The following is a 53,115-nucleotide window of genomic DNA, read 5'->3' as shown; positions in this document are numbered from 1 at the left end:
CCCGGATAACGAAGGCCCCGGCCGCGCGGGCCGGGACCGAAATGTCAGGCCGATGGCCTTCAGTTCATCTCGCGCTTGCGCACTTCGATGATCGTCTCGTAGGCCTCGTGGCCGATCGGCTCGAAGCCCGCGGTCTCGCCGGCTGCGACGCCGTAGGCGCATTCCTCGTCCATCTCGTGCAGGGTCGAGACGAGTTCGACCATGGTCTCCTTCACCTCTGCGGGCAGCGAGCTGCGCAGCACGATCGGCCCCTCCGGGATCGGCTTGGACTTCCAGATCTCGACGAGCTCGTTCATGTCCACGAGGCCCGCGTCCGAGGCCTTGCGCAGCGCGCCGGAGTTGTAGCCGTCCTCCCAGGCGCCGAGGCCGTCGGCCCAGGTCACGCCGGCGTCGATGTCGCCGTTGGCGACCGCCACGATGGTCTGCTCGTGCCCGCCGGTGAACACCACGTCGCCGAAGTAGTCCCCGGGCTCCATCGAGGCGCCGGTGGCCTGCGGGATCTCCACCGAGGGGATCAGGTAGCCCGAGGTGGAGTTCGGGTCGCCGAAGCCGAAGACCTTGCCCTCCATGTCGTCGAGCGAGGTGATGCCGCTGTCGGCACGCGCGAAGCCGATCGAGTGATAGGAGAAGGAGCCGTCGAGGTTGGTCTTGACCAGCACCGGCTCGACCGCGTCCGGGTCGGCCAGGTAGGTCGCCGCGTAGCCCGAGGCGCCCAGCCAGGCCATGTCGATCGAGCCACCGAGCAGGCCCTGGATCACGCCGTTGTAATCGGCCGGCGCAAAGAGCCGGGTGGGCACGCCCAGCGCCTCTTCGGTGTAGTCCGCAAGGCACTGGTTGGAGGCGAGACGGTCCTGCGCGTTCTCGCCGCCCAGCAGGCCGATGCGGAACTCGTCGATCTCCTGCGCCATCGCCGGGGCGGCGAGGGCGGTGGTCGCCAGGGCGGCTGCGATCAGTTTCTTCATGGTCATCCCTCTTGTCATGTTCAGGGCGTGGGGTGCCCCGCGCCGGCCCCTCCGGGCGGCGGGGACGGCGGAAAGCTCAGGCGTGAACAGGTTGCGCGGCGTGGTCGCGGATTTCGGTGGACGTCGCCGCTTCCGAAAAGCTGGCGTCGGCGCCGTAGATGTCGCGCGCGACGCCGGTGGTCAGCTGCGCCGGCGTGCCGTCGAAGACGATCCGCCCCTGCCGCATGCCCACGACACGATCGCAGTAGCGGCGCGCGGTATCGAGCGTGTGCAGGTTGCAGATCACCATGCGCCCGTCCTCCTCGTGAATGCGGCGCAGCGTATCCATGACGACCTGCGCGTTCATCGGATCGAGGCTGGCGATCGGCTCGTCTGCCAGGATGATCTTCGGATCCTGCATCAGCGCCCGGGCGATCGCGACGCGCTGCTGCTGGCCGCCCGAGAGCGCCTCGGCCCGCTTGGGCGCGTGTTCGGCGATGCCCAGCCGCTCGAGAATGTCGATGGCGCGATGGATGTCCGCCTCGGGGTAGAGGCTGAAGAGCGTGGCGAGGGTGGACCGGCGGTTGAGCGTGCCGTGCAGAACGTTCGAGACAACGTCCAGCCGAGGCACCAGGTTGAACTGCTGGAAGATCATCGCGCAGTCCGACTGCCAGCGGCGCTTCTCCGCGCCCCGGAGCGCGGTGATTTCCACCTCGCCGTAATGCACCGCGCCCGCGCTCGCATCGGTGAGGCGGTTCAGCATCCGCAGGAGCGTGGATTTGCCCGCGCCGGAGGCACCGATGATGCCCACCATCATAGAGCGGTCCACGTCGATCGTGGCGGAATCCACCGCGACATTGGCGCCGAAGCGCTTGGTCAGCTTGTCGATGCGCAGCACGTCTCACCCCCAGGCTGTCGTGAGCGGCCTATTGGCCACCGGCGAAACCTGTGTGTCGTTTCTGCAAAGCTTTCATGACAGGCCGGATGCCGCCTGCGCCGCCGGCGCCCGGTCAGGGCGTTCTGCCCGTTTTTCGGGCGCCCGAAACGAAAACGGGGCGGCCCGCGCCGCCCCGCACTGTCCCTCGTCTTGTCGTGATCTCAGTTGAGCGCCTGATCCGTCACCGCGTGGGTCCAGGCGCCGTCGCCCGGATGCTCGGTGATCACAGGCGTCGAGCCGCCCGAGAGCAGCGTCTCGACCGTGCGCTCGTAGTCCGCCGGGTCGAGCGTGCCGTCAGAGCCGGCCGTCAGCTTGGCGACCTCGCCCATCATGCGCTTCTGGTGCTTTTCGGTCTGCGCGCCGGTGGCGTCGTTGTCGAGCACGATCATCGCCGCCTCGTCCGGGTTCTCCTCGGCGTATTTCCAGCCGCGCATCGAGGCGGCGACGAAGCGCGCCATCTTGTCCACGAACTCGGGATCCTGCAGATCCTCCTCCAGCACCCAGAGCCCGTCCTCGAGCGTGGCGACCCCCTGATCCTCGTACTTGAAGGTGACGAGCTCTTCCGGGCTCACGCCCGCGTCGATCACCTGCCAGTACTCGTTGTAGGTCATGGTCGAGATGCAGTCGGCCTGCCGCTGCAGAAGCGGATCGACATTGAAGCCCTGCTTGAGCACCTCGACGCCGTTCTCGTCCTTGCCGTCGGTCTCGATGCCCAGCTTCGCCATCCACGACAGGAAGGGGAACTCGTTGCCGAAGAACCACACGCCCAGGGTGCGGTTGGCAAGGTCCGAGGGATCCTCGATGCCGGTGTCGGCCCAGCAGGTCAGCATCATGCCGGAGGACTTGAAAGGCTGCGCGATGTTCACCAGCGGCAGGCCGTTCTCGCGCGCGGCGAGCGCGGCGGGCATCCACTCCACGATCACGTCGGCCCCACCGCCGGCGATCACCTGCGGCGGCGCGATGTCCGGCCCGCCCGGCTTGATCGTCACGTCCAGGTTCGCCTCTTCGTAGAACCCCTTGTCCTTGGCGACGTAGTAGCCCGCGAACTGCGCCTGCGTGACCCACTTGAGCTGCAGGGTGACCTCGTCCTGGGCGATGGCTGCGCTGCCGATCCCGCCGGTCAGCGCCGCGGCGAGCGCGGTCTTGATGAATGTCTTCATGGTTTTCTCGTTTCCCTCCTTGTTGGGATCACCCCGTTTCAGGGTCTTTGTGACGGGTGCCAGAAGGTCACCCGCTTCTCCGCCTGGGCGACGGCGAAATAGAAGGCCGAGCCGGCCAGCGCCGCCACCGTGATGCCCGCCCAGACCATGCCGAGCTGCAGCTGCCCCACCGAGGTGGAGATGCGGAAGCCGAGGCCAAGCGTGGGCGAGCCGAAGAACTCGGCCACGATCGCGCCGATCAGCGCCAGCGTGGAGGAGATCTTGAGCCCGTTGAAGATCAGCGGCATCGCGGCCGGAAGCCGCAGCTTGACGAGCGACTGCCAGTAGCTCGCCGCATAGGTCTCCATCAGATCGCGCTGCATCCGGTCGGCGGCCTGCAGCCCGGCGACCGCGTTCACCAGCATCGGGAAAAAGACCATCAGCACCACGACCGCCGCCTTCGACTGCCAGCCGAAGCCGAACCACATCACGAGGATGGGCGCCGTGCCGATGATCGGCAGCGCGGCCATGAAGTTGCCCACCGGCAGCAGCCCGCGCTGGAGGAAGGGCGAGCGGTCCACCGCGACGGCCATCGCCACGGCGGCCGCGCAGCCGATGACGTAGCCCGTGAGCGCCCCCTTCACCACGGTCTGCACGAAGTCGCCCCAGAGCAGGTCGAGGTTGCCGGCCAGCGTCGCCGCGATCCGCGTCGGCGGCGGCAGGATCACCCCGGGCACCTGGAAGAGCCGCACGGTCAGCTCCCACAGGATCAGCACCGTGACGCCGAAGACGGCTGCGACCGCGACCCGGCCGCCGTCGCGGCGCGCCAGCGCGCTCTCGGAGAGCCGGATGTTCACCTGCCAGGCGGCGAACCAGACGGCGAGCACCGCGGCCAGCCGCAGGTCGACGACCACGGCCGCCCCCAGCGCCACGATCTGCACCAGCAGAAGCGGCCCGATGCGCGCCACCACCGCGGTCATCGTCCGAACCCCATGCGGCGCAGCGTGAGCCGTTCGATCAGACCGATGAGCCCCACCATGGCCGCCGCCAGGATCGCGGCGGCGAAGAGCGCCGACCAGATCTGCACCGTCTGCCCGTAGTAGCTCCCCGCCAGCAGCCGCGCCCCCAGCCCCTCCGAGGCGCCGGTGGGCAGCTCGCCCACGATGGCGCCGATGAGCGAGGCGGCGATCCCCACCTTGAGCGCGGCGAAGAGATAAGGAACCGAGGCCGGCAGCCGCAACTTCCGGAACACCTGCCCCCCCGTCGCCGAATAGGTGTGCATCAGGTCCATCTGGCTCGCCGCCGGGCTGCGCAGCCCGGCCACCATGCTGACCACGACCGGAAAGAAACTGAGATAGGCCGAGATCAGCGCCTTCGGGATCAGCCCCTGCAGCCCGATGGAGTTGAGCACCACGATGATCATCGGCGCGATGGCGAGGATCGGGATCGTCTGGCTCGCGATGGCCCAGGGCAGCACGCTCATGTCCATCGCGCGGTCGTGCACGATCCCCACCGCCAGCAGCACGCCCAGCGCCGTCCCGATCCCGAAGCCGAGGAGCGTCGCCGAGAGCGTGACCCAGCCGTGGTAGACGAGACTGCGCTTCGAGGTGGGCCGCGTCTCCACCGTCGTTTCCCAGAGCTCCGCCACCACCTGGTGCGGCGCCGGCAGCCGCGGCCGGTCGAGCGCGAAGCTGCCGCCGAGCTGGCCGGGATTGGCCAGCACCAGGGCGACGCGCCCCATGTCCCGCCGCTCGGCGGGCGAGGCCGGTTCCACTTCCGCGCCCGCCCGTTCCGCGAAGGTCAGCGTCTCCTTCACGTTCATCGGCACGCAGGCCGTATACCAGACCACCACGATCCCCAGCACCACCGCGAGGATCGGCAGCACCCGCAGCCGCACCCAGCGCCAGGCCCGGAGCCCCGTGCGCCCCGCGCCCGCCCCGGGTGCCGCGATCTCCGTGACGGAGGTCATGCGCGCGCTCCGCCAGCGGCTTTCAATGGTCCGAAAATACCCAGAAGGCGGCCTCCGCCCCTGGCACGGCGCCATGTGCGAAGCCGGGATTTGGGTATTTTAAGACCATTGAAAGGAAATGGTGATTCCCTGTTGCAGCGGTACAGGCTGGGGAGCCGATGACCGCGACCGTTGAAAGACGCGGCGCTCCGTCCCTGCGAGGGGGCGGAGCGTCTGCGCGGGCGACGTGTCACCTCAGTCATAACCATGCCCCGCGCGCAGCCCCTCGCGGACGCGATGGGCGATCTCGATGAACTCGGGCGTATCGCGGATCTCCAGCGGGCGTTCCTTCGGCAGCGGGCTCTCGATCACGTCGGTGATCCGGCCGGGCCGCGGCGACATCACCACGATCCGCGTGGACAGATAGACCGCCTCCGGGATCGAATGGGTGACGAAGGCGATCGTCTTTCCCGTCCGCTCCCAGAGCGCGAGCAGCTCCTCGTTCAGCCGGTCGCGCACGATCTCGTCGAGCGCACCGAAGGGCTCGTCCATCAGCAGGATGTCGGCGTCGAAGGCCAGGGCGCGGGCGATCGAGGCGCGCTGCTGCATGCCCCCCGACAGCTGCCAGGGGAACTTCTTCTCGAAGCCTGCGAGATCCACGAGCTCCAGCACCCGCTTCACGCGCTCCGCTTGCTCGGACTTCGGATAGCCCATGATCTCGAGCGGCAGGCGCACGTTGCCGCCGATGGTCCGCCAGGGATAAAGCCCCGCGGCCTGAAAGACGTAGCCGTAGGCGCGCGCGCGGCGCGCCTCGTCGGGCGTCATGCCGTTCACGGTCATGCGGCCCGCGGAGGGCGTCTCCAGCGCCGCGATCACGCGCAGGAGCGTGGTCTTGCCGCAGCCCGAGGGACCGATGAAGCTGACGAATTCGCCCTGCCCGATGGCGAGATTCACGTCCTTGAGCGCCTGAACGGGCCCGTCCCCCGTCTGGAAGACGAGGTCGAGCCCCTTCGCCTCGATCACCGCCTCGGCTGCGCGCGTGTCCTTCATCGCGCCCCTGCCCCCTCGCTCCTGCGCCGCTGTCGCCTGCGCGCTCACACCCCGCTCGCCGGGATACCGGTCCGCTCCACCTTGCGCGGTGCGGTCAGTTCCTTCCAGGTCGACAGCGCCTTGTTGACCGGGCCGTTCGGCGGGCGCTTGACGAATTCGCCGTGTCCCTCCTCGGTCCGGATCTCGCCGTCGTGCACCGCCACCTTGCCGCGGGTGAGCGTGAAGCGCGGCAGCCCCTTCACATGCTTGCCCTCGAAGACGTTGTAGTCGATCGCCGACTGCTGCGTCTTCGCGCTGATCGTCTTTTCCTTCGCCGGGTCCCAGACGACGATGTCGGCGTCGGCGCCTTCGAGAATCGCGCCCTTCCGGGGATAGATGTTGAGGATCTTGGCGATGTTGGTGGAGGTGACGGCCACGAACTCCTGCATGGTCAGCCGACCGGTGCCCACGCCGTAGGTCCAGAGCATCGGCATCCGGTCCTCGAGCCCGCCGGTGCCGTTCGGGATCTTGGTGAAGTCGCCCACGCCATAGCGCTTCTGGTCGGTGGTGAAGGCGCAGTGATCGGTGGCGACGACCGACAGGCTCCCGCTCGCCAGCCCGTTCCAGAGGCTGTCCTGGTGCTGCTTGTTGCGGAAGGGCGGCGACATCACGCGCCGTGCGGCGTGGTCCCAGTCCTTGTCGAAGTATTCGCTCTCGTCGAGCGTCAGGTGCTGGATCAGCGGCTCGCCCCAGACACGCTTGCCCTGCATCCGGGCGCGGCGGATCGCCTCGTGCGCCTGCTCGCAGGAGACATGCACGATGTAGAGCGGCACGCCGGCCATGTCGGCGATCATGATGGCGCGGTTGGCCGCCTCGCCCTCGACCTCGGGGGGCCGGGAATAGGCATGCGCCTCGGGGCCGTTGTTGCCCTCGGAGAGGTATTTCTGCTGCAGGTCGGCCACCACGTCGCCGTTCTCGGCATGCACCAGGGGGATGCCGCCCAGCTCCTTGACGCGCTGGAACGAGGCGAAGAGCTCGTCGTCGTTCACCATCAGCGCGCCCTTGTAGGCCATGAAGTGCTTGAAGGTGTTGATGCCGCGCTCCGTCGCATCCTTCATCTCGTTGAACACCTGCTCGCCCCACCAGGTGATCGCCATGTGGAACGAGTAGTCGCAGTTCGCCCGCGTCGACTTGTTGTCCCACATCTGGATGGCGTCGAGCAGCCCCTGACCGGGCTGCGGCAGCGCGAAATCGACGACCATGGTCGTTCCGCCCGACAAAGCGGCACGCGTGCCGCTTTCGAAGTCATCCGTGGAATAGGTGCCCATGAAGGGCATCTCCATGTGCGTGTGCGGGTCGATCCCGCCGGGCATGACGTAGCAGCCGGTGGCGTCGAGCACCTCGTCGCCCTTCAGATCCTTGCCGATCTCGGCGATGCGGCCGTTCTCGACCAGCACGTCGGCGTCGTAGATCAGGTCGGCCGTGACGATGGTGCCGCCCTTGATGACCTTGCTCATGGCGTCCTCTCCCTGTTGTCCTTGTCGGCTCAGACGGAGCCGAAGCAGTCGATGGCGGGGCCGTGCACCCCGATGTCCAGCGGGCCGAAATCGCTTTCCACGCAGAGCGAGAAGTAGCCCGCCGTGGGCAGGTAGATCACGCGATATGTGCCGTTGGTGCGCGTCACCGACCAGCAGGTCTGCGTGATCCCGCCCGAGAAGTTGACCGTCACGGGCCGCGGCGGCCGCCGGTGTTCGCGGAAGGCGGCGAGCGTGCCCGCGCCTTGCGAGGTCGACCCGTCCCAGGCCGCCTCCTCGGCGTCCAGAAGGGCGTCGATCTCCCTGGCGAGGGCGGTGTCGGTCACGCCGTCACTCCACGATCTCCGCGGTCTCCAGCACCGCATGCATCAGCACGTCGGCGCCGGCGCGGGCCCAGTCCCTTGTGATCTCCTCGGCCTCGTTGTGGCTCAGCCCGTCGACGCAGGGGCACATCACCATGGCGGCGGGTGCCACCTGGTTGATCCAGCAGGCGTCGTGCCCGGCGCCGGAGACGATCTCGCGGTGGGAATAGCCCAGCCGCTCGGCGGCGTCGCGCACGGCCTGCACGCAGTCCGGATCGAATTCCACCGGGTCGAAGCCGCCCACCTTCTCGAAGGCGACCTCCAGCCCCATGTCGGCGCAGATCTTCTCGGCCCCCGCGCGCAGGCGCGCCTCCATGTCCTTGATGACCGCCAGTTCGGGCGAGCGGAAGTCCACCGTGAAGACCGCCTTGCCCGGGATCACGTTGCGCGAGTTGGGATAGACGTCGATATGCCCCGCCGCGCCCACGGCATGCGGCGCGTGGGAAAGCGCGATCTCTTCGACCAGCTCCAGCACACGCGCCATGCCGAGCGCGGCGTTCTTGCGCATTGGCATCGGGGTGGAGCCGGTGTGCGCGTCCTTGCCGGTGATCGTGACCTGCGTCCAGCTCAGGCCCTGCCCGTGGGTGACGACGCCCACATCCTTTTCCTCTGCCTCGAGGATCGGGCCCTGTTCGATGTGCAGCTCGAAGAAGGCGTGCATCTTGCGCGCGCCCACCTTCTCGGAGCCGCGCCAGCCAATGCGCTCCAGCTCGTCGCCGAAGCGCTTGCCCTCGGCATCCACCCGGTCGTAGGCCCATTGCTCGTCGTGAACACCCGCGAAGACGCCCGAGGCCAGCATCGCGGGGGCGAAGCGCGTGCCTTCCTCGTTGGTCCAGTTCGTCACCACGATCGGATGTTTCGTGCGAATGCCGAGGTCGTTCATCGTGCGGATGATCTCGAGCCCGCCCAGCACGCCGAGGACGCCATCGTATTTGCCGCCCGTGGGCTGGGTGTCGAGGTGCGAGCCCACGTAGACCGGCAGCGCATCCGGGTCGGTGCCCTCGCGCGTGGCGAACATGTTGCCCATGCTGTCGACACCCATGCTCAGGCCCGCGTCCTCGCACCAGCGCTGGAACAGCGCGCGACCCTCGGCGTCGGCATCCGTCAGCGTCTGGCGATTGTTGCCGCCGGCAACGCCGGGGCCGATCTTCGCCATCTCCATAAGGCTGTCCCAGAGGCGGTCGCCGTCGATTCGCAGGTTCTCGCCTGGTGCGGCCATGCGCTTGCTCTCCCCGTAGCTGGCGGCCCGTCTTCCGCGCGCATGGCGCGGCGCAGGCTTTTGACCAATTGGTCAAGGCACGATTGCAACCGGCCCTCACCCTGTCAAGGATTGACGGCAGAGGCGGGGCGGGTCAGAGGAAGGCGGATCAATCGCTGCGCATCCCGACCGAGGCATGAACCGGCCGACCGAGCCCTATACCGCGAGAAAGCCCAGCCGCATCCAGACGCGCAACCGCAAGCGCATCCTGGAAGCGGCGCTCGACGTCTTTTCGGTCGAGGGCTACCGCGGCGCGACGCTCGACCAGATCGCGCAGGCGGCCGGGCTGTCGAAGCCCAACATTCTCTACTACTTCGAGGGGAAGGAGGCGATCCACGTCACGCTTCTGAACCACACGATGGAGACATGGCTCGAGCCGCTGCACCGGCTCGACCCCGCCGGCGAGCCGCTCGAGGAGCTTCTGCGCTACATCCGCCGCAAGGTGGAGATGAGCCGCGAATATCCGCGCGAGAGCCGCCTTTTCGCCAACGAGATCCTGCAGGGCGCGCCACGGATGCGCCCGCATCTGGAGGACGGGCTGAAACCGCTGGTGGACGAAAAGGCCGCCCTGATCGCGCGCTGGGTGGAGCAGGGCCGGCTCGCGCCGGTCGAGCCGCGGCATCTGATCATGTCGATCTGGGCGACCACGCAGCACTATGCGGATTTCGAGGCGCAGATCGCCGTGCTGATGCCGGAGGGCGACGTCTGGGACGACGCCCTCGCCCATGTCGAGACAATGTTCCGCAAGCTTCTGGCGCCCCGGCCGGATTAATCCTGCTTTTACCCTCTTCGGGCAGCCTGCGCGGCATGCTCGACGATGGCTCTCTCGTACAGTCTCGAAACAAGGCCTGGCTTCGCCGCCTCTTCGCGGCCAAGGCGGCCCGGCCGGGCGGCGTCCTGCGCCGCGCGGTGCGCGACGTGGAGCGCGAGGTCGGGCAGGCTGCCCTCGCAGCGGAAGTGCGCGCCCGCGGCTTTCACCTGATCGAATGCGGTGGCCAGTTCATATTTATCTGCAATCCGGGCCACATGCGCGTCATCTGCTGAGACGCAGGGGGTTTTCGTACGAAAAGCCTCCGTCCGAGCGCATGGACCCTGCCATTCTTCGTACAAAAATGGCAGGGCTGCTTCACTCCGCCGCCTTGGCCGCCGCCGGATTGTTCGGATGCGTCGTCCAGTTGGCGTATTCCTCGCGCACAACCTCGCCGGTCCGCGGATCCACCTCGCCCGCGGCCATCCGCTCCATCGTGATGCAGTCCTCGACCGGGCAGACGTTGACGCAGAGGTTGCAGGCCACGCATTCGGCGTCGATCACCTCGAACTTGCGGTCGGGCGACATGCTGATCGCCTGATGGCTCGTGTCCTCGCAGGCCGCGTAGCAGCGGCCGCACTTGATGCACTTGTCCTGGTCGATGCGCGCCTTTGTGACGTAGTTCAGGTTCAGCGCGTTCCAGTCGACCACGTTGGGCACCGCGCGCCCGACCAGCTCGGGAAGCGCGATCTGCTTCTCGTCGAGATACTGCGAAAGGCCCGAGATCATCTCCTGCACGATCTTGAAGCCGTAGGTCATGGCGGCCGTGCAGACCTGCACGTTGCCCGCACCCAGCGCCAGGAACTCGGCCGCGTCGCGCCAGGTGGTGATGCCGCCGATGCCGCTGATCGGCAGGCGCGAGAGCTCCGGCGTGCGCGCGATCTCGGCCACCATGTTGAGCGCGATGGGCTTCACGGCCGGGCCGCAGTAGCCGCCGTGCGCGCCCTTGCCGTCGATCGTGGGCTCCGGCGCGAAAAGGTCGAGATCCACGCTGGTGATTGAATTGACCGTGTTGATGAGGCTCACGGCGTCCGCCCCGCCGGCGAGCGCGGCGGCGGCGGGCTTGCGGATATCGGTGACGTTGGGCGTGAGCTTCACGATCACCGGCATCCGGGTGTTGGCCTTGCACCAGCGGGTGACCATCTCGATGTATTCGGGCACCTGCCCCACGGCCGAGCCCATGCCGCGCTCGCTCATGCCGTGCGGGCAGCCGAAGTTGAGCTCCACCCCGTCGGCGCCCGTCTCCTCGACGCGTTTCAGTATCCAGGCCCAGGGCTCCTCCTCGCAGGGCACCATGAGCGAGACGATCATCGCCCGGTCGGGATAGTCGCGCTTGACCGCCTTGATCTCCTCGAGGTTCGTCTCGAGCGGGCGGTCGGTGATGAGCTCGATGTTGTTCATCCCCATCAGCCGCCGGTCCGGCCCCCAGACCGCGCCGTAGCGCGGCCCGTTGACGTTCACGATCGCAGGGTCGAGGCCCAGCGTCTTCCAGACAACGCCGCCCCAGCCCGCATCGAAGGCACGGCGGACGTTGTATTCCTTGTCCGTGGGCGGCGCGGAGGCCAGCCAGAAGGGGTTGGGCGACTTGATGCCCAGAAAGTCGGTCGCGAGATTGGCCATTGTGCTTGTCTCCCTGTCGGACGGCGCGCGCCTCAGCGCCCCAGCGCCGCGTGGATGTCCTCGGCCGCGTCGCGGCCCTGCGCGACGGCTGTCACGGTCAGGTCGTCCCCGCCCGCGGCGCAGTCGCCCCCGGCCCAGACGCCCTCCACGCTCGTGCGGCCGGCGCCGGTGACGGCGATCTTGCCGCGATCGATCTCGGGCAGGCCCTCGCCCTCCAGCCGCTGGCCGATCGCCTTGAAGACCTGGTCTGCCGGCAGGCGGAAGCGCTCGCCGGTGGGCGTGAGGTCGTCCTCGACGAACTCGAACTCGACCTCGCGCACCGCGCCGTTGCCGTGCACCGCGACAGGCACCGCGTTGGTCACGATCTTCACGCCGCGGCGCGCCGCATGATCCTGTTCCTTGCGGCTCGCGTTCATCCGCGCGCGCGAGCGGCGATAGACCATGGTGACGTTGAGTGCGCCGAGGAGTTTCGCTTGCACCGCCGCGTCCACGGCCGTCATGCCGCCGCCGATCACGACGACGTCGCGGCCGACGGGCAGCCGCGCGAGATCTTCGGCCTGCCGAAGTTCGGCGATGAAATCCACCGCATCGTCGATGCCCGAGCGGTCCTCACCCTCCAGGCCGAGCGCGTTGACCGCGCCCAGACCCATCCCGAGGAACACGGCGTCGAAGTCCTGTCGCAATTCGCCCAGCGTGACGTCCCGGCCCAGCGCGCGCCCCTGCTCGAGCCGGATGCCGCCGATCTGCATGAGCCACTCCACCTCGCGCTCGGCGAAGCCGTCCACGGTCTTGTAGGCGGCAATGCCGTATTCGTTGAGACCGCCGGGCTTTTCCCGAGCGTCGTAGATCACCACCTCGTGACCCTTCATCGCCAGGCGGTGCGCGCAGGCGAGCCCCGCCGGCCCCGCGCCCACCACGGCCACGCGCTTGCCCGTGGGCGCCGCGCGCTCGAAGGGGTGGACGCCTGCCTCCATCAGGGTATCCGTCGCGTAGCGCTGCAGCCGGCCGATCTCGACCGGGTCTTGCTCCGCCACCTCGCGCACGCAGGCCTCTTCGCAGAGCGTCTCGGTCGGGCAGACGCGGGCGCACATGCCGCCCAGGATGTTCTGCTCGAAGATCGTCTTCGCGGCCGCCTCCGGCGTGCCGGTGGCGATCTGGCGGATGAAGAGCGGGATGTCGATCTCGGTCGGGCAGGCCGCGATGCAGGGCGCGTCGTGGCAGAAATAGCAGCGATCCGCGGCGACCGCGGCCTCGTGCGGGGTGAGCGGGGGATGGATGTCGCAGAAGCCTTCGGCCAGCGCCTCGGGCTCCATGCGGCCGGGCCGGATGCCCTCGGCCAGCGCGTTCGGTTTCATGTCTGTCTCCGCTGTCGGTCTCGTGTCGTTTTGCGGAAACGCTCTCACAGGACCTGTTTTTTATCAATCGGTAAAATATTCGCGGCGCAGCGATCGGCGTCGTCACGAATGCGCTGCGCAAAATCCGGGCAAAGCGTCGCATCTGCGTCGGCCGACGCGGGTTCCGCTTGGGAACCCACCCGAGTCGTGCAAACCATGCACTGTGTGCCGTGGTGCGCTGTCACAGCCCTGACGCGAAGTCGCGGTATGCACCTGCAGTCTTTCGCAAGTCGCCAAGGCGGCGGTGGCAACGGCCGCAGCGCCGCCGCGAGCCCGAAGCGGAACACCGAGATCGCCACTGGGGGAGAAAGCATGACACCGTATCACGATCCCATCGCCGCGAGCCTGGCCCTCGCCCGGGCCTCCGGCTACGCCGTGGCCGCGCAGATGCGCTGCGCCACCGTTCTCGCGCGCAGCGCGATGGATTTCGCCACCCTGCGCCCGTGGACGCGGGCATTGGAGCGGTCCGGGTCCGCGACCGAGCCGCAGGGGCCGCCGAAGGCCAAGCGCCGGCAACCCGCAGCGCGCAGCAAGGCTGCGCCGAAGGCGCAGGCGCCGCGCGCCGAGACGCCGAAGCCCCGGCTGGTCGCGTCCTCGGACGGGCCCGCCCCGTCCGCCGGCAAGGGTTCGCGGCGACAGCCCTCCGCGCCCCCTGCGATGCCCGCGCCCGAACGGGCCGCCACCGGCACCGGCGAGGCCTGAGTCGCATTCGAAGCCTTGCATCCGGCGTGAGCCGGGTATGCGCCGCCGCCCGTAGCCGTGCGGGCGGCGGTCGCCTATGTCATCGGCCAAGGGAGGAAACGGTCAACAAATCTGACGGAGTTTCCAAAAATGGCTGATATCACGGCCCATTCCACCACCGCCGGCCGCCGCAGCGGCTTCCGCGCCGTGCTCGCCGCGATCGGCGAGTTCTTCGAAACGGCGGCGGCCTCGAACCGCCGCGTGCGGCAGGTGCAGTATCTGCAATCGCTCTCGGATGCCGAACTCGCCAAGCGCGGCATCAAGCGCGAGGAAATCGTGCATCGCGTCTTCAGCGACCTCTACTACGTCTGAAGCGCGGCGCGACACGGCTGCCCGTCACAAGGGCAGCTCCGGGGTGAGCCCGCCGTCCTCGAGATCCCAGGCGGCGCGCCACCTCCCCGCCTTGCGCTCCAGCACGAGATAGTTGCGCTCGGCGACATAGATCCGCCGCCGACCCGGCAGGGGGTGCAGGCGGATCGGGTGCTCCGGCACCGGCGCCTCGCCCAGGCGCGCAAGCGTCCCCAACACGTCCGCATAGAGGCGCGGCGGCGCACGATGTGCCACGCCCGAGGCCACGAGCTGATGCAGCGGGCCGGCGGCCGTTTCCATCGTCCCGCGCGTGGCGAGGTGGATTTCCCCCGAGAGCACGGTGACCGCGTGGCCATCCGCCTGAAGGGCGGCGAGCTGGCGCAGCATCCGGCGCCATTCGGCGCGGTGGGCGTAGCTCTGCCATTGGTCGCGCAGATCGTCTTCGTATTTCTCCATCCATGGCGTGAGCCGCATCGCCCGCTCGACCAGCGACAGACGCGGGCCCAGGAGCGGCACGCTCGAGATCAGGATCACCCGATCCTCGACGCCGCGCGCGAGCGACGCGCGCAGGGCCGCGCGTCCGGCCGGCGACATGATCCGCCGTCGCGTGCGCTCGGAGCGCAGGTCGGGCGCGATCAGGCTAACGCCCGGCAGGTCCACCCGCCAGCCGAGGTTCGCGCCCGAGAGATCGAGACTGCCCGGCGGCAGGCCGCCCGGAACGGTGCCATGCTGAAACAGCAGGTAGGCGTCGCGCGCGGCGGTAAAGAGCGTGCGCCCCAGCGGCCTGCGCTCCTGCCCGCGCAGCAGCGAGCCCCAGCCGTCGCAGATGTCGTGGTCGTCCCAGATGGCGAGCGAAGGCACACGCGCCGCGAGATGGGCGAAGGCCGGCCGCGCCATCGCCGCGATGTAGCGCGCCCAGTAGGCGCGGCGCAGCGTCCCGGCCACCTCGCCGAGTTGGTCGGGCGAAAGCGTCTGCCGTGCCCCGCCCGGCCAGTCCCGCGTCGCCGGATGCGCGAGCGTCACCTCGTCGGCGTAGATCTGATCCCCGCCATGCAGCAACAGGCTGAACGGCGCCTCGTCGTGCCGCTCGCCCAGGCGCAGCCACATCGCGTCGCGCTCGGCGGGATCGCGCGCGAGGTCGCCGTGCTCCTCGCCGTTGCAGGAGACGAAGGCGATCCGCAGGTCGCCGGAAACCGCGGTGCGGACCGGATAGGCCGTGCCGTCATGGGTGTAGCCCGCGGCCGCGTCGGCGGTGAGCGCGAAGTCGTAGCGATGGGCGGTCACGCCGCCGATGGTGGCGAGCGCGCGCGGTTCGATCTCGGCCCCTTCCGCGACGAAGGCCCCCGGCGCTTCGCCCTCGGGCCGCAGAACCAGCGCGGCGAGCTCCAGCCGGCCCTCCGCGAGCCGGCGCATGTAGAGGATCGGACCCGCGCGTCCGCCGTTTTCGTCGAGTGGTGTCATGCGCCGCTCCGCTGCCTGCGCTGCCCGACAAAGGGCAGCCGCGCGGCGATTGCAACTGCACGCGGCGTCGCGCTGCATGGTTTCGCTTGCTGGAACCCGGGGCACGGCGCTTGCTATTGAGGCCCGAAGAGATGCCCATGATTGCCTCGCCGCCCGATTCGCCCCGCGCCCTGCGCCTGGCCAGCTACAACATCCGCAAGGCGGTCGGGCTCGACCGCCGGCGCGATCCCGCCCGCATCGTCGAGGTGCTGGCCGAGATCGCCCCGGATGTGGCCGTGCTGCAGGAGGTGGATACCCGCGTGCCGCCGCGTCGCGCCGTGCTCTCGCCCGCCTCGATGGAAGCGCACGCCGGGCTGCGGCTGCTGGATCCCAGCGTCGGCATCGGGCGCACCGGCTTTCACGGCAACACGCTGGCGCTCGCACCGCATGTCGCGCTGCTCGATCTCGACGCGATCGACCTGCCGGGGCTCGAACCGCGCGGCGCGGTTCTGGCGCGGCTCGGGCTGCCGGATGGCGAACTCTTCCTCGTCGGCTGCCACCTGCCTTTGGTCGCCACCTTCCGCCGCGTGGCGGTCGAGCGGCTGGCGGAGGTGGTGCGCGCGGCGGGCGCGACGCGCTGGGTGATCGCCGGCGATCTGAACGAGCCGCGCGAGGTCGGCACGCTCGCGCCCTTCGTCGAGGGCGCGCGCATACTCCCCGCGGGGCTGAGCTTTCACACGCGAATGCCGCGCTTCGCACTCGACCGCTTCATCCTGTCGCCGGGCCTCGGCGGGCGGGCGCATGTGCACGACAGCGACGCCTCGCGCATCGCCTCGGACCACTTCCCGGTGGTCGCGACGCTCGGACCGGAATGATCCTCAGGCCGGGACGGCCGCGATCACCTCGACCTCGACCACGAATTCCGGCCGGGTGAAGCCCGCCACGATCACCAGAGTCGAGGCGGGCAGCCGGTCCGCCTCCGCGAGCCAGGCGTCGCGGGCGGCCATGTAGCCGGCCATGTGCTCGCGCGCGGTGACATAGGCGTTGATGCGAATCACGTCGGCGCGCGATCCTCCGGCCTCCGCCAGGATCGCATCGAGATTGTCGAAACAGACACGCGCCTGCGCCTCCGCGCCGTCAGGCACGCTCCCGTCAGGGGCGACGCCGAGCTGGCCGCTGGTCACGACGATGCGCCTCCCGGGATCGGCGGCGATCCCGTGGGAGTAGCGGGCGAAAGGCGGCGCGATGCCCCCGGGTGCGAGTTCCTGCATGACGTCCTCCGGTCATCCGACGACGCCACACTGCCCGCACGTGCGCCCGCGGGAAACCCGTGACAAGCAACGCGCCACGGATCGCGCAACCGCACCGAAGCAGCCCCAGTCCCGTCTGTCGCTGAATAGCGTGGTGAGCCGTGCAGGATTCGAACCTGCGACCCACTGATTAAAAGTCAGTTGCTCTACCAACTGAGCTAACGGCCCACATCGCGGCCTTCTAGAAAGACGCCCCCGCGCGGTCAACCCCGAAACGCGGCTGCAGCCGCGCCGGCACTGGAAAGGATGAGGCGGGCCGCGTATATGCGCGCCCATGGATCGCACCGCTCCCACAGGCCTGCCCTTCATGAAGATGCACGGGCTCGGCAACGACTTCGTCGTGATCGACGCGCGCGCCCGCGCGGTCGGGGTGACGCCGGCGCTCGCCCGTGCGCTGGCGGATCGGCACCGGGGCGTGGGCTTCGATCAGCTCGCGCTGATCCGCACGGATGCGCAGGCCGATGCGCGCCTCGACTTCCTCAACGCCGACGGCTCGCCCTCGGCCGCCTGCGGCAACGCCACCCGCTGCATCGCGCGGCACCTGATGGAGGAGACGGGGCGCGACACGCTGCGCCTGGCCACGGCGCACGGCGTGCTGGCGGCCGAGCGGCGCGGTGCGCTCACCGCGGTCAACATGGGGCCGCCGGGCCTCGGCTGGCGGGACGTCCCGCTCGCCGAAGAGACCGACACGCTGGAGCTGCCGATCGACGGGGCGCCCACGGCGACCGGCATGGGCAACCCGCATTGCACCTTCTTCGTCGACGACGCCGAGGCGGTGGATCTCGGGGCGCTCGGCCCCCGGATCGAGCGCCATCCGCTCTTTCCCGAACGCACCAACGTCCAGGTGGCGAGCCTCGCTGGCCCGGATCGGCTGCGCATGCGGGTCTGGGAGCGCGGCACCGGGATCACGCTGGCCTCGGGCTCGTCCTCCTGCGCGGTGGCGGTCGCGGCGGCGCGGCGCGGGCTGACCGGGCGGGCGGTGACGCTGATCCTCGACGGGGGCGAGATCGCAGTGGAGTGGTGCGAGGGCGGGGTCTGGATGACCGGGCCCACCGCGCATGTCTTCTCCGGCACGCTCACGCCCGAGTTCCTGGGGGCCGTCGCATGACCGCGCCGCGCTTCACCACCTTCGGCTGCCGGCTCAACGCCTACGAGACCGAGGCGATGACGCGCATGGCCACCGATGCGGGGCTGAACGATGCGCTGGTGGTCAACACCTGCGCCGTGACCGCCGAGGCCGTGCGCAAGGCCCGGCAGGAGATCCGCCGCCTGCGCCGCGAGAACCCGCAGGCGCGCATCGTCGTCACCGGCTGTGCCGCGCAGACGGAGCCGCAGACCTTCGCCGAGATGCAGGAGGTCGACCACGTCCTCGGCAACGCCGAGAAGATGCGCGCGGAGACCTGGAGCGCGCTCGCCAACGACTTCGGCACCGAGCGCGTACAGGTGGACGACATCATGTCGGTGCGCGAGACGGCCCATCACCTGATCGACGGCTTCGGCAGCCGGTCGCGCGCTCACGTCCAGATCCAGAACGGCTGCGATCACCGCTGCACCTTCTGCATCATTCCCTATGGCCGCGGCAACTCGCGCTCGGTCCCCGCGGGCGTCGTGGTGGACCAGATCCGCCGCCTGCGCGACGCGGGCTACAACGAGGTCGTGCTGACCGGCGTGGACCTGACGAGCTGGGGCGCCGACCTGCCCGGCCGTCCGCGCCTCGGCGACCTGGTGCGCCGCATCCTCAAGCTCGTGCCAGACCTGCCGCGCCTGCGCCTCTCCTCAATCGATTCGATCGAGGCGGACCCAGCGCTGATGGAGGCGCTGGCGACCGAGCCGCGGCTCATGCCGCATCTGCACCTCTCGCTGCAGCACGGCGACGACCTGATCCTCAAGCGCATGAAGCGCCGCCACCTGCGCGACGACGCCATCCGCTTCTGCGAGGAGACCCGGCGGCTGCGCCCCGACGTCGTCTTCGGCGCCGACATCATCGCGGGCTTCCCGACCGAGACGGAAGCGCAGTTCGCCAATTCCCTCCGCCTCGTCGAGGAATGCGGCCTGACCTGGCTGCATGTCTTCCCCTTCTCGCCGCGCGAGGGCACGCCCGCCGCGCGCATGCCGCAGGTGGATGGCCGGGCGATCCGAGACCGCGCGAAGCGCCTGCGCGCCGCGGGCGAGCGTCGCCGGCACGCCTGGCTCGCGGCGCAGAAGGGCAGCGTCCAGCGCGTGCTGATGGAAAGCCCCCGGCGGGGCCGCACCGAAGGCTTCGCCGAAGTGACGCTCGAGGCGGACCGCCCGGTGGGGGCCATCGAGTCCCTGCGGATCACCGGCCACGAGGGCGGCGCCCTCACCGCCTGAGATCCGCGGGACGGTGGGCGCCGCAGGCATGCCGCGCGACCGGGGGCCGCCCCCCTGCCCCGTCGGCAGCCGTACACACGCCAGGCGGCGGCAGGACGCCTTCTGCCACGGCACCCTCCTTTCAATGGTCTTCCAATACCCCGGGGGTCCGGGGGCAGCGCCCCCGGCGCGGCGGTGCCGCGCGCGCCGCGTTGACAGTCTCCGCGCCGCGCCGCACCCTCGCCGCGCCAGAGGGAGGCCCCACCGATGCTGCAGCTCCATTCCGCCGCCGCCTCGCCCTTCGTGCGCAAGGTGCGCGTGGCCATCCGCGAACTCGAGCTCGAGAGCGAGGTGCACGAGATCGACACCACCACCTCGCCGATGGCCACCGACCCCGCGCTGGCGACCGCCAACCCCCTGGGCAAGATCCCCGCGCTGCTGCGCGACGACGGTCCCGCGCTCTACGACAGCCGCGTGATCTGCCGCTACCTGAACGACCGGACGCAGGGGCTGCTCTATCCCGAGGGCCGGCTCTGGGAGGTGCTGACGCTGGAGGCCACCGCAGACGGCATCATGGAGGCCGCGGTGCTCATGGTCTACGAGGCGCGCTTCCGTCCCGAGCCGCATCGCTCCACCGACTGGCTCGAGGCGCAATGGGCCAAGATCACCCGCGCGCTGGACGTGTTGGGCAACCGATGGATGAGCCACCTCTCCGGCCGGCTGGACATGGGTCAGATCGCGGTGGCCTGCGCGCTGGGCTATCTCGACTTCCGCCACCCCGACCGGCCGTGGCGCGAGGGGCGCGGCGCGCTCGACGACTGGTATGCCGTCTTCGCCGAGCGGCCCGCGATGGCGGCGACGCGGCCGCCGCCCGCGTGATCCTCAGAAGCGGTAGCTCACCCCGAAATTGAGGGCGTTGGTGACGATCCGGGTCTCCAGCGTGCCCCCGCCTTCGAGGTCAGCCGAATTGTCGGACCAGGTGAACTGATATTCGCCGAAGAGCGCCCAGCGCTCCGAGAGCTCCATCGAAGCGCCGGCGAAAAGCCGGACCGCGGGGCCCGTGACCTGGAAGCCGTAGGTGCGCGGGCCGCCGGTGGGCTCGACATCGACATGCGGCATGGCGAAGCCCAGCCCACCGCCGACGTAGGGGGTGAGCCCCTTCCACTGATTCGGCCAGCGGCGGAGCGCGTTCACGGTGAAGATGTTGTGCCCGTCGGTCAGCTCGAAACGGTCGAAGCCCGCCGCCGCGCGCTCGTCGTCGGGCGCGTAGACCTTGGCGTGCGTGCCCTCGAGGCCCCAGCCGAAGCGGTCGGTCAGCCACCACGTCCCCCGCAGCCCGTAGTAGAGCGGCAGTTCGAAGGACTTTCCCTCCCATCCGAACAGCGCGTCGTAGGTGCCGCCGCCGGGATAGTCGCCCTCTGCGCGGCTGTGCGGCGAGGTCTGCCAGCCCGAATAGAGGCTCAGCTCGAACTCGGCCGCTGCCGGACCGGCGAGCAGCAGGGCGGCCGAGATCGCCTTGACCAGCGTCGTCAGGTGTCGCATCGCAGGCTCCGGGTACCGGGATCAGAGCCACTGATACGCCGCGCCGTGCCGGCGCTCAAGCGCGACGCGCTCGCCCCGGGCGCGGCATTGTATCGCTGGACGGCTCCGGCGTGCGCCGCTACATAGCCGCGTGACCCTGCCCGGAGACGCGCTCGTGCCTGTCCGGGCATTGCAGTTTTCGCCCGGCCCGTGGCCGGCCCAGAGATGGAGAAGCCGCATGTCCCACGCCGAGGACCATCAGGGTACCAGACGGGATTTCCTCTACTACGCCACCGCAGGCGCGGGGGCGGTCACGGCGGGCGCCGCGATCTGGCCCCTCATCGACCAGATGAACCCCTCCGCCGACGTCGAGGCGTTGTCGAGCATCCGCGTCGACGTGGCCGACCTGGAGCCCGGCACGCAGCTTACGGTGAAGTATCTCGGCAAGCCGGTCTTCATCCGCCGCCGCACGGCTGAGGAGATCGAAGCCGAGCGGCAGGTGGACGTGGCCGAGCTGATCGACCCTGTCGCACGCAACCCCAACCTTCAGGACCAGGCCGAAGCGACCGACCAGAACCGTACCCTCGACGAGGCCGGCGAGTGGCTGGTGCAGGTGGGCGTCTGCACACACCTCGGCTGCGTGCCGATCGGTGACGGCGCGGGCGACTACAACGGCTGGTTCTGCCCCTGCCACGGCTCGCACTACGACGGCGCCGGCCGCATCCGGAAGGGCCCCGCGCCCGAGAACTTGCACATTCCCGTCGCCGAGTTCGTCGACGAGACCACGATCAAGCTGGGCTAAGGAGACGCGCCGATGTCCGGAATTCCGCACGACCATTACGAGCCCAAGAGCCGCGGCGAGAAGTGGCTTCACAGCCGCCTGCCGATCGTCGGGCTGCTCTACGACACGATCATGATCCCCACGCCCAAGAACCTCAACTGGATGTGGATCTGGGGGATCGTGCTGACCTTCTGCCTGGCGCTGCAGATCATCACCGGCATCGTCCTGGTGATGCACTACACGCCGCACGCCGATCTGGCCTTCGCCAGCGTCGAGCACATCATGCGCAACGTGAACGGCGGGCACATGATCCGCTATCTGCACCAGAACGGTGCGTCGCTGTTCTTCATCGCGGTCTATGCGCACATCCTGCGCGGTCTCTACTACGGCTCCTACAAGAGCCCGCGCGAGATCACCTGGATCATCGGCATGCTGATCTACCTGCTGATGATGGCCACGGCCTTCATGGGCTACGTGCTGCCCTGGGGGCAGATGTCGTTCTGGGGCGCCACGGTGATCACGGGCCTCTTCGGCGCGATCCCCTTCATCGGCGACACGATTCTCGTGTGGCTTCAGGGCGGACCGGCAGTGGACAACGCGACGCTGCAGCGCTTCTTCTCGCTGCACTACCTGCTGCCCTTCGTGATCGCCGGCCTCGTGATCGTGCACATCTGGGCCTTCCATACCACGGGCAACAACAACCCCACCGGCGTGGAGGTGCGGCGCACCTCGAAGGCCGAGGCCGAGAAGGACACCGTGCCCTTCTGGCCCTACTTCGTGATCAAGGATCTCTTCGCGCTGGCGGTGATCCTGGCGGTGTTCTTCGCCATCGTGGGCTTCATGCCCAACTACCTGGGCCACCCCGACAACTACATCGAGGCCGACCCGCTGGTGACGCCCGCGCACATCGTGCCGGAATGGTACTTCCTGCCCTTCTACGCGATCCTGCGCGCCTTCGACGACTCGGTCTGGATCGTGCAGTTCGCGGGCTTCATCACGGGCGGGATCATCGACGCCAAGTTCTTCGGCGTGTTGGCGATGTTCGGCTCCATCCTCGTGCTGGCGCTGGCGCCGTGGCTCGACACCTCGAGCGTGCGTTCCGGCCGCTACCGCCCGATGTTCAAGTGGTGGTTCTGGCTCTTCGTGGTGAACTTCTTCGTGCTGATGTGGGCGGGTGCCATGCCGGCCGAAGGCATCTATCCGGTCATCGCCCTGATCGGCGCGACCTACTGGTTCGCCTTCTTCCTCGTGATCCTGCCGCTGCTGGGCGTGTTCGAAAAGCCGCTGCCGCAGCCGGCGACGATCGAGGAGGACTTCAAGGCGCATGCTTCGGCCGCCGGCGGCACCAAGACCGTCGAGACGCCGGCAGAATGATGCGGGCCGAGTGAGAAAGGAAAGACGCGACATGTTCAGGAAAATCGCCCTCTCCGCGGCCGCCGCGCTGACGCTCGCGGCTCCGGCGGCCCACGCCGCCGGCGCGGCCGGGCACGTGACCGACTACGAGTTCTCCTTCGAGGGTCCGTTCGGCACCTACGATCAGGCCCAGCTGCAGCGCGGGCTTCAGGTCTACACGCAGGTCTGCGCGGCCTGCCACGGCTTGCAATACGTGCCGCTCCGGACGCTCACGAGCGAGACGGGCCCCGGCATGCCCGAGGACCAGGTGCGCGCCTACGCCGAGCAGAACTTCCAGGTCTACGACGAAGAGACCGACGAGTGGCGCGCGGCGCGGCCCAACGACCATTTCCCGGCCGTCGAGAGCGCCGGTGCGCCCGACCTGAGCCTGATGGCCAAGGCGCGCGCCGGCTTCAGCGGCCCCTACGGCACCGGCCTCAACCAGCTTTTCAAGGGCATGGGCGGCGCGGAGTACATCGCCTCGCTTCTCACGCACTATACCGGCGAGGATCGCGTGGAGGCGGGCACCGTGCTCTACGAGAACGAGTCCTTCCCCGGCGGCTGGATCAGCATGGCGCCGCCGCTCTACGAGGGCGCGGTCGAATACATGGACGGCACGGAAGCCACCGAGGAACAGATGGCCAAGGACGTGGCCGCCTTCCTGATGTGGACGGCCGAACCCAAGATGATGGAGCGCAAGCAGGCGGGCTTCACAGGCGTGCTGTTCCTCACCGTGCTGTCCGTTCTGCTCTATCTGACCAACAAGCGGATCTGGGCGCCGATCAAGGCCCGTGCCAAGGACGAGAGCTGACGCCGACACCCTGAACGGCCGCAGCGATGTAAGCAGCCCCCGCGCGCCGGCGCGGGGGCTTGTTTTTCGAGAAGAGTCAGCTCTCGCGCACGTGCCGCCGGAAGGCGCGCTTGAGCAATTCGAGTTCCGCACGCAGCAGCGACACCTCTGCGCGCAGGTCGGGCTCCAGCGCCTGGCCTCCGATCAGCGTGAGGCTGTCGAGCGTCTCTCCCGTCTCGGCGTTCCGGATGAGCAGGGTATGCACACCCTCGCCCACCGCGTCCGCGGGGACCGGAAACCTCAGTCGCCAGCGCCCCGTTTCGTCTGCGGCAAGGCGCACGTCCGGCACGGCACGGTCGCCATGAAGCACCTCGATCGGCGGGCGGCCCTCGCCTGCGCCGGTTACCTCGCCCTCCCAGATGCCGCTGGCGAAGCGGGTGCAGGTCACGCTGAGGCCTTCGGTCATGGACGATGCTCCGTCAGAGTTCCGCCCGAGGGCGGCGGGACAGCACAAGATCTTCCAGAACGATCCGGTTCATCACCGGCCGATCGAATATCAGGTCGAGCCACAGCCGCTCGACCCGCCTTTCGTTGAGCCGGGAGTAGGCGAGGTCGAATTCCACCATCGTCGCGCCGGCGAGCTGCGGCAGTTCGCGCACGACCTGTTCGGTGTTGGGGCCATGCCGCACGTTGAGTCGCGCGAAGACCTCCAGGGGCCGTTCGGCCCGCATTGCGAGATCCAGGCGGATCAGATGTCGCCGCCGGAGGCCCTGCGCGGCCGCCTCCGGCAGATCGAGCGCGAAGGACAGATAGGATCCGTCGAAGCCGAAGACATCGAGGCTCAATGCGTAGGGCGCCGGCGCCCCGTCCGCCTCCGCGGTGCGCATCTGGCGCAGCGTCAGCTCGCTCAGCGCGCAGTCGTGGAACAGCGTCAGATTACCGCCGATGCTTGTGCGCGGCGCCGCTGCGGCGTGGCCCGGCGTGGCCAGCGGCCCGCGCCAGATCTCGGGACGCCAGACCCAGTCGGTGCCAGGCGGCTTGCCCGCAGCCGGATCGGCGCCCGCGGTCTCGGCAAGCCGCCCTTCAGCCGCGTGCAGAAAATGATCGAGCGCGCGCCTGAGCCGCCGCGCGCGACCACGCTCGCGCTGCAGCACCGCGGGCTCTGCAAGGCCGGCCTGCTCCGCGGCGCGCGTCCAGTGCGCCTCGGCCGCGCGCTGCATCATCCGCCCGATCGGCCCGCTGTCCCCCGGCATCGTGTCCTGACCTCGCTACCCGCTTTCGAGCCTTAGCAGGGAATTCCCTTCAATTGAACAAACGCGCGAGTGCCCCGCCGAGCCCCGCGCGTGGTCTTTCCTCGCTCTCGTTGGGCTGACGCCGCGGCGCTCGGGCCTCGATCCGCGCGGCCGCCGCCCCGACCAGCTGCCCGCCGGCCTCTCCGGCCAGCGGGCTGCCCTCGGGGGCATAGAGCGCCAGACCGATGACCCGCCCGCCAGCTCCCGTCGCCCCGCGCCAGTGGCGCGGATCGCCGCCCGGCAGGATGGAATCGCCCCCTTCCGAGAAATGCGCAAGCGCGAGCGCGCCCCGCTGCACCGTCGCGATCGCGGGCACGGGCGTCGCCTGCGCGAGTTCCGCCGCGCGCGGCGGCTCGAGTTCCGGATCGGCGGCCGAGACGGTGACCGTCAGGATCGCAGGCAGCGCCGCCGGGCCCTCCGCGCGGGGATCCAGGCTGGCGCAACTCGCCATCAGAACGAAACTGCCGTCCTCCGCGTCGCGCAGGGCAGCGCGGTCCACGCAGTAGCCAGGCGGCGCAGAGACCGCGATCGCGCCACGCGCCACGACGACCTCGCGCGGCGGCGAGCCGGACGGGGACAGGGCGCAGCCCGCGAGCGCGAAGGCCCCCGCGAGCGCCGCGCTAGATGTCCATGTAGACATGCGTTTCGGCTTTGGCGCCGGGATGGGTCACGGCGCCCTTGTAGGTGGGGCCCACCGTCTGCGCGAATTTCCACACCGCGCCCGAGGCGTAGTTGGTGGGCCGCGGGCCGGACCACTCCTTCCGCCGCGCCTCCATCTCCTCCTCCGAAACGGCGACGGAAAGCTCGCCCTTGATCGCGTCGATGGTGATCAAGTCGCCGTTCTTCAACAGGCCGATGGGGCCGCCCATCGCCGCCTCGGGGCCGACATGACCGACGCAGAAGCCGCGCGTCGCGCCGGAGAAGCGGCCATCGGTGATGAGCGCGACCTTCTTGCCCATGCCCTGCCCCGAGAGCGCGGCCGTGGTGGCCAGCATCTCGCGCATGCCGGGACCGCCCTTGGGCCCCTCGTTGCGGATAACGATGACCTCGCCCTCCTCGTAGGCACGGCTCTTGACCGCCTCGAAGGCCTCTTCCTCGGACTCGAAAACGCGCGCCGGGCCGGTGAATACTTGATGTTCTTCAGCGATGCCCGCGACCTTCACGATGGCGCCTTCCGGGGCAAGATTGCCCTTGAGGCCCACGACCCCGCCGGTCCTGGTGATCGGGGCGTCGATCGGATGGATGACCTTTCCGTCGGCCTCGCGGGTCACGCGGTCAAGTTCCTCGCCGATGCTGCGGCCCGAGACTGTCATGCAGTCCTCGTGGATGAGGCCCGCGCGGCGCAGCTCCTTCATCACCACGGGCACGCCGCCGGCCTCGTAGAGATCCTTGGCGACGAACTGCCCGCCGGGCTTCATGTCCACGAAATAGGGCGTGTCGCGGAAGATCTCGCAGACATCGTCGAGGAAGAAGTCGATGCCCGCCTCGTGCGCGATGGCCGGCAGGTGCAGCCCCGCGTTGGTCGATCCGCCGGTGCAGGCCACCACGCGCGCCGCGTTCTCGAGGCTTTGCCGCGTGACGATGTCACGCGCGCGGATGTTCTTTTCGATTAGGTCCATGACTGCCTTGCCGGAGGCCTCGCCATACTGGTCGCGGCTCTCATAGGGCGCGGGCATGCCCGACGAGTTGAAGAGCGCGAGCCCGATCGCCTCGCTCACGCAGGCCATGGTGTTGGCGGTGAACTGGCCCCCGCAGGCGCCCGCCGACGGGCAGGCCACCCGCTCGAGGATCGCGAGCGCGGCGTCCGAAAGCGTCCCGCTCTGGTGGCGGCCGACGGCCTCGAACATGTCCTGCACGGTCAGGTCACGGGTGCGGAAATCCTCCGGCACCTCGGGGTCGTTGGGCGCCTTGCCCGGCAGGATCGAGCCGCCGTAGATGAAGACCGAGGGCACGTTGAGCCGGACCATCGCCATCATCATGCCCGGCAGCGACTTGTCGCAACCGGCGAGGCCCACGAGCGCGTCGTAGCAGTGCCCACGCATGGTCAGCTCCACCGTGTCGGCGATCGCCTCGCGCGAGGGCAGCGAGGAGCGCATCCCCTCGTGGCCCATGGCGATGCCGTCGGTCACGGTGATGGTGGTGAACTCGCGCGGGGTGCCCGAGCCCTCCTTCACGCCCATCTTCACCGCCTGCGCCTGGCGGGCGAGCGCGATATTGCAGGGCGCGGCCTCGTTCCAGCAGGTGGCGACGCCGACGAGGGGCTGGTGAATCTCCTCCTCGGTCATGCCCATCGCGTAGTAGTAGGAGCGGTGCGGCGCCCGCGCGGGGCCCTCCGTCACGTAGCGGCTGGGCAGCTTCGACTTGTCGAACGGACGCTTGAGCATGCGGGCCTCCCTGATCGGTCCTGATCGGGAATACGGAATGCCCCCCCGTCGCACAAGGCCGATCGACGGAGGTAGATTGCGCAGGGGCCTGCGCTGCCCTAGTTCCCCCTCATGCACGCCGCCTACGCCCCGCACGACGCCTTCGTCGCCCCCGCCCGCGCGCGCCCCGAAATCTGGCGCCTGATCGCGGGACTCGTGGTGGCGGCCGCCGTGCTCTTCGGCCTGTCGAGCGCGCTGCGCGGCGTGCTCTACGCGCTGGCGCCCGACACGCTTTATGCAGAGCTCGCGATGGAGGGCGGCACCGGCACCACGCCGGCGAGCGCATTGATCCTGCTGGGCAGCTTCGCCTTCATGGCGCTGGGCGCGATCGCGGCGGCGCATCACCTGCACGGACGGAGCGCCAAGAGCCTGATCGGCCCGTCGCTGGGCGCCGCGGCGCGGGACTTCTTCCGCGTGCTGGGCGCGCTCGCGCTGCTCTACATCGCGGTCGCGCTGCTGCCGCCCTGGGGCGTGCCCGGCGGCATGGAGCCCGAGCCCAATCTCGCGCCCGGCCTGTGGCTCGCGCTGTTGCCGCTGACGCTCGCCGTGCTGGTGATCCAGACGGGCGCGGAGGAGATCCTGTTCCGCGGCTACCTGCAGCAACAGCTCGCGGCGCGCTTCGCCTCGCCGCTGATCTGGATCGGCGTTCCCTCGGCCCTGTTCGCCTTCGGGCACTACGTGCCGGCGGATTTCGGCGGCAATGCCGCGATCGTCGCGCTCTGGAGCGCTGCCTTCGCGGTCGCGCTCGCCGATGTCACGGCGCGCGCGGGAAACCTCGGCCCGGCCGTCGCCATGCACTTCATGAACAATGTCTTTCCGGTGGCATTCACGGCGATGGAAGGCGCGCTGTCGGGGCTCGCGCTCTACACCGTGCCCGCGGCGACCGAGGATCCGGCGATGCTCCGCTCGGCCATGCCTGTCGAGGCCGGGATGCTGCTCTGCTCCTGGCTCGCCGCGCGGCTCGCGCTCCGGCGCTGATTGCATTTCTCGCCGGAGCGGCTTATCTGCATCGCACGATCCGAGAGGCGCCATGAACTGGATCAGCAATTACGTCCGCCCCCGCATCAACTCCATCTTCTCGCGGCGCGAGATGCCGGAGAACCTGTGGACGAAATGCGACGAGTGCGGAACGATGTTGTTTCACCGCGAACTCGCGGAGAACCTCAACGTCTGCACCTCCTGCGGTCATCACATGGCGATGAGGCCGCGCGCACGGTTCCGCGCTCTCTTCGACGCGGGCGTGTTCAGCGAGGTCGCCGTGCCGCAGCCGATGCCCGATCCGCTGCACTTCCGCGACCAGAAGAAATACCCCGACCGCATGAAGGCCGCGCAGAAGGCCACGGGCGAGAAGGAGGCGATGCTGGTCGCGCAAGGCGAGATCGGGCGCACGCCGGTCGTCGCGGCGGCGCAGGATTTCTCCTTCATGGGCGGGTCGATGGGCATGTACGTCGGCAACGCCATCATCGCGGCGGCGCAACGCGCGGTCGAGACGAAGCGCCCGCTGATCCTCTTCTCCGCTGCGGGCGGCGCTCGGATGCAGGAGGGCATCCTCAGCCTCATGCAGATGCCGCGGACCACCGTCGCCGTCGAGATGGTGAAGGAGGCGGGGCTGCCCTACATCGTCGTGCTCACGCATCCGACGACCGGCGGCGTCACGGCGAGCTACGCCATGCTGGGTGACATCCAGATCGCCGAACCGGGCGCGCTGATCTGCTTCGCCGGCCCGAGGGTGATCGAGCAGACGATCCGCGAGAAGCTGCCCGAGGGCTTCCAGCGCGCGGAATACCTGCTCGACCACGGCATGCTCGATCGGGTCACGCATCGCAAGGACATGCGCGAGGAGCTGATCACGCTGACGCGGATGCTCATGGGCCTGCCCCCCGCCGTGAAGGGCGATCTGCCCGCACCGGGCGCGGCCCTGCCCGACGCCGACACCGAGGCACAGCAAAGCGAGCCCGCTCAGGGCTGACGAGGGACAGGATACCAGCCATGGCGCACACGCTTCTTCAATTCGATTTCCCCTTCACCGGCCCCTGGGGCGGCGAGATGGCCACCGCGATGGAGGGGCTGGCCACCGACATCGCCGCCGAGCCCGGCCTGGTCTGGAAGGTCTGGACCGAGAACGCGGCAGAAGGCCGCGCCGGCGGCATCTACGTCTTCGACAGCCCCGAGGCCGCGGCCGCCTACAAGGAGAAGCACACCGCGCGGCTGGCCGAGTTCGGCATCACCGACATCCGCGCCATGACCTTCGACGTGAACCCCGCCCTGTCGCAGATCACCCGCGCGCCGCTCTGACGCGCCCCTCGGAAAGCATCGGCCCATGACCGCGCAAGGCGCCGCGCCCTCCGATCTCGTGCTCGCGCGGATGATGGCGCTGCACCCCAAGATCATCGACCTGACGCTCGACCGGGTCTGGCGGCTGCTGTCCGCGCTCGACCATCCCGAACGAACGCTTCCCCCGGCGATTCATCTCGCCGGCACCAACGGCAAGGGCTCGACCCTGGCTTTCCTCCGCGCCGGCATCGAGGGCGCGGGTCAGACGGCGCATGCCTACACCTCGCCGCATCTCGCGCGTTTTCACGAGCGGGTGCGGGTGGCCGGCGAACTGATCTCCGAGCCGGAGCTCGCGGCCGTGCTCGACGAATGCGAGGCCGCGAACGGCGGGGAGCCGATCACCTATTTCGAGATCACCACCTGCGCGGCGCTCTTGGCCTTCTCGCGCGTGCCGGCAGACTGGACGCTGCTCGAGACGGGCCTTGGCGGGCGGCTCGACGCCACCAACGTGATCGACTCGCCTGCGCTGACCGTCATCACCCCCGTCTCGATGGATCACGAACAGTATCTGGGCGACACGCTGGGAAGGATCGCCTTCGAAAAGGCGGGCATCCTCAAGCGCGGCAGCCCCTGCATCCTCGGCCCCCAGCCCAAGGAGGCGCTCGAGGTGATCGAGGCGCAGGCCGCGTGCGTCGGTGCGCCTCTGCACGTCCACGGGCAGCACTGGCACGTCCGCGAAGAGCGCGGGCGCATGGTCTTCGAGGACGAGAAAGGCCTGCTCGACCTGCCGCTTCCCGTGCTTCCCGGCGCGCATCAGCTCGCCAACGCCGGCGCGGCGGTCGCGGCGCTGCGGCACCTCGGCCTGGGCGAGGCGGCCTGCGAGGCCGCGGTCACGCGGGCGGAATGGCCCGCGCGCTTCCAGCGCCTGCGGCGCGGTCCGCTGGCCGAGGCAGCCCCCGAGGTCGAGCTCTGGCTCGACGGCGGGCACAATCCCGCGGCCGGCGCGGCGCTCGCCGCGCATCTCGCGGTTCTGCCGCGGCGTCCCACGCATCTGATCTGCGGGATGCTCTCGACCAAGGACGCCACGGGCTTCCTCGCGCCGCTCGCGGAGGTGGCCGACAGCCTGATCGCCGTGCCGATCCCCGGGGAAGCGGCGGCGCTCGACCCGGACACGCTGGCCGGGACGGCGGAGCGGGCGGGGCACATCACCCGCACGGCGGAGAGCCCTGCCGAGGCGCTGGCCGGGATTGCCTTGCAGACCCCGGAGGCGCGGGTGCTCATATGCGGCTCGCTCTACCTCGCCGGGCAGATCCTGCGCGAGAACGGCTGACACAAGCTATGGACGCGAACCGCGGCGCAGGGGTATTTGGTGACCATTGAAAGGAGGCGGCGGAGGCAAGCCCTCTCGACGCCTCTGAACCTTGCCTCGCGAGCGTCGGGCTGAGCCGCACCGGCCCTAAGCGGCAGAGTTTTCGACTGGCCAGGCAAAGCCGACCGCGTCACCCGCGAAAGCCGCAAGACCGGAACGCGACGCGCCTCAGCCCTCCGCCCGGCCCCAGCCGTGGCTCATCATCTCGCGCAGGCGGCTGGCCGTGCGGGCGAATTCGAAGCTGCCCTCGCCCTCGACGTAGAGGCTTTCGGGTTCGGCGGCCGCCGAGGCGATCAGGCGCACCTTCGCCTCGTAGAGCGCGTCGATCAGCGTGACGAAGCGCTTCGCCTCGTTGAAGTTCGACCGCGACAGGCGCGGAATGTCCTCGAGCACGAGCACACGCACCGTCTCGGCGATGGCGAGGTAGTCCGCCGGGCCGAGAGGCTGGCCGCAGAGGTCGAAGAAGCGCGCGCGCGCCACGCCGTTGTGAAACTCCGGCAGGATCACGTCGCGGCCCTTGACCCGCAGCGTCAGCGGTGCCGTCTCGCCGCCCGTGAGCCCCTCCCAGATCGCCGCGATCCGCGCGCGCGCCTCCGCGTCGGCAGGCGTGAAGTAGACCGGGCTGCCCGCCATGCGGTTCTGCCGGTGGTCGGTCGCGCCCGAAAGCTCCCACACCACCATCCGCTCCTTGAGAAGGTCGATGAAGGGCAGGAAGAGCGCGCGGTTGAGCCCGTCCTTGTAGAGGTCGTCAGGCGGGCGGTTCGAGGTCGCCACGACCACAACGCCGGCGCCGAAGAGCTGCTCGAAGAGCCGGCCCACGATCATCGCGTCGGTGATGTCGGTGATCTGCATCTCGTCGAAGGCGAGGCAGCGGACCTCGTCCGAGATGGCCTTGGCCACCGGCTTCACGGCGTCGTCCACGCCGCGCGCGCGCGCCTCGGTCATGCCCTGATGCACCTCCTGCATGAAGGCGTGGAAATGCACGCGGCGCGCGGGCACGGTGAGCGCACCGGCGAAGATGTCCATGAGCATCGACTTGCCGCGCCCGACTCCGCCCCAGAGGTAGAGGCCGCGGGGCGGTTCCGGCGCACGGCGGAACAGGCCGCGCTTCGGCGGCCGCTCCAGCGCCTCGAAGATGCGCTCGAACTCGGGCAGCACCGCCTCCTGCGCCGGGTCGGGGTCGATGCTCCCCCGGGCCACACGGTCGGCGTAGAGATCCTGCATCACGGTCGCCATGCGCGCTCTCCTAACGCGGCGCGCGCCGGACGGAAAGCCGCGGAGCACGGGGCGCCCGATCGGGCGAGGCTAGTTCGGCCGCTCCTCGACGAAGCGCGCGATCTGGCGGGCCACCTCGTCGGTGTGCGTGTAGGGCAGTCCGTGCCCCGCCCCCTCGATGACCTCCTGCACCGTGCCCCTGTTCCACTGTGCCAGCTGGCCGAGGCTGGCCTTCGGAACGAGCGTGTCGCTCTCGCCCCAGAGCGCCAGCACGGGCAGACCCGTCTCGGCGATGCGGCGATGCTCCGCCGCCATCGACCGCGCGAGAATGCCGCGAATGCTGGAGATGACGGAAGGCAGGAAGCCGCGCCGGCGCAGCTCTGCGAGCTGCCGGTCGTGGATGTCGGGGACGGACGCGGGCAGCGCGCGTTCGGCCTCGATCCCCTGCCGCAGCTGGCGTGGGAAGAAGAGATGAAACGCCCAGTCGCCGAGGATCGGCAGATCGCGCACGAGGCGGGCCTGCCAGCCGAGGTTTTCCCGGACCCCGGCCGGCGCGATCAGGATCAGCCGGTCGATCTCGGGATGTTCGGCGGCGAAAGCCGTGCAGATGGCCCCGCCCATCGAATAGCCCAGGAGCGTGACCTCCGAGGTCTCGACATCCTGGTCCGCCAGCAGCGCCTCGAGCTGGCGCACGAAGAAGGCCGCGTTCTGTCGCCCCTCCGCCCGATCCGAGAAACCCCGCCCGTAGAGGTCGTAGACCAGCACGCGGAACCCCAGCGCACCGAGCCGCGGCGCGAGCCCCTCCCAGACGAAGGAGGGGGTCGTGAGCCCGTGCACGCAGACGGCCACCGGCCCGCGCGATGCGCCGAGCCAGCGGTAGTGCGTGCCCCCCTGCGGCAGCGGCGCGATCTCTCCGGGGGCGTCCCGACGGGCCCGCGCGTCGATCTCGGGGCGCAGCCTTTCACGTGCGAAGGGCGCGGCGAGCGCGAGAAGGAGGACGAGCCACCAGCCCATCGCCGCCTCAGCCCGCCTGCCAGCGGTCCAGGATGTAGCGCGCGCACATCAGGTCCAGATGCGCGCCGCCGCCATTCTTGAAGAGCGTGATCTCGTCCTCGCCCTGCCGCCGGAACGTGCCGGGCGGGTCGTAGTAGTCGGCCACGACGTCCTCGGGCCGGAAGGCACCCGCTTCTACGGGGATCTTTAGTTCGCCGATGTGGCCGATCGTCGTGTCGCGGCTGTCCACGAAGACGCGGGCACGGGCGAGCGCGGTATCGTCGGCCTCGCGCATGTCGGGGCGAAAGGCCCCGATCAGGTCGACATGCTGGCCGGGCTGCAGCCAGTCGCCCAGGATCAGCGGCTCCTTCGCCATCGTCGCGGATGTCACGATGTCGGCGGCGCGCACGGCGCGCTCCAGATCGTCGGCCACCTGCATGCCGGGGAAATCGGCGGCGAGCGCCTCGGCCCGGTCGCGCGAGCGGTTCCAGACGCTGAAGCGGGCCATGGGGAAGGCCGCGCCATAGGCTTCGCGCAGCGAGCGGCCGACGGTGCCCGCGCCGACGATCAGGATCTCGCGGGCGTCCGGCCGCGCGAGCCGGCGCGCGGCGGTCAGGCTGTCGCCGGCCGTCTTCCACTTGGTGACGAGGTGGAAGTCGACGATCGCCTCCAGCACGCCGGTGTCGTCGGCGTAGAGGCTCACGCCGCCGTTGACGCTCGGCAGCCCCTTCTCGCCGTTGCCGGGAAAGATCGTCGCCGATTTCACCGCGATGCCCAGCCCGTCGATCCAGGCCGCGCGCGAGAGCAGCGTGTCCCCGCCGCGGTAGAGGAAACTGTCGGCGATCTCGGCCCGCGGCATGCGGTGGCCCGCCTCGAAGGCGTCGCAGAGCGCCAGCCAGTCGAGCCGCGCCTCGCCTTCCTCGAAGGGGATGACAGGAACGCTCATGCCGCCTCCCGCGCGTCGAGAAGGCCCGCCTCGACGAGGCGGCGCGCCCAGCCCTCGGGACCGGTGAAATGGTGCGTCTGCCAGCCGCGCGCGGCGGCCGCGGCGATGTTGTCGGCGCGGTCGTCGGTGAAAAGCAGCCGCTCGGGCGGGATGCCGCAGTCGGCCTCGACCATGGCGTAGATCTCTTCCTCGGGCTTGATGACGCCCATGTGCCCGGAGACGTAGGCCCGGTCGAAGGCGTCGAGGAAGGGGTAGTGCCCGCGCGCCACCTCGAAGCTGCCGATGCCGAAGTTGGTGAGCGCGAAGACCGGCACGCCCCGGGCCTGAAGCGCGCGCATGAGCGCGACGGACCTCGGGATCTCGGGCCGGGCGAGCTCGATCCAGCGGTCGTGCCACATGCGGATCTCCTCGCGGAACTCGGGGACGGCCTCGGCGGTGGCGTAGATCGTCTCGCGGAAGTCCGCCCCACGGTCCACCTCGTCGTTCATGCCGTGCAGATCGACGGCCTCGAACATGGCGCGGCGCCGCGCCTTGCCCACCTGGGCGTCGTAGAAACGCTCGGGCTGCCATTCGATCAGCACGTTGCCGATGTCGAAGATCACCGCATGGGGTTGCATCGCTCTCCTTTCGCTTGCGGCCGGGGGCAAGGCGCTTGCAAGCGCCTTGCAAAATCCTTCCAAGGATTTTGCCTCGCGTCCACGTCAGCAAACGCGAGCCGCGCCGCGATGTAAAGCCGGCGCCTCAGCGCCGCGCGGCGCGCAGCGCCCGCTCCAGCGCGTCGAGAAAGCGCGAGCGGTCCGCCTTGCCGAAGCTGCGCCCGCCGCCCTGGCGGAAGGGATCGGCCGCGCGCAGATCCGTCATCAGGTCGCGCATCGCCAGCGCCTCGCGCACGTTCGCCTGCGTGAGCGCCGTGCCGTCGGGCTTGAGCACCTGCGCGCCCGCCTCCACGCAGCGGGCGGCGAGCGGCATGTCGGCGGTCACGACCACGTCGCCCGGCCCCGCACGCTCCGCGATCCAGCGGTCGGCCTCGTCCGGGCCTTCGGGAACCGTCACCATCTCGACCAGCGGGTTGGCGGAGGGCCGGAGACCGCCGTTGCTGACCAGCACCAGCGGCACGCGATGCCGGGTCGCCACCCGCTCGGCCTCGGCCTTCACCGGGCAGGCGTCGGCATCGACGTAGACGGTCACGCGCCCAGCGCCTCGGCGTGGAAGGCGACGTGATCCTCCATGAAGCTCGCCACGAAGAAATAGCTGTGGTCATAGCCCTGCTGCAGCCGCAGGCTGCCCGGCTGGCGCCGCACCGCCATCGCCTCGGCCAGCGCCTCGGGCTTGAGCGTGTCGATGAACTGGTCCGACAGCCCCTGGTCGATCAGGACGTGGCCGTCGAAGCCGCGCTCGCCCATGAGCAGCACGGAGTCGTGTCCGGCCCAGGCGCCCTCGTCGGGGCCGAGGTAGGCCTCGAGCTGCTTGCGCCCCCAGTCGGCGGAACTCGGATGCGCGATGGGCGCGAAGGCCGAAACGGAGGCGTAGCGCCCCGGCAGCCCCATCGCCAGCGTCAGCGCGCCGTGCCCGCCCATCGAGTGCCCGGTGATCGCCTGACGCGCCGGATCGATGTTGAAATTCACCTCGAGCAGGCGTGGAAGCTCTTCGGCCACATAGTCCCACATGCGGAAATGCGGCGCCCAGGGCGCCTGCGTGGCGTTGACGTAGAACCCCGCCCCCTGCCCCAGATCGTAGTGCGGATCGTCGGCGACCCCCTCGCCGCGCGGACTGGTGTCGGGGAAGACCACCGCGATGCCGTGCCGCGCCGCCCAGCCCTGCGCGCCGGCCTTGATCATGGCGTTCTCATGCGTGCAGGTCAGCCCCGAGAGATACCACAGAACGGGGACCGGCCCGCGCTCGGCCTGCGGCGGCAGGTAGAGGCCGAAGGTCATGTCGCAGGAACAGGCCTTCGAGGCGTGGGTATAGACCCCCTGCACGCCGCCGAAGGCGCGGTTTTCGGACACGGTCTGCATGGCGGGGACTCCTGTGGTGCGGTTTCAGGCCTGTCCTAGCAGGGCGCAGGCGGCAGGCAAACGCCGAAGCGGCCCCGCTCAGCCCCGCCGCACCGTCAGGATCTCCTCGAGCGGCTTTTTCATCTTCGCCACCCGCGGCACCGTCGCGTCCTCCGCCGGATGGCCCACGACGAGGATCATCACCGGCTTCTCGTGCTCGGGCCTGTCGCAGAGCTCGTTGAGGAACTTCATCGGGTTGGGGGTATGCGTCAGGCAAGACAGCCCGGCCCGGTGCAGCGCCGCGATCAGGAAGCCGGTGGCGATCCCCACGCTTTCGGGCACGTAGTAGTTCTTGTAGCGCTCGCCGTCCTTCGTCACCCCGTAGCGCTGGGCGAAGACCACGATGAGCCAGGGCGCGGTGGTCAGATGCGGCTTCTCCGCGCCCGTGCCGATGGGCTCCAGCGCGCGCAGCCATTCCGCGCCCGCTCCGCCGGCGTAGAACTTCTCTTCCTCCGCCTCGGCGGCCGCGCGGATGCGGGCCTTCATGGCGTCATCGCCGATCGCCACGAAATGCCAGGGCTGATGATTGGCACCCGAGGGCGCGGTGCCCGCGGTGCGCACGCACTCGGCGATCACCTCTTCCGGCACCGCGCGGTCCGAGAAGTCGCGCACCGTATGGCGGGTGCGCATGTCTTCATGCACGGCCCGTGCCGCCGCGACCATCTCGGCATCCGTCATCTCCCGCCGGTCGGGCAGCGGCAGCGGCTCGTAGGCGAGCTCTCCCTTGTGGAACATCGGCCTCCTCCCTCACGGCAGCTGCGCGATCACCCAGGTCACCGTCAGGATGCTCGCAGCGGTCGAGATCAGGATCGCCGCCGAGACGCGCTGCGGCGCGACCCCGTAGTGCTGCGCCAGAATGTACACGTTGCCGGCCACGGGCAAGGCGGCCGCCGCGGTGACGACGCCCGCGCTGTAGGGGTCCACCGGGAAGAGCACGAAGACGGCCAGCGCCACGGAGGCGGGGTGCAGGACGAGCTTGGCGAAGCTGAGCCAGGCCGCGATGCTCACCCGCTCGGCCGATTTGGTGGCGAGCGAGGCGCCGATGGCAAAGAGCGCGCCGGGCGTGGCGGCCGCGCCGAGCAGCGCCAGAAAGTCGTTCGCCGGGCCGGGAATCGGCCAGCCCGAGGCCGACCAGAGAAACCCGGCCGAGATCGCGACGATCATCGGGTTCCGGACAAGGCCGAGGCCCACGGTTCGCAGAATGCGCACCGACATCCGCCCGTCGCGCGCGCCGGTGATCAGGATCACGATCAGGCTGGAGAAGACGATAAGATCCACGGCGAGCGCGAGCATCACCGGCCCGATCGCCGCGGGCCCCAGCAGCAGCGTGAGCATCGGCACGCCCAGAAAGCCCGTGTTGCCGATCGCCGCGCATTGCGCCTCCACTGCCGCGGTCGGCGTGTCGAGGCCGCGCAGGAAGGCCACCAGCATCGCCACCACATAGACGAGCGCCGTGCCCCAGAGGTAGGCGCCCACCAGGCGCCAGTCGAGCACCTCTGCCAGCGAGAGATTGGCGGAAAAGCGGAAGAGCATCGCCGAGAGCGCGAAATAGAAGACGAACTTCGTGAGGTAAGCCGTCGCCTCGGCGCTGAAGAACCCCGTCCGCCCGGCCCAGTATCCGAGGCCGATCAGCCCGAAGAACGGCAGCGTTTCGAGGAAGATCTCCAGCATCGCGCGCCTCGGTTATGCGGGGGGCGGAGGCGCGTCAATCTGCTGCGCCGCGCGCGGCGCGGGAGCGGTGTTTCCGCGTGACAGCCGGGCGCAGGCGCGCCATGTCTAGGGCCGCGACCGCGAGGGAGGCAACATGACCGACTATCCGCACCTGCTGCGCCCGCTGGACCTGGGCCACACGACGCTGAAGAACCGCGTGCTCATGGGATCCATGCACACCAACCTCGAGGAGGTGGGCGACTGGAACCGGATCGCCGAGTTCTACGCCGAGCGTGCGCGCGGCGAGGTGGGGCTGATGGTGACGGGGGGCATTGCGCCCAACCGCGAGGGCGCGGTCTTTCCCGGCGCGGCGGGACTCTTCTCGGACGAGGACGTGGCCCACCACCGCATGGTGACCGAGCGCGTACACGACGCGGGCGGCAAGATCGCCATGCAGATCCTGCACGCAGGCCGCTACGCCTATTCCAAGGACTGCGTCGCGCCGTCGCCGGTGAAGTCGCCGATCTCGCCCTTTCCGCCCAACGAGCTCGACGAGGAAGGGATCGAGAAGCAGATCGCCGATTTCGCCACCACGGCCGCGCGCGCCCGCGAGGCGGGCTACGACGGCGTCGAGATCATGGGGAGCGAGGGGTATTTCATCAACCAGTTCCTCGTCACCCACGTCAACAAGCGCACCGACCGCTGGGGTGGGCCCTACGAGAACCGGATGCGCCTGCCGCTGGAGATCGTGCGCCGGGTGCGCAAGGCGGTGGGCCGCGACTTCATCCTGATCTACCGGCTCAGCATGATCGACCTGGTGCCGGAGGGCTCGACGCATGAGGAGGTCGTGCAACTGGCGAAGGCGGTGGAGGCCGAAGGCGTCGACATCATCAATACCGGCATCGGCTGGCATGAGGCGCGGGTGCCCACCATCGCCACCTCCGTGCCGCGGGCGGGCTTCGCCTGGGTCACCAAGCGGCTCATGGGCGAGGTCTCGGTCCCGCTCATCACGTCGAACCGGATCAACACGCCGGAGGTCGCGGAACGGGTGCTCTCGGAAGGCTGCGCCGACATGGTGAGCATGGCGCGTCCCTTCCTCGCCGATCCGCATTTCGTGAAGAAGGCGATGGAGGGGCGCCCGGATCAGATCGCGCCCTGCATCGCCTGCAACCAGGCCTGCCTCGACCACACCTTCGAGCTCAAGGTCAGTTCCTGCCTGGTCAACCCGCGGGCCTGCTTCGAGACGGAGCTGGTGCTGTCGCCCGCGACCACCAGCAAACGCATCGCGGTCGTGGGCGCGGGGCCGGCCGGGCTTTCTGCCGCGATCACGGCGGGCGAGCGTGGGCACGCGGTCACGCTCTTCGACCGCGACGATGTGATCGGCGGGCAGCTCAACATGGCGCGCGTGATCCCCGGCAAGGAGGAGTTCGACGGGCTGGTGGACTGGTATCGGCGGATGCTCGAGGTCCACGGGGTGACGGTCGAACTGGGCCGCGCGGTTCACGCCGACGACCTCGACGGCTTCGACGAGGTGGTGATCGCGACCGGGGTGAACCCCCGCGATCCCGGCATACCCGGTCAGGACGGGCCGAACGTGCTCGGCTACGTCGACGTCCTGCGGGGAAACGCCCCCGTGGGCGAGCGGGTGGCCATCGTCGGCGCGGGCGGCATCGGCTTCGACGTGGCCGAGTTCCTCGTCCACGAGGGCGAAAGCCCGACCGAGAACCTCGCGCTCTGGCGCGCCGAATGGGGCGTGGGCGATCCGGCAGAGACACGCGGCGGGCTCACCGAGCCGCATCCCGCGCCGGCCGCACGCAAGGTCACGCTCCTTCAGCGCAAGAGCGAGAAACCCGGCAAGCGCCTCGGCAAGACGACCGGCTGGATCCATCGCGCCAGCCTGAAGATGAAAGGCGTCGAGATGGTGGCCGGCGTCAACTACGAAGGCATCGACGAAAAGGGCCTGCACATCTCGTTCGGCGAGACGCGCGAGCGGCCCACCCTGATCGAGGCGGATACCATCGTGCTCTGCGCAGGCCAGGTGAGCGAGCGCAGCCTCGCCGACGCGCTGGCGGCGCGCGGCGTGCAGGCGCATGTCATCGGCGGGGCGGACGTGGCCGCGGAACTCGACGCGAAGCGCGCGATCGACCAGGGCACGCGTCTGGCCGCCGCGCTCTGAGCCGGCCCCGAGCCCGTTCGGAACAAAAGAGCATCCCGCAGCCTGCCCTTCGGAGGACGAGGATCTCGCCGTGCGCGATGTCGGCCGGGCGGCGGGCGATGGCGCGTTTCCCGGAACGCGACACCGCCGCAAGCTCCCCTGTATTGTCGGCTCTCCGTCGCAAAACCGCCCGAATTCCCGGCGATAGATCGCATCGTGCGACAGAACACGGGAAAGGTGACGGAATGGACCGGCTCACGGAAATGGAGGCATTCGCGACCGTCGTGGACCAGGGTGGGTTCACCGATGCCGCGAAGAAGCTCGGCATCTCCAAATCCGCCGTCTCCAAGCATGTCTCGAGTCTCGAGGCCCGGCTCGGCGCGCGGCTGCTCAACCGCACCACACGGCGCGTGAGCCCCACCGAAATCGGCCTCGCCTACTACGACCGTGCGCGGCGCGTCCTGAACGACGCCGGCGAGGCCGACGCCCTCGTCACCGCGATGCAATCCGATCCTTCGGGGCTCTTGCGGATTTCGGTCGCCACCGATTTCGGGGTCAATCACCTCTCGCCGATCCTCGGGGACTTCCTGCACGCCTTTCCCGACATCAGCATCAACATGGTGCTCAACAACCGCTACGTGGAGCTGATCTCGGAAGGCTTCGACATGGCGGTCCGCATCGGCGAACTGGAGGATTCCAGCCTGCGCGCCCGCAAGCTCGCCGAGACGGCGAAGCGCATGGTGGGCGCGCCCTCCTATTTCCAGAAATACGGCCGGCCGGGCCGCATAGACGATCTCAACGAGCACAAGCTTCTGCACTACGCCAGCCAGTCCTCGGGCAGCGTCTGGCGTATCACCGCGCCGTCGGGCGAGAAGCGTCAGGTGCGCACCGCCGGCTGGCTCAGCGTCAACGACGGGCAGTCGCTGCTCAACGCCTGCGTCGCGGGACTCGGGATCGCCTATCTGCCCTCCTTCCTCTACGCGCCCGCGATGGCCAAGGGACTGGTCGTCGACGCGATCCCCGACCTGCCGCTCGAGACCCAGGGCATCTACGCCGTCTATCCGCCGGGCCGCTTCACGCAGCCCAAGGTGCGCGCCTTCATCGACTTTCTGGTCAACGCCTTCGCCGAACGGGGCCCGAGCGACTGGTAACCACGTTCTTCCCTCCAGCCTCAGCGGCTCCGGCGCATGGCACCGGGGCCGTCTTTTTTTTCTTGGCAATCCGCCTGCGGCGGTTAAGCCTTGGCCAGACGCGCAGCGAAGGCGCAGGCGATGGCGGAGATCACCCTTCTCGACGGCTCGATCGGGCAGGAAGCGGTGCGCCGCGGCGGAGACGCACCCACGCCGCTCTGGTCCACGAAGGTGATGATGACGCGCCCCGGCCTGCTGGCCGGCGTGCATGCCGACTATGCCCGCGCGGGCGCGACGATCGCCACGGCCAACAGCTATGCCCTGCACCGCGACCGGCTGGCGCCGGAGGGGCTGGAGGACAGGCTGGAGGAGTTGATCGCCTTGGCGCTGCGCGAGGCGCGGGAGGGCGCCCGCGGACAACGCGTCGCAGGGGCGCTCGGGCCTCTGGGCGCCTCCTACCGCCCCGATCTCGTCCCGCCGCCGGATCGCGCGGCGCCGCTCTATGCCGAGATCGCAGGGATGATGGCGGGCGCCGCCGATCTGCTTATCGCCGAGACGGTGCCCTCGGTCGCGGCGGCGGAAGGGGTGCTGCTTGGCGCGCGCGCCACCGCGCTGCCTGTCTGGCTGGCGATGACGGTCGAGGACGACGACGGCACGCGCCTGCGCTCGGGCGAACCGCTTGCGGACCTGCGGCCGGTCGTGGCGCGGCATGCGCCCGAGGCGGTGCTGATCAACTGCTCGCGCCCCGAGGCGGTCGAGGCGGCGCTCACCATCCTGGCCGGTTGGGGCCGGCCCTTCGGCGCCTATGCCAACGGCTTCACGCACATCCCGGACGAATTCCTCTCCGACCGGCCGACTGTGGCCATGCTGACCGCCCGGCGCGACCTCGACCCGGCAGCCTATGCCCGCTTCGCCATGGGCTGGGTGGCGCAGGGGGCGACCATCGTCGGCGGCTGCTGCGAGGTCGGACCCGCGCATATCGGCGCACTGGCAGAGGCGCTGCGCGCCGCGGGTCACCGCATCGTCTAGAGGCGCACGCCGCTCACTCCGCGGCGCGCGGCCGGCCCTTGCAGAGCGTCTGCATCGCCTCGTGCTGGGAGAGGAACACGCGCCCGGTCAGATGCTCGAGGAAATGGCTCCGCTTCAGCCGGTCCATCACCGGTCCCTTCACCTCGGACAGGTGCAGACGGATGTCCATGTCGGCGAGCCTGCGGTTTATCGCCTCGAGGCTTTCGAGCGCGGAGAGATCCACCTCGTTCACCGCCGAGAACATCAACACCACGTCCCGCACCTCCTTGTCCTTCACCACCCGGTCGTAGACGTAATCCTGCAGGAAGGCGGCATTGGCGAAGTAGAGGCTCTCGTCCACCCGCAGCGTGACGACGGACGGGTCGGTCTCGACCGCGTGGCGCAGGATGTTGCGGAAGTGCTCGGTGCCCGGCACGCGGCCCACCTCGGCCACATGCGGGCGCGAGGTCTTGTAGAGATGCAGCGCGATCGACAGCGCCACGCCCGCCGCGACGCCCACTTCGACGCCGAAGCCGAGGGTCAGCAGGATGGTCGCCGAGACGGCGGCGAAGTCCACCTTCGAGTAGCCCCATGCGTGGCGCAGGATCGAGAAATCGACCAGGCTGAGCACGGCCACGATGATCGTGGCGGCGAGCGTCGCCTTGGGCAGGAAGAAGAGCAGCGGGGTGAGAAGCATCGCCGCCACGAGGATGCCCACGGCGGTGAAGGCGCCCGCCGCCGGCGTCTCGGCGCCGGCGTCGAAGTTCACCACCGAGCGGGCGAATCCGCCCGTGACGGGATAGCCGCCCGTCACCGAGGCCGCGATGTTCGACGCGCCGAGGCCCACGAGTTCCTGGTCCGGCACGATCCGCTGGCGCCGCTTCGCGGCCAGCGTCTGGGCGACCGAGACCGATTCGACGAAGCCGATGATCGAGATCATCAGCGCGGGCACCAGAAGCTGGGCGATCAGGTCGAGGTCCAGCCGCGGCGCGGTGAGCGGCGGCAGCCCCTGGGGCACGGTGCCCACGATGTCCACGCCCCGCTCGCCCAGTCCGAAGGCGAAGGCGATCAGCGTCGTGACCGCCACGGCGAGGACCGGCCCCGCCTTGGCGAGGATGTCGGCCAGACGTGGCTTCATGCCGGTCTTCAGCAGGAGCGGCTTGAGCCCCTTGCGGACCCAGAACAGGAAGGCCGTCGCCGCCACGCCGATCACGAGGGTGTAGAGGTTGGTCTCCGGCAGATGCGCCCAGAGCGAGCTCACAAGCTCCGGCAGCGTGTGGCCGTGCGCCTCGACCCCCAGGATGTGCTTGAGCTGCGAGGTGGCGATCAGAATGCCCGAGGCGGTGATGAAGCCCGCGATCACCGGATGGCTCAGGAAATTCGCCAGGAACCCCAGGCGGAACACGCCCATGACCGTCAGGATCGCGCCCGAGAGGAAGGCCAGCGTGATCGCCGCCGCGGCGTATTGCACGGGGTCGGTGATGCCGAGGTTGGCGATGGCGGCCGCGGTCATCAGCGAGACCACCGCCACAGGGCCGACCGCCAGCGCCCGCGAGGTGCCGAAGATCGCGTAGGCCACGAGCGGCAGGATCGAGGCGTATAGCCCCATTTCCGCCGGCAGCCCCGCCAGCAGCGCATAGGCCAGCGACTGCGGGATCAGCATGATGGTGACGATCACCGCCGCCACCACGTCCGATGTCAGCGTGTCGCGGGAGTAGCTGCGCGACCATTGCAGGATGGGAAGATGCCGCTCCAGCGCGGCGCGATTGAGCAGGGACATGGGGCGCATCTCCGGGTTTCGGCGGTCCTGAGCTTGCGGTTTATATATTCAGAAATCGGAATGAGTAAAGAGGGACGGCGAGAATGTCACTCCGTGGCGATCAGAACAGCCTCGACGCGGCGGTTTGCCTCGCGGCCCTCGGGCGTGAGGTTCGTGGCGACAGGGGCGAGATAGCCCACGCCCTCGGCGCTGATCTGCGCGGGATCCGCGCCGTGGCGGTCCACGAGCCGCTGCAGCACGGCCTCCGCCCGCGCGCGAGAGAGCGCGATATTGCCGTCGAGCGCGCCGACCGCATCCGTGTGACCGACGAGCACGACGGCGCGCGCGGGGTTCGCGCGCAGGTAGGCCGCAAGCGCGGAGAGCACTGCATGCTCGCGATCGGAAAGGTCCGCCGCGCCGCTGGCGAAGTCGAGTCCGTGCAGCACGGCGTGACCGCGCCGCTCCAGCGTAGCGCCGATCGCGTCCGCCTCCGGTTCGGGCGGGGCGGCCGGCGCAGCCTCTGCCGCGGCGGCGAGAGGCTCGGCGCCACCGCTCGCCACATGGATCACCTGGATGTATCCCGCGGACTCGGTGCGGCTGGCGAGCAGCGTGACGTAATCCGCCGCCCCGTCCTCGCGCACACGAAGCGCCGAGAGAAAGCGGAAGCGAGTCAGGTCCACATACATCGCGGGCGCGGGCATTACGTCGATGGCGAAGCGGAAGTCGAAGCCACCGCAGGCCCGGTCGCGGCACTCGAAGACGATCTCGAAGCCCTGGTCGCGCAACTGCGCGCGCAGCGGCGCGATCAGCTGCAGCGTCGTGCTCGACGGCCCGCCGATCCGCCAGGCCTGCCGCGTGACCGCGCCTTCGGCCCGCAGGCCGGGCACGCCCTCGTCGGTCGTCCAGGGCCCGGCCGGAACCAGATGGCTGTCGGGCGCCGAGAGATCCTGCGCGGTCAGCATCGCGCCGGGCGGCGGATCGAGTTCCACCGCGGCGAAGAGCGGCGCCGCGACGAGAAAGAGGAGACAGGCGAGCGCCCGCTCAGCGCGCCTGCGCGTGATACGCATCGTTTGGCTTCATCGCCGTCGCGCTGGCCAACCTGTTGGTCATGTTGAAGAAACCCGTCACAGCCGCGATGTCCCAGATGTCGCGGTCCGAAAAACCGACGCTGCGCAGCGCCTCGCGGTCGAGCTCGGTGATCTCGGCGCTGGCCTTCGTCACCTTCTCGGCGAAGGTCAGCATCGCGGTCTGCCGCGCGTCCAGCTCGGCCACGCGCCAGTTCATCACCAGCATCTCGCCCAGCTTCGGATCGCCCGAAAGCGCGCGCACCGCCGCGCCATGCGCCGTCAGGCAGTAGTAGCAGCGGTTCACCGAAGAGACGACGACCGCGATCATCTCGCGCTCGAGCTTGGACAGCCCCGAGTCGGCCAGCATCAGGTCGTTGTACATCGCCGTGAAGGCGTTCAGTTTCTCGATGTCGAAGGCAAAGGCGCGCAGAACGTTCGGCACCATCCCGAGCTTTTCCTCGCAGACGTCGAAGTATTTCCGCGTCGCCTCGGGCAGCGGATCGACCTGGGGCAGGTCCAGCGCGGTCGGCTTGTCGTCCATCTCTCAACGCCCCTCCACGGGCTTGATCCGGTAATGGTAGCCGCCAGCCTGCCGCATCCCGAGGCTGGCATAAAGCCCTGCCGCCGCGATGTTGTCGCGCGTCGCCATGGCGGCGATCTCGGTGGCACCGTGCTCCGCGGCCCAGATCGCGGCGCCACGCATGAACCACTGCGCGGCCCCCTGCCGCCGCTCGCGCGGCACGACGACGAGAGCGTGCACCATCGCCACGCCACCGGCCACGCAGACGAAGCCGGTGCCGGCGGGGTGATCGTTCTGCCGGGCAAGCAGGCCCGTCTTGGGCTGCGGCGCGCGCTCCATCACGGCCTGCCGGGCGGGGCCGAAGCCGTGCTCGGTCCAGATCTCGCGCATGATCTGCAGGGGCTCCCAGACCGTGAGCGCGGCGAGCCGCGGCACGGCGCGGTCGGTGAGCCGATCTATGGGCGCGTGCCATATGACGCTCGGGTCGAGCACCTCGTATCCGGCGCTCTCGAGCATCGCATCGAGCGCGTCCTCCCCCGGACGCACCATGACGAGCGGCCCCTGCCGCATCTCGGTCATCGCCGCTTCCGCCTCGGCCAGGGCGGCGGCGTCGGGCACCTCTCCGGGCGCGGCCATCGTCGCGGCCGAGACGCGCTTGCCCCCACCCTGCCCGTCGCGCAGCACGAAGGGCCCGAGTTCCCACCTGCGGGCCGGCGGCCATGTCGCGTCGCTGACCTCGAGCAGACGGAGCGCCTCGGCGGTCATCCCTCCAGCATTCCCGAAAGCCGGGTCACCGCCGCGTCGACCTGCGTCTTGTCGCTGCCGCGCACCACCACGTTGACCCCGTGCACGCCGCCCCGGATGAAGGGGTAGGATCCCACCGTCAGGTCGGGGAAGGCGACGGCGATCTCCTGCAATATGGGCGCGACGTCCCCTTCGCCGCGCTGCACGGTCAGCGTCTGCGACAGAAGCGGCGCGCCGCCGGTCAGCGTCGGCAGGACGCTCGCGACCATCGCCTCGAAGATCGTCGGCACGCCGGCCATGACGTGGACGTTCTTCAGGGTGAAGCCGGGCGCCGCCGAGATCGGGTTCTCGATCAGCGTCGCGCCCTCCGGAATGCGGGCCATCCGCAGCCGCGACTCGTTCAGTTCCAGCCCTTGACTGTCATAGTGCGCCTGAAGCAGCGCGCGGGCGTCCTCGCGCACCCGGATCGGCATGTCGAAGGCCGCCGCCACCGACTCGGCCGTTATGTCGTCATGGGTCGGGCCGATGCCGCCGGAGGTGAAGAGGTGATCCCACCGCCCGGCCAGCGCGCGAACCGCGGCGACGATGGCATCCTGGTCGTCGGGCACGACGCGCACCTCGCGCAGGTCGATGCCCACGCGCGTGAGTTCCCCCGCGAGGTGATGCATGTTGGAGTCCCGCGTGCGGCCCGAGAGGATCTCGTCCCCGATCACGAGCATCGCGGCGGTGGGATTGGACATGCGAAGGCGCTCCTTGCCGGATCTGTGCAGCCCTTGTAAGCGCGCCGCCATGCGCTTTCAAACCCCTCTGATCCCCGCCCGGCTGATCCGCCGCTACAAGCGTTTCCTGGCCGACGCGCGCCTCGCAGACGGGCGCGAGGTGACGGCGCATGTCGGAAACCCGGGCTCGATGCTGGGCCTCGCCGAACCCGGCGCGCGCATCTGGCTGGAGCCCAACGACGACCCGAAGCGCAAGCTCAAGTTCGCCTGGCGGCTCGTCGAGCACGCCGGCGGCCACTACACCGGCGTCGATCCCGGCGCCGCCAACCGCATCGTCCGCGAGGCGCTGGAGGCGGGCCGGATACCCGAGCTCACCGGCTACGACGCCATCCGCCCCGAGGTCCGGTATGGCGCGCGCAGCCGGGTCGACTTCCTGCTCTCGGGGCCGGGCCGGCCCGAGACCTTCGTCGAGGTCAAGAGCGTCACCCTCTCGCGGGCGCCGGGTCTGGCGGAGTTTCCCGACGCCGTGACGGCGCGCGGGGCCAGGCATCTGGCCGAACTCGCCGCTGTGGCCGAAGCCGGGCGGCGCGCCGTGCTGCTCTTTCTCGTGCAGCGCACCGACGCGCGCGAGGTCGCGCTGGCCGCCGATATCGACCCGGGCTACGCGCGCGCCTTCGCCGGCGCCCGCGCAGCCGGTCTGGAAGTTCTCGCGCTGGGCACCCACATCAGCCGCGACGGCATAGACGCAGGGTCACCGCTGCCGCTCTCGATCGCGTGACGGCCGCAGACTGGCCCTTGACAGCAAAATTGCATAAACAGGGGCGGCAAGGGATCCGCCGATGGAGCGCGACTTGAAACAGGACCACCGCGGGCGCCTCACCCGTGACGGCATCCGCATACACGAGCCGGACGATTTCGCCGGCATGCACAAGGCCGGACACCTCGCTGCCGTGATCCTCGACGAGGTGGCGGCACTGGTGCGTCCGGGCGTCACGACCGGGGCGCTGGACGATTTCATCACGCGCCGCATCGAGGAGGCGGGCGCGACATCGGCCACGATCGGTTACAAGGGCTACCGCCACGCGTCCTGCATCAGCGTGAACCACGTGGTCTGCCACGGCATCCCCGGCGACAAGATCCTCAAGGACGGCGATATCCTCAACATCGACGTCACGGTGATCGTCGACGGCTGGTACGGCGACACGAGCCGGATGTATGTGGCCGGGAAGCTGGGCCGCAAGGCCGAGCGGCTGATCCAGGTGACGCACGACGCGCTCATGCGCGGGATCGAGATGGTCAGGCCCGGCAACACCTTCGGCGACATCGGCCACGCCATCCAGAGCTTCGTCGAGGCGAACCGCATGTCCGTGGTGCGCGATTTCTGCGGCCACGGGCTGGGCCGCGTGTTCCACGCGCCGCCCAACGTGCTGCATTACGGCCGCGCCGGCACGGGCCCCGTGCTGGAGGAAGGAATGTTCTTCACCATCGAGCCGATGGTGAACCTCGGCCGCCCCGAGACCAAGGTGCTCTCCGACGACTGGACGGCCGTGACGCGCGACAAGTCCCTCTCGGCACAGTTCGAGCATTCGGTGGGCGTGACGAAGGACGGGGCGGAGATCTTCACGCTCTCGCCCGCGGGCCGCTTCCACCCCACTTTCGATACGAACTGAGACCGGCCGCACCGCGTGGCGCGCAGGCAGGGCGTCACCGTCGGGCTACGGGCCTCCCGAGCGCTCCGCCTCGGCCGCGCGCCACTCGGCGAGCAGCAGCGGCTCTCCCCGGTGGCTCGTCACGATATCGCCCATCAGCAGCGGCCCGGTCACCCTGCGTCGCGGGGCCGGGCGGTGCGGCGCCTCGCTCTCCGCACGGGCGCGGAAGAAAGCTGCCAGCGGCGTGGCGGCGGCCAGGCTCGGCATCACGGGCTCCCTGCCCTTGTCGATGCCGCCAGTCTGCCCCAGCTATGCCACGACTGGCAATACGGGGAGAGACATGGCCGATCTTACGCTTCTCGGGATCTCGGGCTCGCTGCGCGCGGGCTCGTTCAACCGCAAGCTCCTTGCCGAGGCGGCGCGGCGCTTCGCGCCGGCGACCTATCTCGAGGGCGATCTGCAGCTTCCGCTCTATGACGGCGACCTCGAAGAGCGCGAGGGGATCCCCGAGGCGGTGCGGCGGCTGACCGGCCAGATCGCCCAGGCCGACGCCCTCGTCATTTCCTCGCCCGAATACAACAAGGGCGTCACCGGCGTGATGAAGAACGCGCTCGACTGGATCAGTCGGGTCGAGGGTTTCCCGATGCAGGACAAGCCGACCGCCGTGATTTCGGCCAATGCAGGCCGCACCGGGGGCGAGACCGGCCAGTACATGCTGCGCGCCTGTCTCGTGCCCCTGCGGCCGGCGGTGCTCGAATATCCGCTCGTGATGGTCGCGGGCGCGAAGGACCACTTCGATGCAAACGAGCGGCTCGTGACCGAGAGCTACGCCAGGACCCTTGACACGCTCATGACCCGGCTGCGCGAGGCCGCGCAGGCGCGATGAGGCCCGTCAGGGCCGAAGAGCGACCGCCTGGCACGCCTCGGGACGGAAGCCCGGCGGGATCCGGTCTCGGCCCTCCAGCAGCAGATCCGCCATGACCTCGCCCACGAGCGGCGCCATGCCGAAGCCGATCTTGAATCCGCCGTTGGCGATGAACTGGCCGGGCCGCGCGGGATGCGGACCCAGCACCGGCGCGCGCGTGCGGCTGCGCGGACGCAGCCCCGCCCAGCGCTCCGCGACCCGCGCACCGGCGAGCACCGGCATCACCGCCACCGCACGGTCCAGAACAGCGTCGAGCTGCGCGTCCGTCGTCTCCGGCGCGTCGTAGTCACGCTCCGTCGTCGAGCCCACCGCGACGGTGCCGTCGATATGCGGCACGATGTGCACGCCATCGGCGTAGATCTGCGGATGTTCGGGCGCCGAAAAGTGCAAGAGCGCCGCCTGCCCCTTCACGCCGCGGCCGAAGCCGCCGCCGATCTCCGCAAGACCCGCCGCGCCCGTGGCCCAGACGACATGGCCTGCGTCCGGCGCCTCGGCCTCGATCCGCCCGCCGCGCGCCCGGATGGCGCCGGCCAGCGCGGCGCAGGCGCGGCGCGGATGCAGGCGTGCGGAAAGCGTGTCCCGCACCAGCCAGCCGCTGGGCGTGACGGGCGCCCAGGGGCCGGCGCTCTCGGCGCGGATCACCTCCCAGACGGCATGCGCGCCCCAGTGGCGCGCCGCGCCCTCGGCCCGGTCGCGGGCACGCTCGAGCGCTGCTTCGTCCGCCACCGGCTGCAACCGTCCGGACCGCGCATAGCCCGGATCGACGCCGCCGGTCGCCTGCACCTCGGCCCACCAGTCGGGCGCCATCAGCAGACTCTCGAACTGAAAGGCCTTCGCCTCGGTCCAGCGCTCCGGCGCATGCGGCGCAAGCGCGCCAACCACCCCGCCGGAGGCTCCGGCGCCGACGCCGGCCGGGTCCACGACCGTCACGCGCGCCCCGCGCCGCGCACAGGCCCAGGCGACCGAGAGGCCGAAGACGCCCGCGCCGCGCACCGTCACCCCGGCCATTGCCATTGCCGCGCCCCTTGGCCAGTGTTCCACCGTCGCAGAATAGCCTAGGGCAGCGAGGGATGGAGGACCAGAGCGCGGGTCTGGAATGGCGCGGCGGCGTCCCCGTCTCGACCCGCTTCGACGATCCCTACTACTCGCTCGCCGACGGGCTCGCCGAGACGCGGCACGTCTTTCTGGGCGGCAACGATCTGCCTGCGCGCTTCCGCCCGGGCTTCCACGTCGCGGAACTCGGGTTCGGGACCGGGCTGAACCTGCTGGCGACGCTCGCCTCTTGGCGGGCGAGCGGCCAGACAGGCGTGCTGCGCTACACGAGCTTCGAGGCCTACCCACTGCCCGCAGAGGCCATGCGCCGCGCACAGGCGGGGTTCGCCGAGCTCGCGCCGCTCGCCTGCAACCTCGCACCGCACTGGGGCACGGCGGCGATCCGGCTGCCGGACCTGGACTTCCGGCTCGTCGTGGGCGACGCGCGCGAGACGGTCCCGCGCTGGGCGGACCTGGCCGACGCCTGGTTTCTCGACGGCTTCGCGCCCGCGAAGAACCCCGAGCTGTGGAGCCCCGAGCTCTTGGCCGAAGTCGGCCGCCGCACGGCGCCCGAAGGCACGGCCGCCACCTACAGCGCGGCGGGTCATGTTCGTCGCGCGCTGGCTGCCGCCGGGTTCGAGGTCACGCGCGCCCCCGGCTACGGCGCCAAGCGCCACATGACCCGGGCGCGGCGCGCATGAGTCCGCAGAACACCCGCCTGGGCATCTGGCTCATGGTGGCCACGACCTTCATCTTCGCGGTGCAGGACGGCCTCTCGCGCCATCTGGCGGGCGAATACAACGTCCTCATGGTGGTGATGATCCGCTACTGGTTCTTCGCCGCCTTCGTGATTGCAGTGGCCGCGCGCCGGGCCGGCGGGGTGCGCGCAGCCGCCGCCACGCGGCAGCCGGTCCTGCAGATCCTGCGTGGCGCGCTCCTGGCGCTCGAGGTCTGCGTGATGGTCCTGGCCTTCACTCTGCTGGGCCTGGTCGAGACCCATGCCGTCTTCGTCTGCTATCCCCTCCTGATCGCCGCGCTCTCGGGCCCGGTGCTGGGGGAGCATGTCGGATGGCGGCGCTGGACGGCGATCGGCGTGGGCTTCCTGGGGGTTCTGGTGCTTCTCCAGCCCGGCCGGGGCGTCTTCGCGCCCGCGGCGGCGGTGCCTCTCTTCGCGGCGCTCATGTTCGCGCTTTATGGACTGCTCACCCGCTTCGCCGCGCGTGCCGACAGCGCGGCCACCAGCTTCTTCTGGACCGGGACGGTGGGCGCCGTGGTCACGACCGCGGCAGGCATCTGGTTCTGGGAGCCCATGACGGCCCCCGACTGGTTATGGATGGTCGGTCTTTGCCTGACCGGCGCGCTGGGCCACTTCACGCTCATCAAGTGCTACGAGGTGGCGGAGGCCAGCGCCGTGCAGCCCTTCGCCTATCTCCAGCTCGTCTTCGCCAGCGCGATCGGCATCGCCGTCTTCGGCGAGTCGCTCTCCGCCGACGTGGTGCTCGGCGCGGCCCTGGTCGTCGGCGCCGGGCTGTTCGCCCTGCGGCGGGCCAGGCTGCGCGGCTGAGCACGACCGTTGAACGGGCGGGGCGAATCTTCGTACCGAAAAACCGGCGCCCCCGGAGGCAGCCCTTATCCGCCGCGCAGGATGCTTCCCTTCAACTCTTCGGTAAACAGCACCGGATGGGGCGCGCGGCCCAGACGTGCACGGTAGACCGGCAGGCTTTCGGTCACGCGCATGACGTAGTTCCGCGTCTCGGCGAAGGGGATCGACTCGATCCAGTCCACCACGTCCACGTCAGGGTCGCGCGGATCGCCCAGCTCCTGCATCCAGCGGATCGGCCGGGAGGGACCGGCGTTGTAGGCTGCGGCCACCAGCACCGGGTTGCCCTCGAAGCGCTCCATCAGTTCGGCAAGATAGGCCGTACCCAGCTGTGCGTTGTAGGTCCAGTCCGTCAGCAGCCGGTCGTGATCGTAACCGAGCCCGAGCCGCCCGGCCACCTCGCGGGCCGTGCCCGGCATGACCTGCATGAGCCCCCGTGCGCCCGCGGCACTGACCACGCGTGGGTCGAATTCGCTTTCGCGACGGGCGATCGCGAGGGCGAGTTCGGCCGGCACGGGCCAGCGCGCCTCGGCCATGGGATGCAGCGCGTAATACGGCGCCGGGACTGTCAGGCCCCGCCGGGCGGCGCGTTTGCCGACCATGACGGCGACATGGGGCTCGCCCATCTCGTCGAGCATGGCGCCCAGTCGCGCGAGGTCCGCCTCGTCCAGGCTTTCGGCGAGATGCGTCAGGAAACGCTCTCCAAGGGTCCGCTCGCCCGCGGCCAGCAGCAGCACGCCCGCGCGGTAGACCGAGCTGTCCGTGAAGGGCGCGTCGCGCCAGTCCGGCGCCGGATCGCGCCCCGCCAGCGTCGCGTCGAAGGGCAGGCCGCCGCGCTCTGCCGCGAGCAGGCCGTAGAAGCTCGACTGGTATCGGGCGCCCATGGCGTAGGCCGCCTGCGCCGCCTCCGCCTCGCCCGCGGCCTCATGCGCGCGCCCCAGCCAGTAGCCCGCGCGCCCGCGCGAGATCGGCGTGTCCACCGCCGCGGCGAACCGCTCGAAGTGC

The 53,115-nt window shown here is 69.8% G+C and carries 57 protein-coding genes and 1 tRNA gene (1 of these 58 only partly in view); 23 read left to right on the top strand and 35 right to left on the bottom strand.

The annotated features are described in order from the left end of the window. Positions 1–59 precede the first annotated feature (59 nt). The 9 genes from phnD to DRV85_RS09265 all read right to left on the bottom strand — a co-directional run bounded on the left by phnD (position 60) and on the right by DRV85_RS09265 (position 9,110). Complete coding sequence (phnD, locus tag DRV85_RS09305; protein WP_113289222.1) at positions 60–962, bottom strand: phosphonate ABC transporter substrate-binding protein; 903 nt, start codon at positions 960–962, stop codon at positions 60–62. A gap of 76 nt (positions 963–1,038) precedes the next feature. Continuing rightward, complete coding sequence (gene phnC / locus DRV85_RS09300) at positions 1,039–1,839, bottom strand: phosphonate ABC transporter ATP-binding protein (protein ID WP_113289162.1); 801 nt, start codon at positions 1,837–1,839, stop codon at positions 1,039–1,041. A 200-nt stretch (positions 1,840–2,039) separates the two neighbouring features. Beyond that, on the bottom strand, positions 2,040–3,038 hold the full coding sequence (locus DRV85_RS09295) for an ABC transporter substrate-binding protein (protein WP_113289161.1): 999 nt from the start codon (positions 3,036–3,038) through the stop codon (positions 2,040–2,042). Positions 3,039–3,076: 38 nt separating this feature from the next. Continuing rightward, positions 3,077–3,997: an ABC transporter permease gene (locus DRV85_RS09290; protein WP_113289160.1), complete on the bottom strand. Its 921-nt coding sequence runs from the start codon at positions 3,995–3,997 to the stop codon at positions 3,077–3,079. Beyond that, positions 3,994–4,986: an ABC transporter permease gene (locus DRV85_RS09285; RefSeq protein WP_113289159.1), complete on the bottom strand. Its 993-nt coding sequence runs from the start codon at positions 4,984–4,986 to the stop codon at positions 3,994–3,996. The genes DRV85_RS09290 and DRV85_RS09285 overlap by 4 nt, the downstream gene beginning before the upstream one ends. A 234-nt stretch (positions 4,987–5,220) precedes the next feature. Continuing rightward, on the bottom strand, positions 5,221–6,015 hold the full coding sequence (locus DRV85_RS09280; protein WP_113289158.1) for an ABC transporter ATP-binding protein: 795 nt from the start codon (positions 6,013–6,015) through the stop codon (positions 5,221–5,223). Positions 6,016–6,059: 44 nt separating this feature from the next. Continuing rightward, complete coding sequence (hydA, locus tag DRV85_RS09275; RefSeq protein WP_113289157.1) at positions 6,060–7,511, bottom strand: dihydropyrimidinase; 1,452 nt, start codon at positions 7,509–7,511, stop codon at positions 6,060–6,062. Positions 7,512–7,540: 29 nt separating this feature from the next. Beyond that, positions 7,541–7,855, bottom strand: coding sequence for a hypothetical protein (locus DRV85_RS09270; RefSeq protein ID WP_113289156.1), 315 nt, complete (start codon positions 7,853–7,855; stop codon positions 7,541–7,543). Positions 7,856–7,859: 4 nt separating this feature from the next. Next, on the bottom strand, positions 7,860–9,110 hold the full coding sequence (locus DRV85_RS09265; protein WP_113289155.1) for a Zn-dependent hydrolase: 1,251 nt from the start codon (positions 9,108–9,110) through the stop codon (positions 7,860–7,862). A gap of 175 nt (positions 9,111–9,285) precedes the next feature. On the opposite strand from DRV85_RS09265, the gene DRV85_RS09260 reads away from it, so the two are divergent. Continuing rightward, positions 9,286–9,921 (top strand): TetR family transcriptional regulator C-terminal domain-containing protein, encoded by a 636-nt coding sequence (locus DRV85_RS09260; RefSeq protein WP_113289154.1) that lies wholly within the window; start codon positions 9,286–9,288, stop codon positions 9,919–9,921. Between the two features lie 35 nt (positions 9,922–9,956). Next, the gene (locus DRV85_RS09255; RefSeq protein ID WP_113289153.1) at positions 9,957–10,193 is read left to right on the top strand and encodes a hypothetical protein; all 237 of its coding nucleotides are present in this window, start codon (positions 9,957–9,959) and stop codon (positions 10,191–10,193) included. An 82-nt stretch (positions 10,194–10,275) separates the two neighbouring features. On the opposite strand, the gene preA is transcribed toward DRV85_RS09255, so the two are convergent. Both preA and DRV85_RS09245 read right to left on the bottom strand, forming a co-directional pair. After that, positions 10,276–11,577 (bottom strand): NAD-dependent dihydropyrimidine dehydrogenase subunit PreA, encoded by a 1,302-nt coding sequence (gene preA, locus DRV85_RS09250; protein ID WP_113289152.1) that lies wholly within the window; start codon positions 11,575–11,577, stop codon positions 10,276–10,278. Between the two features lie 32 nt (positions 11,578–11,609). After that, positions 11,610–12,932, bottom strand: a complete 1,323-nt coding sequence (locus tag DRV85_RS09245) for an NAD(P)-dependent oxidoreductase (protein ID WP_113289151.1) — start codon at positions 12,930–12,932, stop codon at positions 11,610–11,612. 351 nt (positions 12,933–13,283) lie between these two features. Here DRV85_RS09245 and DRV85_RS09240 point away from each other — a divergent pair, with 351 nt between their 5' ends. Then, complete coding sequence (locus DRV85_RS09240; RefSeq protein WP_113289150.1) at positions 13,284–13,673, top strand: hypothetical protein; 390 nt, start codon at positions 13,284–13,286, stop codon at positions 13,671–13,673. A 129-nt stretch (positions 13,674–13,802) separates the two neighbouring features. Then, complete coding sequence (locus tag DRV85_RS09235; RefSeq protein ID WP_113289149.1) at positions 13,803–14,024, top strand: DUF1127 domain-containing protein; 222 nt, start codon at positions 13,803–13,805, stop codon at positions 14,022–14,024. A gap of 24 nt (positions 14,025–14,048) precedes the next feature. On the opposite strand, the gene DRV85_RS09230 is transcribed toward DRV85_RS09235, so the two are convergent. Beyond that, positions 14,049–15,482, bottom strand: coding sequence for an alkaline phosphatase D family protein (locus tag DRV85_RS09230; RefSeq protein ID WP_113289148.1), 1,434 nt, complete (start codon positions 15,480–15,482; stop codon positions 14,049–14,051). Positions 15,483–15,613: 131 nt separating this feature from the next. Between DRV85_RS09230 and DRV85_RS09225 the strand changes: the two genes are divergently transcribed. Next, positions 15,614–16,336, top strand: coding sequence for an endonuclease/exonuclease/phosphatase family protein (locus tag DRV85_RS09225; RefSeq protein ID WP_147238821.1), 723 nt, complete (start codon positions 15,614–15,616; stop codon positions 16,334–16,336). Positions 16,337–16,339: 3 nt separating this feature from the next. Here the strand turns inward: DRV85_RS09225 and DRV85_RS09220 are convergent, their stop codons facing one another. Both DRV85_RS09220 and DRV85_RS09215 read right to left on the bottom strand, forming a co-directional pair. Beyond that, positions 16,340–16,732: a RidA family protein gene (locus tag DRV85_RS09220; protein WP_113289146.1), complete on the bottom strand. Its 393-nt coding sequence runs from the start codon at positions 16,730–16,732 to the stop codon at positions 16,340–16,342. 131 nt (positions 16,733–16,863) lie between these two features. Further along, positions 16,864–16,939, bottom strand: a tRNA-Lys gene (locus tag DRV85_RS09215). A gap of 106 nt (positions 16,940–17,045) precedes the next feature. Here DRV85_RS09215 and dapF point away from each other — a divergent pair. The 3 genes from dapF (at position 17,046) to DRV85_RS09200 (ending at position 19,981) form a co-directional block, all read left to right on the top strand. Beyond that, the gene (gene dapF, locus DRV85_RS09210) at positions 17,046–17,879 is read left to right on the top strand and encodes a diaminopimelate epimerase (RefSeq protein ID WP_113289145.1); all 834 of its coding nucleotides are present in this window, start codon (positions 17,046–17,048) and stop codon (positions 17,877–17,879) included. Next, the gene (mtaB, locus tag DRV85_RS09205) at positions 17,876–19,123 is read left to right on the top strand and encodes a tRNA (N(6)-L-threonylcarbamoyladenosine(37)-C(2))-methylthiotransferase MtaB (protein ID WP_113289144.1); all 1,248 of its coding nucleotides are present in this window, start codon (positions 17,876–17,878) and stop codon (positions 19,121–19,123) included. Before dapF ends, mtaB begins: the two co-directional genes overlap by 4 nt. Before the next feature lie 249 nt (positions 19,124–19,372). Beyond that, on the top strand, positions 19,373–19,981 hold the full coding sequence (locus tag DRV85_RS09200) for a glutathione S-transferase (protein WP_113289221.1): 609 nt from the start codon (positions 19,373–19,375) through the stop codon (positions 19,979–19,981). 3 nt (positions 19,982–19,984) lie between these two features. Here the strand turns inward: DRV85_RS09200 and DRV85_RS09195 are convergent, their stop codons facing one another. Then, positions 19,985–20,644, bottom strand: coding sequence for an outer membrane protein (locus DRV85_RS09195; RefSeq protein WP_113289143.1), 660 nt, complete (start codon positions 20,642–20,644; stop codon positions 19,985–19,987). Between the two features lie 217 nt (positions 20,645–20,861). On the opposite strand from DRV85_RS09195, the gene petA reads away from it, so the two are divergent. Genes petA through DRV85_RS09180 form a run of 3 tightly spaced genes read left to right on the top strand, consistent with a single transcriptional unit; the run spans position 20,862 to position 23,607 of the window. Then, positions 20,862–21,425 (top strand): ubiquinol-cytochrome c reductase iron-sulfur subunit, encoded by a 564-nt coding sequence (gene petA, locus DRV85_RS09190; RefSeq protein ID WP_113289142.1) that lies wholly within the window; start codon positions 20,862–20,864, stop codon positions 21,423–21,425. A 12-nt stretch (positions 21,426–21,437) separates the two neighbouring features. Then, positions 21,438–22,778, top strand: a complete 1,341-nt coding sequence (gene petB, locus DRV85_RS09185; protein WP_113289141.1) for a cytochrome b — start codon at positions 21,438–21,440, stop codon at positions 22,776–22,778. Positions 22,779–22,809: 31 nt separating this feature from the next. After that, entirely contained in the window at positions 22,810–23,607 is a 798-nt protein-coding gene (locus DRV85_RS09180) for a cytochrome c1 (RefSeq protein ID WP_113289140.1), read from the top strand. A gap of 76 nt (positions 23,608–23,683) precedes the next feature. Here DRV85_RS09180 and DRV85_RS09175 read toward each other — a convergent pair whose 3' ends face one another. From DRV85_RS09175 to ilvD, 4 genes are read right to left on the bottom strand one after another with little or no spacing between them, the layout of a single operon-like run. Then, complete coding sequence (locus DRV85_RS09175; RefSeq protein WP_113289139.1) at positions 23,684–24,052, bottom strand: hypothetical protein; 369 nt, start codon at positions 24,050–24,052, stop codon at positions 23,684–23,686. Positions 24,053–24,065: 13 nt separating this feature from the next. Further along, the gene (locus DRV85_RS09170; protein ID WP_113289138.1) at positions 24,066–24,839 is read right to left on the bottom strand and encodes a DUF6478 family protein; all 774 of its coding nucleotides are present in this window, start codon (positions 24,837–24,839) and stop codon (positions 24,066–24,068) included. Between the two features lie 49 nt (positions 24,840–24,888). Continuing rightward, entirely contained in the window at positions 24,889–25,518 is a 630-nt protein-coding gene (locus DRV85_RS09165; protein ID WP_147238820.1) for a dihydroxy-acid dehydratase, read from the bottom strand. Continuing rightward, a complete protein-coding gene (gene ilvD, locus DRV85_RS09160) occupies positions 25,499–27,262 on the bottom strand; it encodes a dihydroxy-acid dehydratase (RefSeq protein WP_113289136.1) in 1,764 nt (587 codons plus the stop codon). The genes DRV85_RS09165 and ilvD overlap by 20 nt, the downstream gene beginning before the upstream one ends. A 111-nt stretch (positions 27,263–27,373) precedes the next feature. On the opposite strand from ilvD, the gene DRV85_RS09155 reads away from it, so the two are divergent. The 4 genes from DRV85_RS09155 to DRV85_RS09140 are packed head-to-tail and all read left to right on the top strand — an operon-like array spanning position 27,374 to position 30,905. Continuing rightward, on the top strand, positions 27,374–28,279 hold the full coding sequence (locus tag DRV85_RS09155; protein WP_113289135.1) for a CPBP family intramembrane glutamic endopeptidase: 906 nt from the start codon (positions 27,374–27,376) through the stop codon (positions 28,277–28,279). Between the two features lie 52 nt (positions 28,280–28,331). After that, on the top strand, positions 28,332–29,270 hold the full coding sequence (gene accD, locus DRV85_RS09150) for an acetyl-CoA carboxylase, carboxyltransferase subunit beta (protein WP_113289134.1): 939 nt from the start codon (positions 28,332–28,334) through the stop codon (positions 29,268–29,270). Between the two features lie 20 nt (positions 29,271–29,290). Beyond that, on the top strand, positions 29,291–29,596 hold the full coding sequence (locus DRV85_RS09145; RefSeq protein WP_113289133.1) for a monooxygenase: 306 nt from the start codon (positions 29,291–29,293) through the stop codon (positions 29,594–29,596). 25 nt (positions 29,597–29,621) lie between these two features. Continuing rightward, positions 29,622–30,905 carry a bifunctional folylpolyglutamate synthase/dihydrofolate synthase gene (locus tag DRV85_RS09140; protein ID WP_113289132.1) on the top strand — a complete coding sequence of 428 codons (1,284 nt, stop codon included), beginning with the start codon at positions 29,622–29,624 and terminating at the stop codon, positions 30,903–30,905. Positions 30,906–31,112: 207 nt separating this feature from the next. On the opposite strand, the gene zapE is transcribed toward DRV85_RS09140, so the two are convergent. From zapE to DRV85_RS09100, 8 genes are all read right to left on the bottom strand, one after another. Further along, positions 31,113–32,180 carry a cell division protein ZapE gene (zapE, locus tag DRV85_RS09135; protein ID WP_113289131.1) on the bottom strand — a complete coding sequence of 356 codons (1,068 nt, stop codon included), beginning with the start codon at positions 32,178–32,180 and terminating at the stop codon, positions 31,113–31,115. 69 nt (positions 32,181–32,249) lie between these two features. Then, positions 32,250–33,173, bottom strand: a complete 924-nt coding sequence (locus DRV85_RS09130) for an alpha/beta fold hydrolase (protein ID WP_113289130.1) — start codon at positions 33,171–33,173, stop codon at positions 32,250–32,252. Between the two features lie 7 nt (positions 33,174–33,180). Then, on the bottom strand, positions 33,181–34,098 hold the full coding sequence (locus DRV85_RS09125; RefSeq protein ID WP_113289129.1) for an ornithine cyclodeaminase family protein: 918 nt from the start codon (positions 34,096–34,098) through the stop codon (positions 33,181–33,183). Next, entirely contained in the window at positions 34,095–34,715 is a 621-nt protein-coding gene (locus tag DRV85_RS09120) for an HAD family hydrolase (RefSeq protein ID WP_113289128.1), read from the bottom strand. The genes DRV85_RS09125 and DRV85_RS09120 overlap by 4 nt, the downstream gene beginning before the upstream one ends. A gap of 124 nt (positions 34,716–34,839) precedes the next feature. Then, the gene (locus DRV85_RS09115; protein WP_113289127.1) at positions 34,840–35,286 is read right to left on the bottom strand and encodes a YaiI/YqxD family protein; all 447 of its coding nucleotides are present in this window, start codon (positions 35,284–35,286) and stop codon (positions 34,840–34,842) included. Beyond that, entirely contained in the window at positions 35,283–36,113 is an 831-nt protein-coding gene (fghA, locus tag DRV85_RS09110; protein WP_113289126.1) for an S-formylglutathione hydrolase, read from the bottom strand. The genes DRV85_RS09115 and fghA overlap by 4 nt, the downstream gene beginning before the upstream one ends. A gap of 78 nt (positions 36,114–36,191) precedes the next feature. Continuing rightward, a complete protein-coding gene (locus tag DRV85_RS09105; protein ID WP_113289125.1) occupies positions 36,192–36,887 on the bottom strand; it encodes a nitroreductase family protein in 696 nt (231 codons plus the stop codon). A 12-nt stretch (positions 36,888–36,899) separates the two neighbouring features. Continuing rightward, complete coding sequence (locus DRV85_RS09100) at positions 36,900–37,823, bottom strand: AEC family transporter (RefSeq protein ID WP_113289124.1); 924 nt, start codon at positions 37,821–37,823, stop codon at positions 36,900–36,902. Between the two features lie 133 nt (positions 37,824–37,956). Between DRV85_RS09100 and DRV85_RS09095 the strand changes: the two genes are divergently transcribed. From DRV85_RS09095 to DRV85_RS09085, 3 genes are all read left to right on the top strand, one after another. Further along, on the top strand, positions 37,957–39,978 hold the full coding sequence (locus DRV85_RS09095; protein ID WP_113289123.1) for an NADPH-dependent 2,4-dienoyl-CoA reductase: 2,022 nt from the start codon (positions 37,957–37,959) through the stop codon (positions 39,976–39,978). Between the two features lie 224 nt (positions 39,979–40,202). Then, the gene (locus DRV85_RS09090) at positions 40,203–41,108 is read left to right on the top strand and encodes a LysR family transcriptional regulator (RefSeq protein ID WP_113289122.1); all 906 of its coding nucleotides are present in this window, start codon (positions 40,203–40,205) and stop codon (positions 41,106–41,108) included. Positions 41,109–41,228: 120 nt separating this feature from the next. Then, on the top strand, positions 41,229–42,116 hold the full coding sequence (locus DRV85_RS09085; protein WP_113289121.1) for a homocysteine S-methyltransferase family protein: 888 nt from the start codon (positions 41,229–41,231) through the stop codon (positions 42,114–42,116). A 13-nt stretch (positions 42,117–42,129) separates the two neighbouring features. On the opposite strand, the gene DRV85_RS09080 is transcribed toward DRV85_RS09085, so the two are convergent. From DRV85_RS09080 to DRV85_RS09060, 5 genes are all read right to left on the bottom strand, one after another. After that, positions 42,130–43,884: a SulP family inorganic anion transporter gene (locus DRV85_RS09080; RefSeq protein WP_113289120.1), complete on the bottom strand. Its 1,755-nt coding sequence runs from the start codon at positions 43,882–43,884 to the stop codon at positions 42,130–42,132. Between the two features lie 77 nt (positions 43,885–43,961). After that, on the bottom strand, positions 43,962–44,921 hold the full coding sequence (locus DRV85_RS09075; RefSeq protein WP_113289119.1) for an OmpA family protein: 960 nt from the start codon (positions 44,919–44,921) through the stop codon (positions 43,962–43,964). Further along, positions 44,896–45,462: a peroxidase-related enzyme gene (locus DRV85_RS09070; protein WP_113289118.1), complete on the bottom strand. Its 567-nt coding sequence runs from the start codon at positions 45,460–45,462 to the stop codon at positions 44,896–44,898. Before DRV85_RS09070 ends, DRV85_RS09075 begins: the two co-directional genes overlap by 26 nt. Before the next feature lie 3 nt (positions 45,463–45,465). Continuing rightward, positions 45,466–46,206: a GNAT family N-acetyltransferase gene (locus DRV85_RS09065; RefSeq protein WP_113289117.1), complete on the bottom strand. Its 741-nt coding sequence runs from the start codon at positions 46,204–46,206 to the stop codon at positions 45,466–45,468. Continuing rightward, positions 46,203–46,925 carry a competence/damage-inducible protein A gene (locus tag DRV85_RS09060; protein ID WP_113289116.1) on the bottom strand — a complete coding sequence of 241 codons (723 nt, stop codon included), beginning with the start codon at positions 46,923–46,925 and terminating at the stop codon, positions 46,203–46,205. The genes DRV85_RS09065 and DRV85_RS09060 overlap by 4 nt, the downstream gene beginning before the upstream one ends. A gap of 49 nt (positions 46,926–46,974) precedes the next feature. On the opposite strand from DRV85_RS09060, the gene sfsA reads away from it, so the two are divergent. Next, positions 46,975–47,682, top strand: a complete 708-nt coding sequence (gene sfsA, locus DRV85_RS09055; RefSeq protein WP_113289115.1) for a DNA/RNA nuclease SfsA — start codon at positions 46,975–46,977, stop codon at positions 47,680–47,682. Positions 47,683–47,755: 73 nt separating this feature from the next. Continuing rightward, the gene (map, locus tag DRV85_RS09050) at positions 47,756–48,574 is read left to right on the top strand and encodes a type I methionyl aminopeptidase (RefSeq protein ID WP_233495451.1); all 819 of its coding nucleotides are present in this window, start codon (positions 47,756–47,758) and stop codon (positions 48,572–48,574) included. A gap of 45 nt (positions 48,575–48,619) precedes the next feature. On the opposite strand, the gene DRV85_RS09045 is transcribed toward map, so the two are convergent. Next, on the bottom strand, positions 48,620–48,820 hold the full coding sequence (locus DRV85_RS09045; RefSeq protein WP_113289113.1) for a hypothetical protein: 201 nt from the start codon (positions 48,818–48,820) through the stop codon (positions 48,620–48,622). Between the two features lie 73 nt (positions 48,821–48,893). Between DRV85_RS09045 and DRV85_RS09040 the strand changes: the two genes are divergently transcribed. Further along, positions 48,894–49,439, top strand: a complete 546-nt coding sequence (locus DRV85_RS09040; RefSeq protein WP_113289112.1) for an NADPH-dependent FMN reductase — start codon at positions 48,894–48,896, stop codon at positions 49,437–49,439. A 6-nt stretch (positions 49,440–49,445) separates the two neighbouring features. Here the strand turns inward: DRV85_RS09040 and DRV85_RS09035 are convergent, their stop codons facing one another. Then, positions 49,446–50,492 (bottom strand): NAD(P)/FAD-dependent oxidoreductase, encoded by a 1,047-nt coding sequence (locus tag DRV85_RS09035; RefSeq protein WP_113289111.1) that lies wholly within the window; start codon positions 50,490–50,492, stop codon positions 49,446–49,448. 56 nt (positions 50,493–50,548) lie between these two features. Here DRV85_RS09035 and mnmC2 point away from each other — a divergent pair, with 56 nt between their 5' ends. Both mnmC2 and DRV85_RS09025 read left to right on the top strand, forming a co-directional pair. Beyond that, on the top strand, positions 50,549–51,211 hold the full coding sequence (gene mnmC2 / locus DRV85_RS09030; RefSeq protein WP_113289110.1) for a tRNA (5-methylaminomethyl-2-thiouridine)(34)-methyltransferase MnmC2: 663 nt from the start codon (positions 50,549–50,551) through the stop codon (positions 51,209–51,211). Further along, a complete protein-coding gene (locus DRV85_RS09025) occupies positions 51,208–52,074 on the top strand; it encodes a DMT family transporter (protein WP_113289109.1) in 867 nt (288 codons plus the stop codon). Before mnmC2 ends, DRV85_RS09025 begins: the two co-directional genes overlap by 4 nt. A gap of 65 nt (positions 52,075–52,139) precedes the next feature. Here DRV85_RS09025 and DRV85_RS09020 read toward each other — a convergent pair whose 3' ends face one another. Next, positions 52,140–53,115, bottom strand: partial view of a lytic transglycosylase domain-containing protein gene (locus DRV85_RS09020; RefSeq protein WP_113289108.1) — the end only. It continues 998 nt past the right edge of the window; only the last 976 of its 1,974 coding nucleotides appear in the window; the start codon falls outside the window, past its right edge; it ends in the stop codon at positions 52,140–52,142.

This window comes from Rhodosalinus halophilus (genome assembly GCF_003298775.1).
GTDB classification, from domain to species: Bacteria; Pseudomonadota; Alphaproteobacteria; order Rhodobacterales; family Rhodobacteraceae; genus Rhodosalinus; species Rhodosalinus halophilus.
Note: the sequence above shows the minus strand (reverse complement) of the source record. Positions and strands in the feature narration are given on the sequence as shown.

What these genes read in the sequence shown, in the direction of transcription:
- phnD (WP_113289222.1), bottom strand. Translation starts at nt 962, where the DNA reads ATGAAGAAACTGATCGCAGCCGCCCTGGCGACCACCGCCCTCGCCGCC.
- DRV85_RS09295 (WP_113289161.1), bottom strand. Translation starts at nt 3,038, where the DNA reads ATGAAGACATTCATCAAGACCGCGCTCGCCGCGGCGCTGACCGGCGGG.
- DRV85_RS09290 (WP_113289160.1), bottom strand. Translation starts at nt 3,997, where the DNA reads ATGACCGCGGTGGTGGCGCGCATCGGGCCGCTTCTGCTGGTGCAGATC.
- DRV85_RS09285 (WP_113289159.1), bottom strand. Translation starts at nt 4,986, where the DNA reads ATGACCTCCGTCACGGAGATCGCGGCACCCGGGGCGGGCGCGGGGCGC.
- DRV85_RS09280 (WP_113289158.1), bottom strand. Translation starts at nt 6,015, where the DNA reads ATGAAGGACACGCGCGCAGCCGAGGCGGTGATCGAGGCGAAGGGGCTC.
- hydA (WP_113289157.1), bottom strand. Translation starts at nt 7,511, where the DNA reads ATGAGCAAGGTCATCAAGGGCGGCACCATCGTCACGGCCGACCTGATC.
- DRV85_RS09265 (WP_113289155.1), bottom strand. Translation starts at nt 9,110, where the DNA reads ATGGCCGCACCAGGCGAGAACCTGCGAATCGACGGCGACCGCCTCTGG.
- DRV85_RS09260 (WP_113289154.1), top strand. Translation starts at nt 9,286, where the DNA reads ATGAACCGGCCGACCGAGCCCTATACCGCGAGAAAGCCCAGCCGCATC.
- DRV85_RS09255 (WP_113289153.1), top strand. Translation starts at nt 9,957, where the DNA reads ATGCTCGACGATGGCTCTCTCGTACAGTCTCGAAACAAGGCCTGGCTT.
- preA (WP_113289152.1), bottom strand. Translation starts at nt 11,577, where the DNA reads ATGGCCAATCTCGCGACCGACTTTCTGGGCATCAAGTCGCCCAACCCC.
- DRV85_RS09245 (WP_113289151.1), bottom strand. Translation starts at nt 12,932, where the DNA reads ATGAAACCGAACGCGCTGGCCGAGGGCATCCGGCCCGGCCGCATGGAG.
- DRV85_RS09240 (WP_113289150.1), top strand. Translation starts at nt 13,284, where the DNA reads ATGACACCGTATCACGATCCCATCGCCGCGAGCCTGGCCCTCGCCCGG.
- DRV85_RS09235 (WP_113289149.1), top strand. Translation starts at nt 13,803, where the DNA reads ATGGCTGATATCACGGCCCATTCCACCACCGCCGGCCGCCGCAGCGGC.
- DRV85_RS09230 (WP_113289148.1), bottom strand. Translation starts at nt 15,482, where the DNA reads ATGACACCACTCGACGAAAACGGCGGACGCGCGGGTCCGATCCTCTAC.
- DRV85_RS09225 (WP_147238821.1), top strand. Translation starts at nt 15,614, where the DNA reads ATGCCCATGATTGCCTCGCCGCCCGATTCGCCCCGCGCCCTGCGCCTG.
- DRV85_RS09220 (WP_113289146.1), bottom strand. Translation starts at nt 16,732, where the DNA reads ATGCAGGAACTCGCACCCGGGGGCATCGCGCCGCCTTTCGCCCGCTAC.
- dapF (WP_113289145.1), top strand. Translation starts at nt 17,046, where the DNA reads ATGGATCGCACCGCTCCCACAGGCCTGCCCTTCATGAAGATGCACGGG.
- mtaB (WP_113289144.1), top strand. Translation starts at nt 17,876, where the DNA reads ATGACCGCGCCGCGCTTCACCACCTTCGGCTGCCGGCTCAACGCCTAC.
- DRV85_RS09195 (WP_113289143.1), bottom strand. Translation starts at nt 20,644, where the DNA reads ATGCGACACCTGACGACGCTGGTCAAGGCGATCTCGGCCGCCCTGCTG.
- petA (WP_113289142.1), top strand. Translation starts at nt 20,862, where the DNA reads ATGTCCCACGCCGAGGACCATCAGGGTACCAGACGGGATTTCCTCTAC.
- petB (WP_113289141.1), top strand. Translation starts at nt 21,438, where the DNA reads ATGTCCGGAATTCCGCACGACCATTACGAGCCCAAGAGCCGCGGCGAG.
- DRV85_RS09180 (WP_113289140.1), top strand. Translation starts at nt 22,810, where the DNA reads ATGTTCAGGAAAATCGCCCTCTCCGCGGCCGCCGCGCTGACGCTCGCG.
- DRV85_RS09175 (WP_113289139.1), bottom strand. Translation starts at nt 24,052, where the DNA reads ATGACCGAAGGCCTCAGCGTGACCTGCACCCGCTTCGCCAGCGGCATC.
- DRV85_RS09170 (WP_113289138.1), bottom strand. Translation starts at nt 24,839, where the DNA reads ATGCCGGGGGACAGCGGGCCGATCGGGCGGATGATGCAGCGCGCGGCC.
- DRV85_RS09165 (WP_147238820.1), bottom strand. Translation starts at nt 25,518, where the DNA reads ATGTCTACATGGACATCTAGCGCGGCGCTCGCGGGGGCCTTCGCGCTC.
- ilvD (WP_113289136.1), bottom strand. Translation starts at nt 27,262, where the DNA reads ATGCTCAAGCGTCCGTTCGACAAGTCGAAGCTGCCCAGCCGCTACGTG.
- DRV85_RS09155 (WP_113289135.1), top strand. Translation starts at nt 27,374, where the DNA reads ATGCACGCCGCCTACGCCCCGCACGACGCCTTCGTCGCCCCCGCCCGC.
- accD (WP_113289134.1), top strand. Translation starts at nt 28,332, where the DNA reads ATGAACTGGATCAGCAATTACGTCCGCCCCCGCATCAACTCCATCTTC.
- DRV85_RS09145 (WP_113289133.1), top strand. Translation starts at nt 29,291, where the DNA reads ATGGCGCACACGCTTCTTCAATTCGATTTCCCCTTCACCGGCCCCTGG.
- DRV85_RS09140 (WP_113289132.1), top strand. Translation starts at nt 29,622, where the DNA reads ATGACCGCGCAAGGCGCCGCGCCCTCCGATCTCGTGCTCGCGCGGATG.
- zapE (WP_113289131.1), bottom strand. Translation starts at nt 32,180, where the DNA reads ATGGCGACCGTGATGCAGGATCTCTACGCCGACCGTGTGGCCCGGGGG.
- DRV85_RS09130 (WP_113289130.1), bottom strand. Translation starts at nt 33,173, where the DNA reads ATGGGCTGGTGGCTCGTCCTCCTTCTCGCGCTCGCCGCGCCCTTCGCA.
- DRV85_RS09125 (WP_113289129.1), bottom strand. Translation starts at nt 34,098, where the DNA reads ATGAGCGTTCCTGTCATCCCCTTCGAGGAAGGCGAGGCGCGGCTCGAC.
- DRV85_RS09120 (WP_113289128.1), bottom strand. Translation starts at nt 34,715, where the DNA reads ATGCAACCCCATGCGGTGATCTTCGACATCGGCAACGTGCTGATCGAA.
- fghA (WP_113289126.1), bottom strand. Translation starts at nt 36,113, where the DNA reads ATGCAGACCGTGTCCGAAAACCGCGCCTTCGGCGGCGTGCAGGGGGTC.
- DRV85_RS09105 (WP_113289125.1), bottom strand. Translation starts at nt 36,887, where the DNA reads ATGTTCCACAAGGGAGAGCTCGCCTACGAGCCGCTGCCGCTGCCCGAC.
- DRV85_RS09100 (WP_113289124.1), bottom strand. Translation starts at nt 37,823, where the DNA reads ATGCTGGAGATCTTCCTCGAAACGCTGCCGTTCTTCGGGCTGATCGGC.
- DRV85_RS09095 (WP_113289123.1), top strand. Translation starts at nt 37,957, where the DNA reads ATGACCGACTATCCGCACCTGCTGCGCCCGCTGGACCTGGGCCACACG.
- DRV85_RS09090 (WP_113289122.1), top strand. Translation starts at nt 40,203, where the DNA reads ATGGACCGGCTCACGGAAATGGAGGCATTCGCGACCGTCGTGGACCAG.
- DRV85_RS09085 (WP_113289121.1), top strand. Translation starts at nt 41,229, where the DNA reads ATGGCGGAGATCACCCTTCTCGACGGCTCGATCGGGCAGGAAGCGGTG.
- DRV85_RS09080 (WP_113289120.1), bottom strand. Translation starts at nt 43,884, where the DNA reads ATGCGCCCCATGTCCCTGCTCAATCGCGCCGCGCTGGAGCGGCATCTT.
- DRV85_RS09075 (WP_113289119.1), bottom strand. Translation starts at nt 44,921, where the DNA reads ATGCGTATCACGCGCAGGCGCGCTGAGCGGGCGCTCGCCTGTCTCCTC.
- DRV85_RS09070 (WP_113289118.1), bottom strand. Translation starts at nt 45,462, where the DNA reads ATGGACGACAAGCCGACCGCGCTGGACCTGCCCCAGGTCGATCCGCTG.
- DRV85_RS09065 (WP_113289117.1), bottom strand. Translation starts at nt 46,206, where the DNA reads ATGACCGCCGAGGCGCTCCGTCTGCTCGAGGTCAGCGACGCGACATGG.
- DRV85_RS09060 (WP_113289116.1), bottom strand. Translation starts at nt 46,925, where the DNA reads ATGTCCAATCCCACCGCCGCGATGCTCGTGATCGGGGACGAGATCCTC.
- sfsA (WP_113289115.1), top strand. Translation starts at nt 46,975, where the DNA reads ATGCGCTTTCAAACCCCTCTGATCCCCGCCCGGCTGATCCGCCGCTAC.
- DRV85_RS09045 (WP_113289113.1), bottom strand. Translation starts at nt 48,820, where the DNA reads ATGCCGAGCCTGGCCGCCGCCACGCCGCTGGCAGCTTTCTTCCGCGCC.
- DRV85_RS09040 (WP_113289112.1), top strand. Translation starts at nt 48,894, where the DNA reads ATGGCCGATCTTACGCTTCTCGGGATCTCGGGCTCGCTGCGCGCGGGC.
- DRV85_RS09035 (WP_113289111.1), bottom strand. Translation starts at nt 50,492, where the DNA reads ATGGCAATGGCCGGGGTGACGGTGCGCGGCGCGGGCGTCTTCGGCCTC.
- mnmC2 (WP_113289110.1), top strand. Translation starts at nt 50,549, where the DNA reads ATGGAGGACCAGAGCGCGGGTCTGGAATGGCGCGGCGGCGTCCCCGTC.
- DRV85_RS09025 (WP_113289109.1), top strand. Translation starts at nt 51,208, where the DNA reads ATGAGTCCGCAGAACACCCGCCTGGGCATCTGGCTCATGGTGGCCACG.